Annotated in this window: 54 protein-coding genes (1 of these 54 running past the window's edge); 25 read left to right on the top strand and 29 right to left on the bottom strand. The window is 70.6% G+C overall.

Going from position 1 to position 53,268, the window contains the following annotated elements:
• Nucleotides 1-96: 96 nt before the first annotated feature.
• Nucleotides 97-2,118, bottom strand: a complete 2,022-nt coding sequence (paaZ, locus tag ACFWV3_RS36905) for a phenylacetic acid degradation bifunctional protein PaaZ (protein WP_382418510.1) — start codon at nucleotides 2,116-2,118, stop codon at nucleotides 97-99.
• A gap of 244 nt (nucleotides 2,119-2,362) precedes the next feature.
• On the opposite strand from paaZ, the gene ACFWV3_RS36900 reads away from it, so the two are divergent.
• Nucleotides 2,363-3,091, top strand: coding sequence for a glycosyltransferase (locus tag ACFWV3_RS36900; protein WP_382418508.1), 729 nt, complete (start codon nucleotides 2,363-2,365; stop codon nucleotides 3,089-3,091).
• A 67-nt stretch (nucleotides 3,092-3,158) separates the two neighbouring features.
• Here the strand turns inward: ACFWV3_RS36900 and ACFWV3_RS36895 are convergent, their stop codons facing one another.
• The 6 genes from ACFWV3_RS36895 to ACFWV3_RS36870 all read right to left on the bottom strand — a co-directional run bounded on the left by ACFWV3_RS36895 (nucleotide 3,159) and on the right by ACFWV3_RS36870 (nucleotide 7,430).
• The gene (locus ACFWV3_RS36895) at nucleotides 3,159-3,629 is read right to left on the bottom strand and encodes a CAP domain-containing protein (RefSeq protein ID WP_382418506.1); all 471 of its coding nucleotides are present in this window, start codon (nucleotides 3,627-3,629) and stop codon (nucleotides 3,159-3,161) included.
• A 41-nt stretch (nucleotides 3,630-3,670) separates the two neighbouring features.
• Nucleotides 3,671-4,054, bottom strand: a complete 384-nt coding sequence (locus ACFWV3_RS36890; RefSeq protein ID WP_382418504.1) for a cysteine/serine endopeptidase inhibitor — start codon at nucleotides 4,052-4,054, stop codon at nucleotides 3,671-3,673.
• Nucleotides 4,055-4,090: 36 nt separating this feature from the next.
• Entirely contained in the window at nucleotides 4,091-4,849 is a 759-nt protein-coding gene (locus ACFWV3_RS36885) for a thaumatin family protein (RefSeq protein ID WP_382418502.1), read from the bottom strand.
• Between the two features lie 102 nt (nucleotides 4,850-4,951).
• On the bottom strand, nucleotides 4,952-5,149 hold the full coding sequence (locus ACFWV3_RS36880; RefSeq protein ID WP_382418500.1) for a helix-turn-helix transcriptional regulator: 198 nt from the start codon (nucleotides 5,147-5,149) through the stop codon (nucleotides 4,952-4,954).
• Entirely contained in the window at nucleotides 5,143-6,123 is a 981-nt protein-coding gene (locus ACFWV3_RS36875; protein ID WP_382418498.1) for a hypothetical protein, read from the bottom strand. The genes ACFWV3_RS36880 and ACFWV3_RS36875 overlap by 7 nt, the downstream gene beginning before the upstream one ends.
• Nucleotides 6,120-7,430 carry a LuxR C-terminal-related transcriptional regulator gene (locus ACFWV3_RS36870; protein ID WP_382418496.1) on the bottom strand — a complete coding sequence of 437 codons (1,311 nt, stop codon included), beginning with the start codon at nucleotides 7,428-7,430 and terminating at the stop codon, nucleotides 6,120-6,122. The genes ACFWV3_RS36875 and ACFWV3_RS36870 overlap by 4 nt, the downstream gene beginning before the upstream one ends.
• A gap of 370 nt (nucleotides 7,431-7,800) precedes the next feature.
• On the opposite strand from ACFWV3_RS36870, the gene ACFWV3_RS36865 reads away from it, so the two are divergent.
• Nucleotides 7,801-8,664: an AraC family transcriptional regulator N-terminal domain-containing protein gene (locus tag ACFWV3_RS36865; protein WP_382418494.1), complete on the top strand. Its 864-nt coding sequence runs from the start codon at nucleotides 7,801-7,803 to the stop codon at nucleotides 8,662-8,664.
• Here the strand turns inward: ACFWV3_RS36865 and ACFWV3_RS36860 are convergent.
• Genes ACFWV3_RS36860 through ACFWV3_RS36850 form a run of 3 tightly spaced genes read right to left on the bottom strand, consistent with a single transcriptional unit; the run spans nucleotide 8,642 to nucleotide 12,340 of the window.
• A complete protein-coding gene (locus ACFWV3_RS36860; protein ID WP_382418492.1) occupies nucleotides 8,642-9,811 on the bottom strand; it encodes a hypothetical protein in 1,170 nt (389 codons plus the stop codon). The two genes, ACFWV3_RS36865 and ACFWV3_RS36860, sit on opposite strands and share 23 nt — an antisense overlap.
• 15 nt (nucleotides 9,812-9,826) lie before the next feature.
• Complete coding sequence (locus tag ACFWV3_RS36855; RefSeq protein ID WP_382418490.1) at nucleotides 9,827-10,642, bottom strand: SDR family NAD(P)-dependent oxidoreductase; 816 nt, start codon at nucleotides 10,640-10,642, stop codon at nucleotides 9,827-9,829.
• A gap of 33 nt (nucleotides 10,643-10,675) precedes the next feature.
• Nucleotides 10,676-12,340 carry an AMP-binding protein gene (locus ACFWV3_RS36850; RefSeq protein ID WP_382418488.1) on the bottom strand — a complete coding sequence of 555 codons (1,665 nt, stop codon included), beginning with the start codon at nucleotides 12,338-12,340 and terminating at the stop codon, nucleotides 10,676-10,678.
• 92 nt (nucleotides 12,341-12,432) lie between these two features.
• Here ACFWV3_RS36850 and ACFWV3_RS36845 point away from each other — a divergent pair, with 92 nt between their 5' ends.
• Both ACFWV3_RS36845 and ACFWV3_RS36840 read left to right on the top strand, forming a co-directional pair.
• The gene (locus ACFWV3_RS36845; RefSeq protein WP_382418486.1) at nucleotides 12,433-13,194 is read left to right on the top strand and encodes a LuxR C-terminal-related transcriptional regulator; all 762 of its coding nucleotides are present in this window, start codon (nucleotides 12,433-12,435) and stop codon (nucleotides 13,192-13,194) included.
• Entirely contained in the window at nucleotides 13,195-13,617 is a 423-nt protein-coding gene (locus ACFWV3_RS36840; protein WP_382418485.1) for a nitroreductase family deazaflavin-dependent oxidoreductase, read from the top strand.
• Here the strand turns inward: ACFWV3_RS36840 and ACFWV3_RS36835 are convergent.
• Nucleotides 13,573-14,136, bottom strand: a complete 564-nt coding sequence (locus ACFWV3_RS36835) for a hypothetical protein (protein WP_382418483.1) — start codon at nucleotides 14,134-14,136, stop codon at nucleotides 13,573-13,575. The genes ACFWV3_RS36840 and ACFWV3_RS36835 overlap by 45 nt on opposite strands.
• Nucleotides 14,133-14,696 (bottom strand): TetR/AcrR family transcriptional regulator, encoded by a 564-nt coding sequence (locus tag ACFWV3_RS36830; protein ID WP_382418481.1) that lies wholly within the window; start codon nucleotides 14,694-14,696, stop codon nucleotides 14,133-14,135. Before ACFWV3_RS36830 ends, ACFWV3_RS36835 begins: the two co-directional genes overlap by 4 nt.
• A gap of 272 nt (nucleotides 14,697-14,968) precedes the next feature.
• On the opposite strand from ACFWV3_RS36830, the gene ACFWV3_RS36825 reads away from it, so the two are divergent.
• Nucleotides 14,969-16,186: a family 16 glycosylhydrolase gene (locus ACFWV3_RS36825; RefSeq protein ID WP_382418479.1), complete on the top strand. Its 1,218-nt coding sequence runs from the start codon at nucleotides 14,969-14,971 to the stop codon at nucleotides 16,184-16,186.
• A gap of 66 nt (nucleotides 16,187-16,252) precedes the next feature.
• On the opposite strand, the gene ACFWV3_RS36820 is transcribed toward ACFWV3_RS36825, so the two are convergent.
• Nucleotides 16,253-17,110, bottom strand: a complete 858-nt coding sequence (locus ACFWV3_RS36820) for an ornithine cyclodeaminase family protein (RefSeq protein WP_382418478.1) — start codon at nucleotides 17,108-17,110, stop codon at nucleotides 16,253-16,255.
• 34 nt (nucleotides 17,111-17,144) lie between these two features.
• Nucleotides 17,145-17,684, bottom strand: coding sequence for a hypothetical protein (locus ACFWV3_RS36815; RefSeq protein WP_382418476.1), 540 nt, complete (start codon nucleotides 17,682-17,684; stop codon nucleotides 17,145-17,147).
• 297 nt (nucleotides 17,685-17,981) lie between these two features.
• On the opposite strand from ACFWV3_RS36815, the gene ACFWV3_RS36810 reads away from it, so the two are divergent.
• Both ACFWV3_RS36810 and ACFWV3_RS36805 read left to right on the top strand, forming a co-directional pair.
• The gene (locus ACFWV3_RS36810; protein WP_382418474.1) at nucleotides 17,982-18,197 is read left to right on the top strand and encodes a zinc finger protein; all 216 of its coding nucleotides are present in this window, start codon (nucleotides 17,982-17,984) and stop codon (nucleotides 18,195-18,197) included.
• Nucleotides 18,179-18,421: a hypothetical protein gene (locus ACFWV3_RS36805; RefSeq protein WP_382418473.1), complete on the top strand. Its 243-nt coding sequence runs from the start codon at nucleotides 18,179-18,181 to the stop codon at nucleotides 18,419-18,421. The genes ACFWV3_RS36810 and ACFWV3_RS36805 overlap by 19 nt, the downstream gene beginning before the upstream one ends.
• A gap of 69 nt (nucleotides 18,422-18,490) precedes the next feature.
• Here ACFWV3_RS36805 and mhpB read toward each other — a convergent pair whose 3' ends face one another.
• Nucleotides 18,491-19,348, bottom strand: a complete 858-nt coding sequence (mhpB, locus tag ACFWV3_RS36800) for a 3-carboxyethylcatechol 2,3-dioxygenase (protein WP_382418471.1) — start codon at nucleotides 19,346-19,348, stop codon at nucleotides 18,491-18,493.
• Nucleotides 19,349-19,752: 404 nt separating this feature from the next.
• Between mhpB and ACFWV3_RS36795 the strand changes: the two genes are divergently transcribed.
• Entirely contained in the window at nucleotides 19,753-21,411 is a 1,659-nt protein-coding gene (locus tag ACFWV3_RS36795; protein ID WP_382418469.1) for a DEAD/DEAH box helicase, read from the top strand.
• A 5-nt stretch (nucleotides 21,412-21,416) separates the two neighbouring features.
• Nucleotides 21,417-21,671 (top strand): hypothetical protein, encoded by a 255-nt coding sequence (locus ACFWV3_RS36790; RefSeq protein ID WP_382418467.1) that lies wholly within the window; start codon nucleotides 21,417-21,419, stop codon nucleotides 21,669-21,671.
• 4 nt (nucleotides 21,672-21,675) lie between these two features.
• Here the strand turns inward: ACFWV3_RS36790 and ACFWV3_RS36785 are convergent, their stop codons facing one another.
• The 4 genes from ACFWV3_RS36785 to ACFWV3_RS36770 all read right to left on the bottom strand — a co-directional run bounded on the left by ACFWV3_RS36785 (nucleotide 21,676) and on the right by ACFWV3_RS36770 (nucleotide 24,788).
• Complete coding sequence (locus tag ACFWV3_RS36785) at nucleotides 21,676-22,419, bottom strand: methyltransferase domain-containing protein (protein WP_382418464.1); 744 nt, start codon at nucleotides 22,417-22,419, stop codon at nucleotides 21,676-21,678.
• A gap of 188 nt (nucleotides 22,420-22,607) precedes the next feature.
• Nucleotides 22,608-23,006, bottom strand: a complete 399-nt coding sequence (locus ACFWV3_RS36780; RefSeq protein WP_382418462.1) for a VOC family protein — start codon at nucleotides 23,004-23,006, stop codon at nucleotides 22,608-22,610.
• A gap of 20 nt (nucleotides 23,007-23,026) precedes the next feature.
• On the bottom strand, nucleotides 23,027-23,803 hold the full coding sequence (locus tag ACFWV3_RS36775) for a helix-turn-helix domain-containing protein (RefSeq protein ID WP_382418460.1): 777 nt from the start codon (nucleotides 23,801-23,803) through the stop codon (nucleotides 23,027-23,029).
• Between the two features lie 10 nt (nucleotides 23,804-23,813).
• Nucleotides 23,814-24,788 (bottom strand): ROK family transcriptional regulator, encoded by a 975-nt coding sequence (locus ACFWV3_RS36770; RefSeq protein ID WP_382418458.1) that lies wholly within the window; start codon nucleotides 24,786-24,788, stop codon nucleotides 23,814-23,816.
• 38 nt (nucleotides 24,789-24,826) lie between these two features.
• On the opposite strand from ACFWV3_RS36770, the gene ACFWV3_RS36765 reads away from it, so the two are divergent.
• From ACFWV3_RS36765 to ACFWV3_RS36725, 9 genes are all read left to right on the top strand, one after another.
• Nucleotides 24,827-25,831, top strand: coding sequence for a Gfo/Idh/MocA family oxidoreductase (locus ACFWV3_RS36765; RefSeq protein WP_382418456.1), 1,005 nt, complete (start codon nucleotides 24,827-24,829; stop codon nucleotides 25,829-25,831).
• Entirely contained in the window at nucleotides 25,828-26,298 is a 471-nt protein-coding gene (locus ACFWV3_RS36760) for a heme-degrading domain-containing protein (RefSeq protein WP_382418454.1), read from the top strand. Before ACFWV3_RS36765 ends, ACFWV3_RS36760 begins: the two co-directional genes overlap by 4 nt.
• Nucleotides 26,299-26,703: 405 nt before the next feature.
• A complete protein-coding gene (locus tag ACFWV3_RS36755; protein WP_382418452.1) occupies nucleotides 26,704-28,110 on the top strand; it encodes a family 2B encapsulin nanocompartment shell protein in 1,407 nt (468 codons plus the stop codon).
• 20 nt (nucleotides 28,111-28,130) lie between these two features.
• Nucleotides 28,131-29,198 (top strand): hypothetical protein, encoded by a 1,068-nt coding sequence (locus tag ACFWV3_RS36750; protein ID WP_382418450.1) that lies wholly within the window; start codon nucleotides 28,131-28,133, stop codon nucleotides 29,196-29,198.
• A complete protein-coding gene (locus ACFWV3_RS36745) occupies nucleotides 29,191-30,195 on the top strand; it encodes a hypothetical protein (RefSeq protein WP_382418448.1) in 1,005 nt (334 codons plus the stop codon). Before ACFWV3_RS36750 ends, ACFWV3_RS36745 begins: the two co-directional genes overlap by 8 nt.
• A gap of 27 nt (nucleotides 30,196-30,222) precedes the next feature.
• The gene (locus tag ACFWV3_RS36740) at nucleotides 30,223-31,623 is read left to right on the top strand and encodes a family 2B encapsulin nanocompartment shell protein (protein WP_382418446.1); all 1,401 of its coding nucleotides are present in this window, start codon (nucleotides 30,223-30,225) and stop codon (nucleotides 31,621-31,623) included.
• 2 nt (nucleotides 31,624-31,625) lie between these two features.
• Nucleotides 31,626-32,684 carry a family 2 encapsulin nanocompartment cargo protein polyprenyl transferase gene (locus ACFWV3_RS36735; protein WP_382418445.1) on the top strand — a complete coding sequence of 353 codons (1,059 nt, stop codon included), beginning with the start codon at nucleotides 31,626-31,628 and terminating at the stop codon, nucleotides 32,682-32,684.
• 11 nt (nucleotides 32,685-32,695) lie between these two features.
• The gene (locus ACFWV3_RS36730; RefSeq protein WP_382418443.1) at nucleotides 32,696-33,637 is read left to right on the top strand and encodes a 4-hydroxy-3-methylbut-2-enyl diphosphate reductase; all 942 of its coding nucleotides are present in this window, start codon (nucleotides 32,696-32,698) and stop codon (nucleotides 33,635-33,637) included.
• Nucleotides 33,627-35,333, top strand: a complete 1,707-nt coding sequence (locus ACFWV3_RS36725) for a 1-deoxy-D-xylulose-5-phosphate synthase (protein WP_382418441.1) — start codon at nucleotides 33,627-33,629, stop codon at nucleotides 35,331-35,333. The genes ACFWV3_RS36730 and ACFWV3_RS36725 overlap by 11 nt, the downstream gene beginning before the upstream one ends.
• Here the strand turns inward: ACFWV3_RS36725 and ACFWV3_RS36720 are convergent.
• Both ACFWV3_RS36720 and ACFWV3_RS36715 read right to left on the bottom strand, forming a co-directional pair.
• Nucleotides 35,296-36,408, bottom strand: a complete 1,113-nt coding sequence (locus ACFWV3_RS36720; RefSeq protein ID WP_382418439.1) for an acyltransferase — start codon at nucleotides 36,406-36,408, stop codon at nucleotides 35,296-35,298. The genes ACFWV3_RS36725 and ACFWV3_RS36720 overlap by 38 nt on opposite strands.
• A gap of 380 nt (nucleotides 36,409-36,788) precedes the next feature.
• On the bottom strand, nucleotides 36,789-37,910 hold the full coding sequence (locus ACFWV3_RS36715) for a citrate synthase (protein ID WP_382418437.1): 1,122 nt from the start codon (nucleotides 37,908-37,910) through the stop codon (nucleotides 36,789-36,791).
• A 42-nt stretch (nucleotides 37,911-37,952) separates the two neighbouring features.
• Here ACFWV3_RS36715 and ACFWV3_RS36710 point away from each other — a divergent pair, with 42 nt between their 5' ends.
• On the top strand, nucleotides 37,953-39,107 hold the full coding sequence (locus ACFWV3_RS36710; RefSeq protein WP_382418435.1) for a citrate/2-methylcitrate synthase: 1,155 nt from the start codon (nucleotides 37,953-37,955) through the stop codon (nucleotides 39,105-39,107).
• A 4-nt stretch (nucleotides 39,108-39,111) separates the two neighbouring features.
• Here the strand turns inward: ACFWV3_RS36710 and ACFWV3_RS36705 are convergent, their stop codons facing one another.
• Nucleotides 39,112-39,261, bottom strand: coding sequence for a hypothetical protein (locus ACFWV3_RS36705; protein ID WP_382418433.1), 150 nt, complete (start codon nucleotides 39,259-39,261; stop codon nucleotides 39,112-39,114).
• Between the two features lie 71 nt (nucleotides 39,262-39,332).
• Here ACFWV3_RS36705 and ACFWV3_RS36700 point away from each other — a divergent pair, with 71 nt between their 5' ends.
• Nucleotides 39,333-40,277: a helix-turn-helix domain-containing protein gene (locus ACFWV3_RS36700; RefSeq protein ID WP_382418431.1), complete on the top strand. Its 945-nt coding sequence runs from the start codon at nucleotides 39,333-39,335 to the stop codon at nucleotides 40,275-40,277.
• Here ACFWV3_RS36700 and ACFWV3_RS36695 read toward each other — a convergent pair.
• Complete coding sequence (locus tag ACFWV3_RS36695) at nucleotides 40,182-40,715, bottom strand: MarR family winged helix-turn-helix transcriptional regulator (RefSeq protein ID WP_382418429.1); 534 nt, start codon at nucleotides 40,713-40,715, stop codon at nucleotides 40,182-40,184. The two genes, ACFWV3_RS36700 and ACFWV3_RS36695, sit on opposite strands and share 96 nt — an antisense overlap.
• Before the next feature lie 94 nt (nucleotides 40,716-40,809).
• Between ACFWV3_RS36695 and ACFWV3_RS36690 the strand changes: the two genes are divergently transcribed.
• On the top strand, nucleotides 40,810-41,367 hold the full coding sequence (locus tag ACFWV3_RS36690) for a YceI family protein (protein WP_382418427.1): 558 nt from the start codon (nucleotides 40,810-40,812) through the stop codon (nucleotides 41,365-41,367).
• 148 nt (nucleotides 41,368-41,515) lie between these two features.
• A complete protein-coding gene (locus tag ACFWV3_RS36685; RefSeq protein ID WP_382418425.1) occupies nucleotides 41,516-42,166 on the top strand; it encodes a response regulator in 651 nt (216 codons plus the stop codon).
• Here the strand turns inward: ACFWV3_RS36685 and ACFWV3_RS36680 are convergent.
• Nucleotides 42,163-43,785 carry a GAF domain-containing sensor histidine kinase gene (locus tag ACFWV3_RS36680; protein WP_382418423.1) on the bottom strand — a complete coding sequence of 541 codons (1,623 nt, stop codon included), beginning with the start codon at nucleotides 43,783-43,785 and terminating at the stop codon, nucleotides 42,163-42,165. The genes ACFWV3_RS36685 and ACFWV3_RS36680 overlap by 4 nt on opposite strands.
• A gap of 97 nt (nucleotides 43,786-43,882) precedes the next feature.
• Between ACFWV3_RS36680 and ACFWV3_RS36675 the strand changes: the two genes are divergently transcribed.
• Complete coding sequence (locus tag ACFWV3_RS36675) at nucleotides 43,883-44,527, top strand: hypothetical protein (protein WP_382418421.1); 645 nt, start codon at nucleotides 43,883-43,885, stop codon at nucleotides 44,525-44,527.
• Between the two features lie 13 nt (nucleotides 44,528-44,540).
• Here ACFWV3_RS36675 and ACFWV3_RS36670 read toward each other — a convergent pair whose 3' ends face one another.
• Both ACFWV3_RS36670 and ACFWV3_RS36665 read right to left on the bottom strand, forming a co-directional pair.
• Complete coding sequence (locus ACFWV3_RS36670) at nucleotides 44,541-45,698, bottom strand: hypothetical protein (protein WP_382418419.1); 1,158 nt, start codon at nucleotides 45,696-45,698, stop codon at nucleotides 44,541-44,543.
• A 111-nt stretch (nucleotides 45,699-45,809) separates the two neighbouring features.
• On the bottom strand, nucleotides 45,810-46,346 hold the full coding sequence (locus ACFWV3_RS36665) for a CGNR zinc finger domain-containing protein (protein WP_382418417.1): 537 nt from the start codon (nucleotides 46,344-46,346) through the stop codon (nucleotides 45,810-45,812).
• Between the two features lie 82 nt (nucleotides 46,347-46,428).
• Between ACFWV3_RS36665 and ACFWV3_RS36660 the strand changes: the two genes are divergently transcribed.
• Both ACFWV3_RS36660 and ACFWV3_RS36655 read left to right on the top strand, forming a co-directional pair.
• Complete coding sequence (locus ACFWV3_RS36660; RefSeq protein ID WP_382418415.1) at nucleotides 46,429-46,863, top strand: nuclear transport factor 2 family protein; 435 nt, start codon at nucleotides 46,429-46,431, stop codon at nucleotides 46,861-46,863.
• Nucleotides 46,860-47,549, top strand: a complete 690-nt coding sequence (locus ACFWV3_RS36655) for an MOSC domain-containing protein (RefSeq protein ID WP_382418413.1) — start codon at nucleotides 46,860-46,862, stop codon at nucleotides 47,547-47,549. The genes ACFWV3_RS36660 and ACFWV3_RS36655 overlap by 4 nt, the downstream gene beginning before the upstream one ends.
• 3 nt (nucleotides 47,550-47,552) lie before the next feature.
• Here ACFWV3_RS36655 and icmF read toward each other — a convergent pair whose 3' ends face one another.
• The 3 genes from icmF to ACFWV3_RS36640 form a co-directional block, all read right to left on the bottom strand.
• On the bottom strand, nucleotides 47,553-50,774 hold the full coding sequence (gene icmF / locus ACFWV3_RS36650) for a fused isobutyryl-CoA mutase/GTPase IcmF (RefSeq protein WP_382418411.1): 3,222 nt from the start codon (nucleotides 50,772-50,774) through the stop codon (nucleotides 47,553-47,555).
• Between the two features lie 157 nt (nucleotides 50,775-50,931).
• Nucleotides 50,932-51,423: a hypothetical protein gene (locus ACFWV3_RS36645; RefSeq protein ID WP_382418409.1), complete on the bottom strand. Its 492-nt coding sequence runs from the start codon at nucleotides 51,421-51,423 to the stop codon at nucleotides 50,932-50,934.
• Nucleotides 51,424-51,546: 123 nt separating this feature from the next.
• Nucleotides 51,547-53,268, bottom strand: the 3' end of a protein-coding gene (locus ACFWV3_RS36640) for a helix-turn-helix domain-containing protein (protein ID WP_382418407.1). It continues 1,962 nt past the right edge of the window; only the last 1,722 of its 3,684 coding nucleotides appear in the window; its start codon lies beyond the right edge, outside the window — the gene reads right to left on this strand; its stop codon occupies nucleotides 51,547-51,549.

Raw genomic sequence — 53,268 nt, 5'->3', positions numbered from 1 at the left:
AGATGTCGCAATCCACACCGAACCCGGAGGCCCTCCCTCATTCCAAGATCATCCGATCACGTGTCGGACCGTTCGCAACCTCGCGGGGCAGTACAGCTAGCCCTTGGCCACCAGCGTCAGCACGTCGTAGCGGGCCACCGACTCGCCCTTCTGGTTCGCCACGTCGGCGTCCCAGCGCACCTCGCCGTAGTCCTGGTCCTCGCGCGGCGTGATCTGCTTGACCGTCAACGTCACCGTCAGCTGGTCGCCGGGGAACGTCGGCGTGACGAACCGCAGGTTCTCCAGCCCGTAGTTCGCGAGCACCGGACCGGGTTCCGGCGAGACGAACAGGCCGGCGGCGAACGACACCACGAGGTAGCCGTGCGCGACCCGGCCGCCGAAGAACGGGTTCGCGGCGGCGGCCTCCTCATCCATGTGCGCGTAGAACGTGTCACCGGTGAACGAGGCGAAGTGCTCGATGTCCTCCAGCGTCACCTCGCGCGGGCCCGCCACGACCGTGTCGCCCAGCCGCAGCTCGGCCAGCGTCTTGCGGAACGGGTGCACGTCCGCCTCCCGCCGAGGCGCTCCCGTGACCCAGCGGTTCGTGATGGCGGACAACGCCTTCGGGCTTCCCTGCACGGCTGTGCGCTGCATGTGGTGCAGCACGCCGCGCATGCCGCCCATCTCCTCGCCGCCACCGGCGCGGCCGGGACCGCCGTGCACCAGCATCGGCAGCGGCGACCCGTGACCGGTCGACTCGCCGGCGTCCTCGCGGTCCAGCACCAGCAACCGGCCGTGCCACGGCGCGACGCCGATCACGACGTCGCGCACGAAGTCCGTGTCCGCGGAGACGATCGACCCGACGAGCGAGCCGGACCCGCGGGCGGCCAGCGCCACGGCGTCGGACACCGAGTCGTACGGCATGAGCGTCGACACCGGCCCGAACGCCTCGACCTCGTGCGGCTGCACGGCGTCGGCGGCCGCGCGCAGCAGCATCGGTGACATGAACGCGCCGCGCTCGGCGTCGGCGTCCACAAGGGACAGCGCGCCGTCGCCGTAGACCACGGATGCGCTCTCCTGCAACGCCTTCAGCGACCGGAGGACCTCCTCGCGCTGTTCCAGACCGGCCAGCGCGCCCATCTTCACGGACCGGTCGGCGGGGTTGCCGATGACGACCTCGGCGAGCTTCGCGGACGTCGCCTCGGCCACCTCGCCGATCAGCGACGCGGGCACGAGCGCGCGCCGGATGGCGGTGCACTTCTGGCCGGCCTTGGTCGTCATCTCGGCCACCAGCTGCCCGACGAACAGGTCGAACTCCGGCGTGCCGGGAGTGGCGTCCGGACCGAGGATCGAGCAGTTCAGCGAGTCGGCCTCGGCGTTGAACCGCACCGACGACCGGATCACGGCCTGGTGCGTGCGCAGGTGCTGGGCGGTCGACGCGGACCCGGTGAACCCGACGAGGTCCTGCGGCGTCAGGTGGTCGAGCAGGTCGCCGGCCGACCCGCAGACCAGCTGCAGCGACCCCTCCGGCAGCAGGCCGGACGCGAGCATCAGCTCGACCATCTTCTCGGTGACGTACGCGGTCTGGGACGCGGGCTTGATCAGCGACGGCACCCCGGCGATGAACGCGGGCGCGAACTTCTCGAGCGGCCCCCACATGGGGAAGTTGAAGGCGTTGATCTGCACCGCGACACCCTGCAACGGCGTGCAGATGTGCTGGCCGACGAACGTGCCGCCGCGGCCGAGGGGCTCCATCGCGCCGTCGACGAACACCTTGTCGTTCGGCAGCTCGCGCTTGGCCTTGGACGCGTACCCGAGCAGCACGCCGAAGCCGCCGTCGATGTCGATCCACGAGTCGGACCTGGTCGCGCCGGTGCGCGCGGACAGCGCGTACAGCTCGGCCTTGTGCTCCTTGAGGTGCAGGCCGAGTGCCTTCAGCAGCTGCGCCCGCTGGTGGAACGTGAGCTCGCGCAACGCGGGCCCGCCGACCTCGCGCCCGTGCCGCAGCGCCGCGCCCATGTCGACGCCCGCGGACGAGATCCGGGCGATCTCCTCACCGGTGACGGCGTCGTGCAACGGCGCGCCCTCCACCGACGGCGTGTGCCATCCACCCGACACGTAGCTGCGCAGCAAGCTCATCGAGCCAACCCTTCCCGTGCTGGGCCGGCGGGTCCGCGCCGACCTCGTTCCCGCACGGTAGCAGTGGCCAGTGGCGCGTCTCGGAACGTCGGCGAGGTAATCCACGCTCAGCAGGACACCTCGCGGCACCGCCCCCACACCCCCGTACCACCAGTACGAGGATGTGGGGGCGGCACCACGATGCGCCCGTCTGACCGCGAATTCCCCCGGCACCGTTCCGAGCCACACCACTACGGTGATCACCATGAAGCTCGGCGCCGCCATCCCGGTCCTCAACGAGTGGCGGTTCCTGCCCGCCGTCGCCGGCCAGCTGCTCCAGGTCGCCGACCGGGTGCTGGTGCTGCGCGGCACCCGCTCGCTGTCCGGCGCCCCGGCCGAGCTCACCCCGGTCCCGCCGCTCGACCCGCGGATCGAGGTGGTCGAGGCGGCGTGGGCGAGCGAGCAGGAGACGCGCAACGCGGGCCTCGACGCGCTGGCCGACTGCGACTGGGTGTTCTGCCTCGACACCGACGAGATCCTGCTCGACCCCGACCTCCACGCCCTCGTGCGGCTCTGCGAGCAGGACGAGCACCAGGCGATCTCCGCGCGGCTGCGGACGTACTGGAAGACGATCGAGCACCGCGTCGACCCGCCGGAGGACCTGACGGCGCCCGTCGTGGTCCGCCGGGGCGCGCGGTTCCTCGACCGGCGGTTCGTCGACGCCGAGCCGCACTTCACCGACATCTGGCTGCGGCACCTGTCGTACGTGCGCACGGACGCCGAGGTGCGGGACAAGCTGCGGCTGTTCGGGCACGCCCACGAGATCGTCCCCAACTGGTACGAGGACGTCTGGCTGGGCTGGGACGCCGACCACGACCTGCGCGACCTGCACCCGACGCGGCCGCCGGTCTACCGCCGGGTCGTGCACGAGCCCGACGCCGAACTGCGCCGCGTGCTCGAACGCCACGGCGTGGACCTCACCGGCCTCGCCTGAGCCGGACCGCCTGAACAGCGAACGGCGCGGCTGACAGCGTTGTCAGCCGCGCCGCTCCACACCGGGGTCAGCGCGTTCCGAAGTCCTGCGTCCAGTAGTGGCCGTAGGTGGTGCCCTGCCGGTACTGGTGGCCGACGCCGATGTCCTTCAACGCGCAGTTCAGGATGTTGGCGCGGTGGCCCGCGCTGTTCATCCACGTGCGCACGACGTCCGCGGCGGTCTGCTGGCCGGCCGCGATGTTCTCCGCGGCCCTGGTCCAGCGGGTGTAGCCCGCCCGTTCCATCCTCACGACGAAGCTGCTGCCGTCGGATCCGTTGTGGCTGAAGAAGTTGCGTGCGGCCATGTCCTCCGAGTGGCGTTGGGCCGCCGTGCCCAGCGCCGAGTTCGAGAGCAGGGCGGGACAGCCCGCCTTGGCCCGTTCGGCGTTGGTGAGGGCGATGACGTCCTCCTGGACGGTGGCCGCCGTGGCAGGGGGTGCGAGTACGGCGGCCACCGACAGGGTCGCGGCGGCGAGCAGGGTCGTGCGGAGCGCGAACATCGTTGTTCCTTCTGGCTGCAGGGATCGGGTGGCGCGGGAGATCAGACGATCTCCCAGGTCACGTTGATGATTCCGACGGACGTGTTGGCCAGCTGGGAGAACGCCGGCTGGCTGAGGTCGATCTTGTTGGTCGGACAGCTCGGGCACTTGTCCTTGATCGGCACGGTGATGGTGCGGCCGTTGTGCGTGACGCGGATCGACTTGCGGCACAACGGGTCGTTGTTCGGGTTGGGCGACGTCCACAGGCCGGCGGGCGCCGCGACGAGCAGTTGCGTTGCCGCGTTGATCTGGGTGCCGCACGCGCCGTAGCCGGCGTCGTTGTAGTAGCTGGCGGTGCCGCTGACGGCGGAGGCCGTGCCGGAGAACAGGAACGAGAGGGCCGCGGCGGAGACGAGGGCACCTGCGGCTCTGGCTGTGCGCTTCATGGTCTTCCTCTCAAGGCAGGGGTTTGAGAGTCGGGGTCAGGCGACGGAGCTGAAGGTGACGGTGAAGCCGGTGCAGTCGGCGCACTGGAACACGGTCTGGTTGCCGGGCTCGGTGTCCTGTTTGGACCACGCGTAGGCCTTGGGGCAGCGGGACTTGATGGTGGTGCTGTAGTCGGTCTGCGCGTCGCGGTTCGGGTTGACGCAGTTGATGCGCTGCCCGCTGGAGCCGTACTTGACGTAGGCGGGGTTGCAGTAGGGCAACAGGTTCTCGGTGCACCCGGCCGTGGAGCAGGACGTGGAACCGGGTGGGACGACCGCGTTGACCGGGGTGATCTGCACCGGCACCGAGAACGCGTTGACGTAGCTGACGTTGTACCAGGGGGCGAGGCTGTCGCGGGAGTCGAAGTTGAACTCCGCGAGGCTCGCCGGCTGGTCGCCGAGGACGCAGCGGTCGGCGTAGACGCCGCAGTCGCCGACGGCGCAGCGGAAGTTCTGGCCGGACGTGCCGGTGCAGCCGGTCCTCGCGAAGAACTTGCCGCGCCAGTGGCCCGGCGAGGAGGTCTCGGGGATCGTGATGGTCGCGGACCCGCCGTTGGCGATCGTCGGCAGGCCGGTCAGGGCCCGCGAGCCGTCCGCGTTGACGGTGGCGCCGACCCAGATCGTCTGGCCGGTGCGGTTGACGAAGGTGACCTTGTGGTCGATCGCCGCGCTCGCCACCGGTGCGGTGACGCCGGCGAGGGCGAACGCGAGCGCGAACAGAGCGGTGACCCAACGGCCGAGTGGTCTGGTGGGCATCTGCGGGCTCCCTCCTGCGAGACCGGTGCCGGACGCACCGGCATCAGCCCCACCGTCACGCAGCGGAGTCGGTCGACGCTTCACGGTGAGACCGCAAACTTTCTAGCGGAGGTCCTCCGGCACCGGGAACCACCGCGTGCCCCGCAGCTCCCGCCGGCCGGACAGCCCGAGCTTGCGGTAGACCCTGGTGAGGTGCAGCTCGACGGTCCTGGTCGCCATCGCGAGCCGCGTCGCGATCTCCTTGTTCCCCAAGCCGGTGCGCACGAGCCTGGCGACCTCGGCCTCCGCGGGCGTCAGCACGGGCCCGGCGTCGCGGGTCGGTGTGGAACCGCTCTCATCCGCGCGCCGCACGAGCACGGTGGCGCCGATGTCGAGGGCGGTCGCCCGTGCCCGTGCGTAGATCTCCCGCGCTGCCAGGTGTTTGCCGTGCACGGCGAGACGATCGCCGTAGTCGCACAGGACCTCCGCCAGTTCCAGCCTGGCCTGCGCCATCTCAGCAACCGGACCGAACGCTCGTAGGCCACGAGGTCCTCGCCGTCCGGCGCACCCGCCCGCGCGACCGCCGACAGGCTGAGGCCGAGCGCCCGCGGTTCGCCCCAACGGGCCGCCGCGGCGTGCTCCTCCCCCGCGAGACGCGCCGCGTCATCGTTGTCACCGCACGCGGACGCGGCTTGGAACGCCCGGTGCCGCCACGGCAGGACGGCGGGGTTGAGGACACCGAAGGACGTCAACGCCCGGCCACACGCGAGATGTGCCTTCAGAGCGTCGCGCGGCCGACCCAACGCCATCTCCACCACCGCCGAGGCCGCGAGCAGCAGCGGGTGGGAACGATCGCCGTCGTGGGCGAGCAGCACCGTTTCGGCGCCACGCGGCTCGCCTCGCGCCACCAGGTCCTCCACCGTCCAGAGCAGCACGACCGGGCGGATCTCGGCCGTGACGCCGTCGTGCCGCAACCCATCGAGCAGCGCGGCGCACCTCGCGAGGTCGCCGGTGCGCAGGGCGACGCACGCCCTCGCGAGCAGCGCGATCTCCACGACTCGGTCGTCGGACCTGTCTTCTAGCAGAGCGAGACTGTGCGCGTCCGCGGCCACGAGCTCTCCGGCGCAGACCAGCGTCGCCAAGGCGCGCGACACGCACGAAGGGGTCTTGCGGCAGGCAGGGTCCGCGAGCGCCTGCTCCGCCGACTCGACGGCGTCCGTCCAGCTCTCGCCCGCGACGAGCAACGCGGCGGCGGTCGACGCGGGGCACTCGTGACCCGGACCCGGTCCGTTCACGCCGTCGGGACGAACGCCCGGCGCAGCCCCGGCCGGCCCGCCACCCCCATCTTGCGGTAGACGGCGGTCAGGTGGAACTCGACGGTGCGCAGCGTCAGGCCCAGCTCGGCGGCGATCTCGCGGTTCGACCTCCCGGCCCTCGCCAGCAGGGCGATCCGGCGTTGCTGGCCGCTCAGCGCGGACTCGCCGTCGTTGCGCAGCAAGCGGTGCGTCAGCTCGTCCGCCGCCCCGCTCCACTGCGGGCAGCAGGCGCTCGCCGCCTCCTCGCGCAGGCAGCGGACGTGCGCACGGGCGCGGTCGACCTCCCCGCGGGCGAGCAGGAGCTGCGCCAGGTCGTGCCGGGCGCGCAGGGCCTCGTCGGCCGTCGACACCCTGCCCAGGAAGGTGACCGCCTCTTCGAGGAGGACGTCGTCGCCCCCACGTGCCAGCGCCGAGGCGTGCAGGGCGAGTCCGATCTCCCTCGGCGCGCCCCACCGCCGTGCCGCCACGAGGTCCTTGTCGGCGCAGATCCGGGCGAGCACCAGGTCTCCCCCCGCGGCGGCGGCGAGCGCGGCCGACGACCGCCACGGCAGCACGGCCGGGTTGACGACACCCCGGGCGGCGAGCAGCCGGCCGCAGTCGAGGAGCTCCTCCAGTGCCGCGGCGGTCTGCCCCTCCGCGAGCAGCAGCCGACCGCGGGCGAACCGCAGCTCTGCGCTGTCCTGGCGGTCGCCGTCCCCGCGTCCGGCCTGCGCCACGGCCCGTGCCCGGACCAGCTCACCGGCCTCGACGAGCGCGAGCACCAGCCACGCGACCGCGACGCCCCGCGGCCGGACGTCCCTGCCCAGCGCGGCGTCGAGCAGCCGCACCGCCGCCCTCGGGTCGCCGCGCAGCAGCATGATCCGGCCGCCGAGCAGGTCGTGGACGTCCTTGCCGTGCTTGTGGGCGGAGCAGGTCCAGTGCCGGTGCGCCTGCGCGAGCTCGCCCGCGTGCACCAGGACCGTCACCGCCTGCCAGAACGTGCCGGCGTCCACCTTCTCCACCAGCACGCGCCGTGCGGCGGCCACGGCCTCGGCCCGGCCTGCACCGCGGTTCGTCGCCTGCACGGCCCGGAACACGCACTCCCGCGCGTCCGGCAGGCCCCGTCCCGCCGTCTCCGGGCAGCCCGGCACGTAGGCGAGATCGGCCGGTTCCAGCTCCGCTCCCCCGCCTTTCAGCGCGCGGGCCACCGCCTCCCCCGCGAGCAGGTCCGCCTCTTTCCACCGTCCATTGCGGATCAATTCGATCCGGGCGCGCCGAACGTCGCCGAGCACGTTGTCGTCCGCCACTTCGACGATGCCCTTCCCGCTCAAATCACACCGGAATGGGAATCCACCAATTGATACGCCGCACTACTACGGCTCGGCGTTGTGCCAGTACAGAGGCCTGCTCACGTCCCGGCAACCGTCTCAACTGGACTCCCACTTGGTCTGGACCATACCGGGAAACGATGGCCGCGTGAACCGGGAACTTTGTTTCTTCACCACCGGACGAGCGGATTCCGGCGAGCAATGTCGGGCAAGCACGCGCATTACGGCCACGTCAAACAAATGTCTTGTTCTGTCGTCCACCGGACACAGGAGCGGCCTGGCGGACAGCCGTGCGTCCGGTCACCGACGTACTTGCCCGATCGTCCCACCAGCGAGCACGATCGACGACGTGGACGAACTACGCGCGCTGATCGCCAAGCACGCCCACCCCGGTCTGACCACGTCGATCCCCGACGTCCTGGTCTCCAAGACCTCGGTCGGCGGTCCACCGGCACCGGCGATGACCGGCACGATCCTCGCGTTCGTCGCCCAGGGCCGCAAACGCATCGCGCTGGGCGACCGCGTCTACGACTACCGCGCCGGCCAGTACCTGGTCGCGTCGATCGACATGCCGATCACCGGCAACTACGTGGACATCAGCCCGTCCGCACCCGCGCTCGGCCTCGGCCTGGTCCTGCGGCCGCGCGAGGTCGCCGAGCTGCTGCTGGGCCACGACCTCCCGCAGGCGGCGGGCACGCCGGAGGGCCTGGCCGTCAGCGACGCCACCCCGGAGCTGCTCGACGCCGTCACCCGGCTCGCGCGCCTGCTCGACCGGCCGCGTGACGCCCGCGCGCTGGCACCGCTGGTCAAGCAGGAGATCCTGTGGCGGGTGATGACCGGCGACCAGGGCGCGGTCGTCCGCCAGCTCGGCGCGCAGGACAGCAGCCTCAGCCACGTCGCCAGGGCGGTGCGGTGGATCAGGGAGAACTTCGCCGAGTCGTTCAAGGTGGAGAACGTCGCGCGGATCGCGGGCATGAGCGAGTCGGCGTTCTACCGCCACTTCCAGGCCGTCACGGCGATGAGCCCGATCCAGTTCCAGAAGCAGATCCGCCTGCAGGAGGCCCGGTTGCTGCTGGCGACCACCAGGGACGTCACGAGCGTCAGCCGCCGCGTGGGCTACGACAGCCCGTCGCAGTTCAGCCGCGAGTACCGCCGCCAGTTCGGCACGCCGCCGAGCAGGGACGCGATGCTCAGGCCCGAGCCTGCTCTCTGACGTTCAGGTAGACCGCGCGGACCTCCAGCGTCCGTTCGACCTTCTCCAGCACGGGCGCGAAGAACTGCCGCCGGTGCTCGGCGTCGCTCATCGAGATCACCGAGAAGTACATGCTGCCGAACGCGGCGAACAGCGTCGCGTTGCGCAGCATCGCCGACGGCACGCCCGGGATCAGCGACTCCACCGCCGGCGCCCCGATCCACTGCTCGGCGATCGCGGGCGTGACGACGATCAGGCCGAGCAGCACGAAGAACGCGAACAGCGCGAGGCCGACCACCGCGGCCTGCACGAGCTGGCGGATGGCGAGCATCACCAGCAGGTTGCGCAGCTGCTGGCCGTTCAGCCGCTTGGCCGGCAACGGCTCCGGTATGTCCACATCGGACAACGGCGTGCCCTCGCAGGCACCCTTGAGGATCTCCGGCCGCAGGTCCTGCTCGACGCGCCCGATCTCGTCGCGCAGCCGGGCAGCCGCGGCCAGCACGGTGATCGAGGCGAACAGCAGCACGACGAGGCTCACCCGCGGCCACCGCAGCTGGTTCATCGCCTGCCACAGCTCCCCGGTGAAGAACAGGAACAGCGTCACGAAGAGCATCGGCGGCAGCGCGCGGCCGAGCAGCTGCATGCTGTTGCGCAGGTCCGCGATCACGTGCCGGATGGCCCCGCGGGTCAACGACCCCAGCCCGTAGGTGGTGGCGAGCATCGTCGCCAGGAACGCGAGCCCGAAGAAGAGGACGAACAGCGCCAGCGCGCCCCACACGGAGTCGGGCTGCTCCTCCGCCGCCGGCGCGGTGACCTTGCTGTCGATCGCGTACTGCACCAACGGCGTGATCACCGGCATCGCGGCGTAGGCGACCAGTACCAGCACGGTCGTGCGCGGCGAGAAGTTCGGCATCCGCCGGACGAACACCGACAGCAGCACCCACGCCGCCACCATCACCGCGACGATCAGCCCGAGCAGCACCCACCGCGACACCCCGGCGGACTGCTGCAGCACCAGCCACGCGAGGCTGCCGACGGCGACGAACGCCAGTGCGGGCATCATCCGCGGCAGCACGTGGGACCGGAAGCCGTAGCCCTCGATCATGGTGGGCGCGCCCTGGCGCACGAACCACTGCTCGGTCCGGCGCACCACCGCCTCGGAAGCCATGGCGTGGATCATGCCTCACTCGCGCAGCAACCGTGCCATCACGCTGAAGCAGTGCGTCGGCGCGATCCGGGCGAGCGCGTCGAACACGTAGGCGTCCGGCCCGACGAGGATCCGCGCCCTCCCCCGTTCGACGCCGCGGTGGATGATCTCGGCCGCCCTGTCCGGCGTGGTCGGGGCGATCCGGTCGAAGTCGGCCGCTATCTGGTCCCGTGACCGCCCCCGTTCGTCCTGCTCGGGGTGGAAGCGGCCGTTGCGCACGATGTTGGTCTTGATGCCGCCGGGGTGCACGGTCACCGCCGAGACGCCGGTGCCGCGCAGCTCCTGGCGCAGCGAGTCGGTGAAGCCGCGAACGGCGAACTTCGCGGCGCAGTAGGCGCTCTGCTTCGGCATGCCGACGAGCCCGTACACGCTCGACGTGTTCACGACGACGCCGTAGTTCCGTTCGACGAGGTGCGGCAGGAACGCCCGCGTGCCGTTGACGACACCCCAGTAGTTGATGTCGAAGAGCCAGGAGTCGTCCTCCGGCACGGACCTGAGCACCGTCGCGTGCGTGGCGACGCCCGCGTTGTTGAACACGGCGGCCAACGGCAGCGACGACCAGTCCCGCGTCTCATCAGCGAACCGCCGCACGTCCTCGGCGTCGCGCACGTCGAGAACCCGGCTCAGCACCGGGCCCTCCAACGACTCCGCCGTCTCCGCCAGTCCCGCCGCGTCGACGTCGGCGATGGCCACCGGCGACCCGTGCCGCGACAGCCGCCGCGCGAGGCTGCGGCCGATTCCCGACGCGGCTCCGGTGATCACGGCCGGACGTCCGGCGATCCTGCGCAGCATGAGGTGCTCCCTGTCGTCGTCGACGGCGGCACCTCACGTTAAGCCTCGCAGCTCCGGGAACTGGTCGTCCCGCCACTCCTGTGGCCGTTCGACACCTTCTTCCTCACGGGTGCGCAGGTCGACGCGGCGGATCTTGCCGGACACGGTCTTGGGCAGCTCGTAGAACTCGAGCCGCCGGATCCGCTGGAACGGCGCCAGGTTCTCGCGGGCGTACCGCAGGATCTGCAGCGCCGTCTCGCGGTCCGGCGCCCAGCCCGCGCTCAGCGCCACGTACGCCTTGGGCACCGCGAGCCGCAGCGGGTCCGGCGACGGCACGACCGCGGCCTCGGTGACCGCCGGGTGCTCGATCAGCACGCTCTCCAGCTCGAACGGCGAGATCTTGTAGTCCGACGCCTTGAACACGTCGTCGGTGCGCCCGATGTAGAAGAGATAGCCGTCCTGGTCGCGGCTCGCGATGTCGCCCGTGTGGTAGTAGCCGCCGGCCATCGCCTCGGCGTTGCGCTCCTCGTCGCCGAAGTAACCGACCATCAACGACATCGGCCGCTGCCCGAGGTCGACGCAGATCTCGCCCTCTTCTGCCCGCTCGCCGGTGACCGGGTCGACGAGCACGACCGGCACACCCGGCAGCGGGGTGCCCATCGAACCGAGCTTCACCTCGGCGCCGGGCACGTTGCCGACCGACAGCGTGGTCTCGGTCTGGCCGAAGCCGTCCCGCAGCGTGAGGCCCCAGTGCTGCCGGACCTGGTCGACGACCTCGGGGTTGAGGGGCTCGCCGGCCGCCACGACCTCGCGCAACGTCCCCGGCCCTCCGCTGAGGTCCGCCTTGATCAGCATCCGCCACACGGTCGGCGGCGCGCAGAACGTCGTGACGGCCTTGTCGCGGATCTGGCCGAGCAGCGCGGCCGCGTCGAAGCGGGCGTAGTTGTAGACGAAGATCGTCGCTTCGGCGATCCACGGCGCGAAGAAGCAGCTCCACGCGTGCTTGGCCCAGCCGGGCGAGCTGATGTTGAGGTGCACGTCGCCGGGCCGCACGCCGATCCAGCGCATGGTCGTGACGTGGCCGACCGGGTACGAGACCTGGGTGTGCTCGACGAGCTTCGGGCGGCTGGTGGTGCCGGAGGTGAAGTACAGCAGCAGCCGGTCGCCGGCCTTCGTCTCCGGGTGCGGCAGCGGGTCGTCCGGGGCCTCGGCGGCGTCGGTGTAGTCCAGCCAGCCGTCCGCCGTGCCGCCGACCGCGATCAGCACGGGGCCGCTCTCGAACTTGTCCGCGTCCTGCGCGCGGGCGATGACGTGCCGCACGGACCCGCGGTGCAGCCGGTCGGCGAGGTCGGCACGGCCGAGCGCGGTGGTGGTCGGCATGATCACCGCGCCGAGCTTCATCACGGCGAGCATCGACTCCCACAGCTCGGCCTGGTTGCCGAGCATGATCATCACGCTGTCGCCCCTGCCGACGCCGTGCGACGCGAGCCAGTGCGCGACGCGGTTCGACCGCCGGCGCACCTCGTCGAACGTGTACGCGCGCCCGGAGCCGTCCTCCTCGACGAGGTGCAGCGCCGTGGTGTCGTTGCCCCGCGCGATGACGTCGAACCAGTCGTGCGCCCAGTTGAAGCTGTCGTCCCCGAAGTCCGGCCAGGCGAACTCCTCCGGCTCGGTGAGCATCAGGTCGCGGGCCGCGCGGTAGGTGTCGTGACTGGACATTCCCCGAGGGTGAGGAGGGCGGGGCGATCGGTATACCCCCGTCCGGGGGTGTACCCCTTTTCGAGGGTGCGGGTGTGGGTGAGACTGCGGGCGTGTTGCCAGAACGTTTCCACGCGCTGCTCCCGCACCGCCTGGACATGCTGCGCCGGGCCACCGGGTTGCCCGTCGTGTTCGGCGGTGCCGTCACGCCGGGCAGGGACCTCGTGCTGAGCAGCTTCTCCGGCACGCACGGCACCTCGTTGCACGGGCTGCGCATCGGCACCGGCCGCGGCCTGGGCGGCACCGCGATCGCGATGGGCACGGCGGTGCGCGTCAACGACTACGCCTCCACCCGCGCGATCACCCACGAGTTCGACCAGATGGTGGTCGTGAACGAACGACTGACCTCGGTGTTCGCCTACCCGGTGACGGTGCGCGGCACGGTGCACGGCGTCCTCTACGGAGCCGTGCGCGGACAGACGACCGTCGGCGACCGGGCCATCAGAACGGCCGGTGCCATCGCGCAGGGCTTGGCAGGGGACCTGGACATGCCTTCTCTTCACACGCAGGCCGCACTCCGCGAGCTCTCGGAGGTCGCCAAGCTCGTCCGCGACCCCGTGCTGCGCGAACGACTGCGCAAGGTGCACCAGGACCTCGGGGGCGAGGCGCTCGTCGCCGTCCCCACGGGACTGACGCCGCGGGAACTCGATACGCTCCGGCTGGCCGCGGTCGGTGCGTCCAACCGGGAGATCGCCGCCGAGCTCGGGTTGAGCACCGAAACCGTCAAGGCCTACCTCCGCGGCGCGATGCGCAAGCTGGGGGTGCACAACAGAACCGCCGCCGTCCACGCGGCGAGGTCGACGGGAGCGCTCTGAATGTCGTGGCAGCAGAAGGCCGTGACCGGCACGGATCGCCTGTTGTACAAGCTGACCGGTGGCAGGCTCGGGCTCGTGGGGTTCAGCGGGCAGACCGGCCTGACGCTGATCACCACCGGCGCGAGGTCCGGTGAGCAGCGGGAGAACCAGGTCCAGTACGTGGCCGACGGCGAGTCGATGCTCGTGGTCGGGTCCAACTGGGGCAAGCCGCGGCATCCCGCCTGGACCGCGAACATCCTCAAGAACCCGGACATCCGGGTGAACGTGCGCGGTGACGTGCGGGACGTGCGCGCGACGTTGCTCGAAGGGGCCGAGCGGGAGGCCGCCTGGACCACGATGGTGGCGGCCTGGCCCGCGTTCCAGGACTACGTCGAACGGTCAGGCGGCCGCGAGCTGCGGGTCTTCCGCCTCACTGCGCGCTGAGTCCCAAGCCAGCCACACGCAGCCGACGACCATCAGCACGCCGTGCGCGATCCGTGCGGCGGGCGGCGTGAAGAACTGCGGCAGGAACAACGCGAACCCGGCCGCGAACACGATGGACGGCACGGTCCTCAGCTTCAGCGCGACCATGACCGCGGCGACGCCCATCGTGACGAGCCCGGCGCCGAAGGTCGTGATGGCGAACGGGTTGTAGCGCACGGCCTCGGCCAGTGCGAGGAGGTTCGGCTGCCCGGCGAGCTCGTGCAGCCCGAAGTCCTCGGCGCCGTAGTACGGCAGCGTGAGCCCGGCGCCGACCCAGAACGTGATCGCGGCCGTGCGGTGGACCTCCAGCAGCGCGATCGGCACCAGGATGAAGCCGATCATCGCGAACAGGTGCGCCAGCACCCACGCCTGCGACCCCATCGCGGCCGCGGCGCCGGCCGCGGTCGTCTCGTCCTCCCACGGTCTGACCGCGGGGTAGAGCAGGAACAGCAGCCCGGCGGCGGTGAGCGTCCACTTCACGGTTTCCCCCTGAGATCGTCGAGATACATCCGGATCAGCTGGTCGTAGGTCTCGTCGAGGTCCTCGGGCAGGCCGAAGCCGCCGCTGGACTCGATCGACGCGAAGCCGTGGGCGAGCACCCGGAGTCGTCGCGTGGCATGCACCGCCTCCGAGCCCTCGAGCCCGTAGCCGCGCAACGCCGCGAACAGGACCTCCATGAGCTTCATCCCCGCGGCGCGCTGCAGGTCGTCGTGCAGCGGGTCCATCGGCGCGGCCGCGTACCGCTTCGGGTACTCCGTGACGTACGCGCGGTAGGCGTGCATCAACGCCCTGACCGCGTCGTCGCCGGACAGTCCCAGCACCGCCTCGGTGAACCGGTCGGTCATCTGCTCGGTGACGCGCACGCCGAGGTGGCCGCGCAGCTCGGCGAGACTCGCGACATGCTTGTACAGCGAGGGCGTGGCGACACCGGTCCGCGCGGCGACGGCGGCGAGCGTGACCCCGTCGAGGCCGTGCTCGTCGAGCAGGTCGAGCGCGGCGTCGACGACCTTGTCGGTGGTGAGACGTGGGCGAACAGCCATAGCCGAAAAGCTAAAGCTATTAGCTCAACACGTCAAGGCAGTCCCTTCACCGTCGCCTGGGCCGCGAGTGGTGGTCTGAACCTCTTACACCCCTCTTTCGACCCCAATTGGTCACACTCGCGGTAGAAGTCGCTGGTCAAGAGCTAGATCACTTGAGAGCGCTCTCACATGACAAAAAGATGAAAAGGTTTACAAGTTGACCGTGGGTCACGTCGTGGCAACACTTCTGAACCACTGGGCGCAACAACTAAACACCCGGAAAGGTCGGTTCGATGCTTCGACGCATCGGGACGGGCCTCGCCGCCGCCTTCATGGTGGCCGCGGGGATCACCGTTGCCACCACCAGCCAAGCTCCCCCTGCCAACGCGGCGGTGACCTGGGCCGACGAGTTCAACGCTCCCGCCGGCACCGGTGTCGACGGCAGCAAGTGGCAAATGGAAGTCGGGAACAACAACGGCAACAACCGAGAGTCGCAGTGGTACCAGGCGGGCACCTCGAACGCGGTGCACGACGGCCAGGGCAACCTGGTCATCACCGCCAAGCGCGAGAACCCCGGCAACTACCAGTGCTGGTACGGCCGGTGTGAGTACACCTCTGCCCGCATCAACACCGCGGGCAAGTTCACCCAGACGTACGGCCGGTTCGAAGCGCGGATGAAGATGCCGCGCGGCCAGGGGATCTGGCCCGCGTTCTGGATGCTGGGTGCCGACATCAACAGCGGCAACCCGTGGCCGGGATCCGGCGAGATCGACATCATGGAGTTCCTGGGACACCAGACGAACACCGTGTACGGCACGATCCACGGCCCGGGTTACTCCGGTTCGGGCGGCAAGTCCCACGCCTACAACGGCCCGAACTTCTCGGACGGGTTCCACAACTTCGCGGTTGACTGGAAGCCGGGCGAGATCACGTGGTCGGTGGACGGCAACGTCTACGCCCGCAACACGCCGACGGACGTCAACGGCAACCCGTGGGTGTTCAACAAGCCCTTCTTCATCATCCTCAACCTCGCGGTCGGTGGTGAGTGGCCGGGCTACCCGAACTCCAGCACGACGTTCCCGCAGCAGCTGGTGATCGACTGGGTCCGCGTCTCGAACGACACCCCGAGCGGGAGTGGTTCGGAGATCCGCGGCATCGGCGACAAGTGCCTCGACGTGGCGTGGGCGAACACCGCCAACGGCACGCCCGTGCAGGTCGTCGGCTGCAACGGCAACACCGCCCAGAAGTGGAGCCGTCCCGGTGACGGGACCATCCGCGCGCTGGGCAAGTGCCTCGACGTGAGCGGCAGTGGCACGGCGAACGGCACGGTGGTGCAACTGTGGGACTGCAACGGGACAGGTGCCCAGCAATGGGTCGTGACCGGTGCGCAGGACATAGTGAACCCGAACGCGAACAAGTGCCTGGACACCGTGGGAGGTTCCTCGGCGGACGGCACGAAGACCCACATCTGGGAGTGCCTCGGCGTCTCCAGCCAGAAGTGGCGGGTCTGACGGGTCACGCGTGACCTGACCGGCCGGGCGCCGGTCGCGAACTCCTGGTTCGCGGCCGGCGCTCTCTCATGCCAGGAGCCGGGCGACCGCCCAGTCCTGCACGGCGACGCCCACGGACTTGAACACCGTCCGCCCCTGCCGCAGCGGCGGGTTCCCCAGCGCCGCGCCGAGCTCGACCAGCGCCTCGAGCCGCAGCACCCCGGAGTTCACCGCCCGGATGATCTCGCCGGCCTCGCTGAGCGCGGCCTCGACCTGGTCCACCACCACGACCTCCGCGGTCGCCAGCAGCTCCTGCGGCAGCTCGCGCATCACCGGCCGGTAGGACCCGATCGCGTTGACGTGCACCCGTTCCTTGAGGGCGTCGCACGCGAACAACGGCACCGTCGAGGCCGTCGCGCAACACACGACGTCAGCACTCTCGACGGCGTCCTCCGCGCTCGCCGCGACGTCCATCACCGTGTCCGGCAGCTCGTCCTTCAGGTCCTCCAGCAACGCCTCGGCCTTCTTCGCGTTGCGGTTGAACACCACGAGCTTCTTCAACGGCCGCACCGCGTGCACCGCCCGCACCTGGTCCGCCGCCTGGGCCCCGGCCCCGAGCAGCGCGAGGTGCGAGGCGTCCTCCTCGGCCAGCAGGTCCGTGGCCACCCCGACGACGGCACCGGTCCGCAGCGTCGTCAGCGGCACGGCGTCCGTGACGAACTGCCCGTCCGGGTGCGAGAACACGACCGTGCCCGCGATGACGGGGTCCCGCTCGACCTCGATGCTGATCACCTTGACCGCCGTCGACCCGGTCGGCCGGTGGTGCACCGCCATGACGAGGGACCGGCTGTCGCTGAAGGCGTGCCGCGGCGGCAGGTCGAACTCGCCCGCCGTGAGCCCGACGAACGCTTCCCTGACGGCATCGATCGCTGCGGGCATGGTCATGGTTCGGATGGTAACGACCCGTCACCCGGCCGGGTCAGAAGCACTCCAGCTCGAACTCGTCGAGCCGCACGGCCCTGCCCTGGTTCGGGCTGCCGGCCCCGATGACGGCCTGCACGTACACCCAGTGCGCTCCGCTCATGTCGAACGGCCACGACTTGAGCTGCGTGTACTGGTCCGCCGGCAGGATGCCGCCGCCGTTCGAGACCTGCGTCCAGCCCTCCGGGTTCCAGACCTGCAGGGTGACCTGCTGGTCGAAGTCCCGCGGCTTCGCCATGAACCGCGCCTCGCAGTTCGTGCGCCCCGCCCACCCGCCGACGTCGAACTGGCGGGCCTGCGCGGACCACCCGCCCGCCGCGTAGAGCCAGCCGTTGTTCGTCCCCCGGAACGCGTTGACCCCGTCGGTCTCGACCCCGCCCGTCGCCACCCCGCCGATCGCGGACGTGCCGGAGGTGCCGACCCACCGCTCCCCGTAGTTGCCCTCGTACCCGTCACCGTCGCGGTTCGGCGCCGCGTGCGCCGTTCCCGTGAATCCCGCCAGCACCACCAGGACAGCCGCCATCGCCACTACGCGCATGATCTCCCCCAAGCTCCGAACCCCTTGCGGGCGAACGTACTCGCGGCCATCGGACGGCTCAGGCGGTTCGTGTGAGGCGTGCACGGACGTCACCCGAGCAGCCGCCTCCATCCCGGTCGTTAACCACTTCTCTCACACCGATAAAGACACACGGCCGTTATTTAACTACGCGCGCACAACCAGCCTTATGCAATATGCGCGCGCTAACACCGAGCCATTCGCTCATCGACCCGAAAACAGGCCGCGACAAGACCGAAAGCGGTGGATTGGCCGAGCTCCAAGCCGCAAAATAAAACGGTGAAGTTTCGTTGGACACCCCATGAGGGCAGACGCCACGCCGTCCCCGACGAGCCGCCGGGAGGGCAGCTCGTGGCCACCCTGTGCGGAGGCGAGCCGTTCGTCCCGCACCTGGTCAGCCTGTGGCGCGACAAGAACGTGTGGCCGACCTGCCGTGACTGCGACGGCATCTGGCGAGAGAGCGAGGGGATCCTGCCATGGCCGCGGAAATCCTGACGGAGGACCTGCTCCGCATTTCTCTTCAACGCCTCTCGTGTGAGGTGGTGAAGACCTATCCACAGTTCGGCGAGGTGCTCGCGAAGAACATGCTGCGCACGTGCGGCCTGATTCCCGATCTGGAACGCGCGGCGCACTACCGGGAGCTCGGAACGTTGCTCGTCGACCTGGGCCGCCTCTACCTGGCGGAAGCGGACCGCCTGGCGACGGTGGAGGCGCCGTGAGCCACTTATGCCCGTCGCGGGACGTCTGAGGGTCAGCCTTCGGACGTCCCGGAACGCGACCGCGGAACTTCACGCACCGCTCCCGGCCGACATCGCCACCGCTCGCCCGTTCGTGTCGAACTCGTGCGCCACCGCCACCAGTCCCTCCCCGCCCGCGGCCCACGCCGCCGTCCAGGTCAGGCACTCCGCCGCACCGTTGCCCGCCCGCGACACCAGGTCGTCGCCGATCGAGTCGAGCCACTCCCACGACGTGCCGGCGACCCCGGCCAGGAACTCCTCGTCCCACGCGCGCACCAGCGAGCGGATCGTGCCCTCGGAGCGCGCCCGTTCGTTGACCGACCTGATCCACGCCTGGCGCTCGGCCTCGGTGAGCACCTCGCCCGTCTCGGGCTCGCGGAAGCCCGGCAGGTCGTGGGCCAAGCCGCCTGAGCCGACGTAGAGCACGCGCCGGGACGCGAGGAACTCCCCCACCCGGCGGCCCAGTGCGGCCGCGCGGCGGAACGAGGCGTGGGGTGGCGAGGCGCAGTTGACGAAGACCGGCAGCACCGGTTTCGCGTCGATCGCCCCCAGCAGGTCGCGGGCCGTGTGGCCGAAGGCGTGGTCCAGGGAGGCGTCGAAGGCCGTCGCGACGTCGAAGTCGTGGGCGACCAGGTCGGCCACCAGGTCGCGGGCGGTGGCGGACGGCACGTCGTAGGCACCGACGGGGCCGTCGACGTCGCCCTGCGCGGTGGCCGAGAGCACGACGGCGAAGGTCGGGACCACGGCGCGGAACGCGCGGCGGTGGTCCGTGCCGAAGAAGACGACGAGTTCGGGGTCGAAGGCGGTGACGGCCTCGCGTGCCGCGCCGATCGCCGCGCGGACCGGGCCGTGGGGTGCGCTGGGCAGGGTGATGAGGTGCGAGGCGCAGACCGTCAGGCGATTCTTCACCCGGCCAGTCTAGGTTCCGCACGGTGACGAGGTGCGCACTTGCGGTGACCACCACCGCGTCTACCCTCCACAGTGGACTCCTGGAATCCGCTTACCAGGAGTAGTCGATGTCCGAACAAGACAACTCGGGACAAGACATCTCAGTGACGCCAATCAGTCCACTGTGGACATTTGAGTCCGGACAGGCGAGTACGAAGTCCCCGATGGACACGATGTGGCACGGGTCACGCCGTGCGTGTGCGGACACCCCGCCGGGGACCGGGAAGGCGTGATCGGAGTCGGGCCTGGTCAGATCCGCGATCGGCCGGGTGCGGAGCGGCGCGGACGTGCGAGGCGGGCCGCGCGGGGCCGTTTGGGCTGGTCTGGGTGAGTGGGATGTGAGGCGGTGGGGGAAGATGTTCGCCATGACCACCGCCGACAACGGTTTCGCCGACCTGGGGCTGCGGCCCGACATCCTCAACGCGCTCACCACACTGGGCTACGAGGAGCCGACGCCGATCCAGAGCGAAGCGATCCCCCCGCTGCTCGCGGGCAACGACCTGCTCGGGCAGGCCGCCACGGGCACGGGCAAGACGGCGGCGTTCGCCCTGCCGCTCCTCGAACGCATCGCCGACCGCATCGGCAAGGGCGAGAAACCCCTCGCGCTCGTGCTGGCCCCCACCCGCGAGCTGGCGGTGCAGGTCTCCGAGGCCGTGCACCGCTACGGCCGGCACATGGGCACGCGCGTGCTGCCCATCTACGGCGGCCAGCCGATCGGCCGGCAGCTGCGCGAGCTGTCCCGCGGCGTCGACGTGGTGGTCGCGACCCCGGGCCGCGCGATCGACCACCTGCAGCGCGGCACGTTGCAGCTCGGCGACCTGCAGGTCGTCGTGCTCGACGAGGCCGACGAGATGCTCGACATGGGCTTCGCGGAGGACATCGACGCGATCCTCACCGAGACCCCGGCCGAGCGGCAGACCGTGCTGTTCTCGGCCACGATGCCGCCGCGCATCGACCGCATGGCCAAGAGCCACCTGCGCAACCCCGTGCTCATCCAGATCGAGCGCGAGAAGACCGAACCCGGCGAGGCGCCGCGCGTCCGGCAGACCGCGTACCTGGTGCGCCGCGAGCACAAGCCGGCCGCGCTCGGCCGCGTGCTCGACGTCGAGTCGCCGACCGCCGCCGTCGTCTTCTGCCGCACGCGTGACGAGGTCGACCAGCTCACCGAGACGCTGAACGGCCGCGGCTACCGCGCCGAGTCGCTGCACGGCGGCATCAGCCAGGAGCAGCGCGACCGGGTGATGTCGCGCCTGCGCGGCGGCACCGCCGACCTGCTGGTCGCCACCGACGTCGCGGCCCGCGGTCTCGACATCGAGCAGCTCACGCACGTCGTCAACTACAACGTGCCGTCCGCGCCCGAGGCGTACACGCACCGCATCGGCCGGGTCGGCCGCGCGGGCCGCGAGGGCGTCGCGATCACGCTGGTCGAGCCGCGCGAGAACTCGATGCTCAAGACGATCGAGCGCGTCACCAAGACCAAGATCCCGATGGAGAAGGTGCCGACGGTCGCCGACCTGCGCGCCCGGCAGCTGGAGCTGACCCGCTCGTCGCTGCAGGAGTCGCTGATGGAGGACGACCTGTCGCGCTTCCGCGTCGTCGTCGAGACGCTGGCCGACGAGTTCGACGTCATGGACATCGCGCTCGCCGCCGTGAAGCTCGCCCACGAGGCCTCCGGTGCCGCCGCGGACGAGGAGGAGATCCCGGAGGTGCGTCCGCGCGAGGACCGCCCGCGCCGCGACGGTGCCGCCGGTCCCCGCCGCGAGCGCCGCGGTCCGTCCGAGGGCATGACGAGGCTGTTCCTGGGCGCGGGCCGTTCGTCCGGCATCCGCCCGCAGGACATCGTCGGCGCCATCACGGGCGAGACGAACCTCAAGGGCCGCGACATCGGCGCGATCGAGATCGCCGACCGGTTCTCACTGGTCGAGGTGCCCGGTCCCGCCGTGAACGACGTGATCGAGCAGCTGCGCGACGCCACGATCAAGGGCAAGCGCGTCACCATCCGCCGCGAACGTCAGCCGCGTTGACGCCGATGAACTTCCAGTACTTCGCCTGGCTGTCCGAGGACAAGGAGTCCGTGGAGGACGCGCGCGAGATCGCCAGGATCTGGACGCGTCCCGACGGGCACACCGTGCAGGAGCGCTACACCTCCGAGTCGGGCTGGATCGGCACCCAGCTGGTCGACGACGTGCAGGACCTGCGCAAGCAGGGCTGGCTGAAGACGATCACCCAGCGGGACGTCGACCTGTACAAGGTGATCCTGGCCCGGCGGCGGCACGAGGCCTGACCCGTCACGGTCTGCGCGCCTCGACCAGGAACCGGGTCGAGGCGCAGACGAACGCCCCGTGCTCCTGGATGTGCTCGTGCACGTCCAGGAGCCGCTCCCGGTAGCCGTCGACGGTGAACCCGGGCACGGTCCAGAGCACCTTGCGCAGGAAGTGCACGACGGCACCGACGTCGAAGAACTCCACCTTCAGCACCACCGGTTCCAGCCGGAGCACCTCCAACCCGGCCGCCTCGGCCTCCGCCCGCGCCCGAGCCGTGCTCCGCGCGTCGCCGGTCGGCTGCGGCCCCGTCATGAACTCCGTGAGCCCGCGGTTCGTGCCCTCGCCGATCTGCTGCGAGAAGTACGTGCCGCCGGGCTTGAGCACCCGCGCGATCTCGGCCCACGGCGTCACCACGGGATGCCGGCTGATCACCAGGTCGAACGCGGCATCGCGCACCGGCAGCGGCCCCGCGTCCGGAGCCCGCACGATGAGCGCGTCCGGCAGGTTCTTCGCGGCCACCAGCGCGTTCGGCGGCCACGACTCGGTGGCGACGAGCACCGGTGGCCTGACCGGTGCCGTCGCCGTCACCTCTCCCCCACCGGTCTGCAGGTCGAGGGCCGACCCGGCGGCCGCGAGCCGCTCGGCGATCGACGACGCGTAACCCCACGGCGGGCGCTCTTCCGTGGCCCTGCCCTCGAACCAGGAGAAGTCCCAGCCCTCCAGCGGCACCGCGGCCCCCTCGGCCACCAACTCCTCGAAAGTCCCCATGGGCACCGATGGCACCACAACCGGGACCGGCCGGCCACCGGGTTTGGCGGCACCCGCCCGGTCCCGCGAGCCGCCGCGTCCAGAACTCGCCTCGCGCACGTCGGGCAGGTGCCGCCGGAGATCACAACGACCGGTCTGCCACGCGGTTACGCCGAAGTGCGCAAGAACGCGCGGCCGTTCGGCCGACCTCAGGCGCCGCGGTAGGTGCCGAAGCTCCAGCGGTTGCCCTCGGGGTCGGCGACGGTGAAGCCGCGCGACCCGTAGTCCTCGTCGCGCAGGCCCCGGATCTCCGTGGCACCACGGGCCAACGCCTGCGCGTGCAGCTCGTCGGGCCGGTCGGTCACCACGTAGACGGCCCCGGCGCCCGCCCTGGTCGCCTCGACCTCGCCGACCGACCTCAGGACGGAGCCCAGCATCACGCCGCCGCCTTCCGGCCACACCATCTCGCAGTGGACGACCTCGCCCTCGGCCTCGCCGGGAACGACGAGATGTTCCTTGAACCCGAACGCTTCCACCAGGAACCGGATCGCCGCGGGGGCGTCCTGATAGGACAGTGTCGGCCAGCATGTCGGTGCAGGAGTGGTCATGGCACCCACCATGCGCCCGGTCAGCCCTCGCCGCCTTGTAGAAATGGAAGCTCGGCCGCCATCCACTCCGTCGGGGTCGCCCCGCACAACGCGCGCCAGTCGCGGTTGAAGTGCGCCTGGTCGGTGTAGCCGCAGGCGGCGGCCACCTCGGTCAGCGTCGGCCGCCGCTCGCCGCGCAGCATCCGGTTGGCCCGCTCGAACCGCATGACCCTGGCCGCGACCTTCGGCGTGAGGCCGTACTCCGCCGCGAACCGCGCGCTCAGGTGCTGGCGCGACCACCCGACCTCGGCGGCTATCGCGGCCACCGGAGCGCCGGAAGCGAGTCGCTGCCACGCCCACGCCACCTCGACCTGCTGCCGCACCGGCCGCACGAGCCGGCCCAGCACGAGGTCCATGAGCGCGAACCGGTCCGTCCACGTGGTGGCTTCCCGCAACCGTTCCCGCAGCTCGGCGGCCGGTGCGTCGAGGCTGTCCAGCGCGACCGACACCCCGGACAGCTCGCCGGCCGGCACGCCGAAGAACGCCCGCGCCCCCAGCGGGGTGAGGTCGCACTGGACGCCGTGCTGGAACCCGTCGTGGCTGATGATCACGGCCTCGTCGTGCAGCCCGCCGCACAGCGCGGCGAACCGGCCGCCGGCGAGGTCGACGGTGCCGTCGAGGGTCACGACGAGGGTGAGCGAGCGCGACGGGAGGCCGCGGTGGATGCCGGGTTCGGTCCGCATCCGATACCCGGAGTACCGCGTCACGAACGGTCGCAGCCGCGGGTGCGGCAGGCCGACGACGTGCTCGACGTCCACGAGCTCGATGCTAGAACAACTCGCCCAGAACCAGCAGCCCCGCGCCCACCGGCACCAGGTCCGGCCCGTACGACGACAGGCTCACGTCGACGTCCGGCATCGCCCGCAGGTACAGCTCTGGCGACTCGAGCACCTTCCGTCCACTCAGGACGATCTGGTCGAGGTCCAGCAGCTGCACCAGGTTCCGCACCGCCGCGCCCAGCACCCGTGCCGCCTCCACTCCGGACGACGCCGCGTGCACCGCCTCGACGCACCCGCGCCGTCCGCACACGCACAGCGGACCGTCGAGCTGGATCGTCGTGTGGCCGAACTCCCCCGCACCCGACCGCGCACCGCGGTGGACCTCCCCGCCGAGCAGGAACCCCGCGCCCAGGCCGGTGCCGACGAACACCAGCGCGGCGTCCTCCAGCGGCCGGCGCCACGCCTCGGCGAGCACGGCGGCGTTGGTGTCCTTGTCGACCACGACCGGGAGCCCGAGTCGTTCCTCCGCCAGCGCCCGCAACGGCACGGAGTCCCAGCCGGGCAGGCCGTTCGGGGACACCACGCCGCCGGCGAAGTCGAGCGGGCCGGCGATCCCGATGCCGAGCCCGAGCACCTTCTCCTCGGCGCTCACCAACGGCGCCAGCGCGGCCAGCACGTCGTCGGGCGTGAACATGGGCGCGAGCGGCACGACGTCCGACGACACCACCTCGCCGGTGAGGTCCAGCCGGACCACCCGCAGCTCGTCACGGTCGACGTAGGCGCCGTATGCGTGCGCGCCGCCCGCCGCGAGCCGCAACGACATCCGGGGCTTGCCGCGCCCGCCCTCGCGCACCGCGCCGGTCTCCTCGACCAGCCCCGCCTCGACGAGCCTGGCCACGATCTTGGAGACCGCCTGCGGGGTCAGCCCGGCCTCCTCGGCGATGGAAGCCCTGCTCAGAGCACCTGAGCGGACCAGGCCGAGCACCGTCCGGTCGTTGTGCGAGCGCAGCGAGGTGAGGTCCACGCTCGCAATTATTCAACAGCGTTGCTTTAATCGGAAGCATGAGAGTCGGACTTCTGGGCTACGGCATCGCGGGACGGGTCTTCCACGCCCCGCTCATCGCCTCCACCGAGGGCGTGGACCTCGTCGCGGTCGTCACGGCGAACCCGGAGCGGCAGGCGCGGGTCCGCGCGGAGCACCCGGACGCGGCGGTCGTCACCGCGGACGAGCTGTTCGGGATGGACCTCGACCTGGTCGTCGTCGCCACCCCGAACCGCACGCACGCCGAGTACGCGCGCAGGGCCGTCGACCAGGGCGTCGCGGTCGTCGTCGACAAACCGTTCGCACCGGCGTCGACCGAGGCCGCGGAGCTGCTGGCCGCCGCACGGGCGAAGGGCGTGCCGCTCACGGTCTTCCAGAACCGTCGCTGGGACAGCGACTTCCTCACCCTGCGCCAGGTCCTCGGCAAGCTGGGCGAGGTCCGGCGGTTCGAGTCGCGGTTCGAGCGCTGGATCCCGGAGATCTGGGACAACTGGCGCGAGTTCGGCGATCCGCGGGAGGCGGGCGGCCTGCTGTACGACCTCGGCGCGCACCTCGTCGACCAGGCCCTGCAGCTCTTCGGACCGGTCACGACCGTCTACGCCGAGCTGGACCGGCGGCGGCCGGGCGCGCAGGTCGACGACGACGTGTTCGTGGCGCTGACGCACGCGAACGGCGTCCGCTCGCACCTGTGGGCCAACGCCCACGCGGCCCACCACGGGCCGCGGTTCCGGGTGCTCGGCAGCGAGGGCGCGTTCGAGATCGACGGGCTGGACGAGCAGGAGGACGCGCTCGCCGCGGGCCGCCGTCCCACCGACCCCGGCTGGGGCCACGAGGAGCGCACCGGCCGGCTCGGCGTCCTCGGCCAGGTGACCGAGATCGCCGTCGAACCCGGTTCGTACCAGACCTTCTACGCCGAGCTCCGGGACGGGCGCGTCCCGGTCGACCCGGCCGGCGCCGTCGACGCGCTGCGCGTCATCGAGGCCGCGTTCACGTCCGCACGGGAGAACAGGGTGGTGGAGCTGTGAGCCCGACCAGCGAGGAGCTGCTCGCCCAGGAGCGGCGGCTGCAGTTCACGCGCTTCGGCAACGACGTCGCGATCGACCTCGGCCTGCACCTGCTCGACGCCGCGCGCGACCAGGGCCTGCCCATCGCGATCTCGGTGCGACGCGGCGGCCACCGGCTCTTCCACGCGTCGCTGCCCGGCACCTCGCCGGACAACGACAGCTGGCTCGAGCGCAAGGCCCGCGTCGTCGAGCGGTTCGGCCACAGCTCGTTCTACGTCGGCACCACGTTCCGAGAGAAGGGCGGCGCGTTCGAGGACGAGGTGCACCTGGACCCGGCGCTCTACGCGGCGCACGGCGGGGTCTTCCCGGTGATCGTCCGCGGCACCGGGCCCGTCGGCACGGTCGGCGTCTCGGGGCTGCCCCAGGCCGACGACCACGAGTTCGTCGTGACCCAGCTCAAGTCTTTTCTGAACGCCCGCGACGCGTAATAGCACGAATAGGTGTCGGCACAAAATCCGTGACCTCGGACCAGGTCGGCACCGCGGGCAATGCGGCAGTTTCGACAGACACCACTTCGAGTGGATCCGAACCCACTCGGAGTGGTGTCTTATAGCACCGAAAGCGACCCTGAATTCCGCACCAAAGAGTGATCCTACTGAGCCAAACGAGTACCCCATTCCAGTATCTCGCGAATAGTCGGCGATCACTCGCCCGGTCACGCGGAGACCGTTGACTACGGCACAAGTTGCACGCTCAGTAGCAACTTCAGGCGTAAGCCACCCACCCGAATGTCGCCTTCTTGGCCCCTTCACAGTCTCCAATTGCGAGAACTAACGTCCATTCCGGCTTATCGGATTGGTCCATTAGCGCAGTGAGATGGGTGGGTGTGGGTTGTGACCGTGACGGATTCTGACCTCAACGAGGGCCGTCAGCAGCTGAGTTTGGGTACGGCCGCCGCTCGTAATCTGGCCACGACCACCAAGTCCGTCCCGCAGATGCAGGGAATCACCTCCCGCTGGCTGCTCAAGGTGCTGCCCTGGGTCCAGGCGGCGGGTGGCGCCTACCGCGTCAACCGGCGGCTCACCTACACGCTGGGCGACGGCCGCGTCTCGTTCACCAACATCGGCGCCGAGGTCCGCGTCGTCCCGATGGAGCTCACCGAGCTCGCGCTGCTGAAGGGCTTCGACGACGAGGAGGTCCTCGCCGCGCTGGCCGGCCGCTTCGCGCAGCAGGAGTTCGGCATCGGCGAGGTCATCGTCGAGAAGGGCCGCCCGAAGGACCGGGTCGTGCTGATCGCGCACGGCAAGGTCGACAAGGTCGGCACCGGCGAGTACGGCGGCCAGACCGTGCTCGGCAACCTCGCCGACGGCCAGTACTTCGGCGAGACCGTGCTGGCGGGGCCGCAGGGCGAGTGGGAGTTCACCGCCAAGGCCGTCACCCCGGTCACCGTGCTCACCCTGACCTGGGACGACTTCCAGGCGCTCAACGGCGAGGCAGGCGGCCTGCGCGCGCACATCCAGCAGACGTTCAACAGCCGCAACAAGCCGCAGGACGAGCACGGCGAGGCCGAGATCGACATGGCGTCCGGCCACGACGGCGAGCCCGTCCTGCCCGGCACGTTCGTCGACTACGAGCTCACGCCGCGCGAGTACGAGCTGAGCGTCGCGCAGACCGTGCTGCAGGTCCACAGCCGGGTCGCCGACCTCTACAACAACCCGATGGACCAGGTCGAGCAGCAGCTGCGGCTCACGATCGAGGCCCTGCGCGAGCGCCAGGAGCACGAGATCGTCAACAACCGCTCGTTCGGCCTGCTGCACAACGCGGACCTCAAGCAGCGCATCCACACCCGGTCCGGCCCGCCCACCCCGGACGACTTCGACGAGCTGCTGTCGATCGTGTGGAAGGACCCCGGCTACTTCGTCGCCCACCCGCGCACGATCGCCGCGTTCGGCCGCGAGCTCAACAGGCGGGGCCTGTACCCGCAGCACATCGACTTCAACGGCCAGCAGGTGCCGGCGTGGCGCGGCATCCCCGTGCTGCCGTGCAACAAGATCCCGATCTCGGACACCCGCACGTCGTCGGTCATGCTGATCCGCACCGGCGAGCAGAACCAGGGCGTCATCGGCCTGCACCAGACCGGCATCCCTGACGAGTACCAGCCCGGCCTGTCGGTGCGGTTCATGGGCATCAACGACCAGGCGATCATCAACTACCTGGTCAGCGCCTACTACTCGGCCGCGATCATGGTGCCCGACGCGATCGGTGTGCTGGAGCACGTCGAGCTCGGCCGCGAGGGCTAAGAGCGTTGGCCTCCTTCAGCATGCCGGAGTTCTACGTGCCGCACCCGGCGCGCAGGAACCCGCACCTCGACCGCGCCCGCGCCCACTCGACGCAGTGGGCGCGGGACATGGGGATGCTCGACACCGGGGTGTGGACCGACGAGGTCCTCGCGGGCGACGACTACGGGTTCATGTGCGCGTGGACCCACCCGGACGCGCCCCCGGAGATCCTCGACCTCATCACGGACTGGTACGTCTGGGTCTTCTACTTCGACGACGAGTTCTTCGCGGAGTTCAAGCAGACCAAGGACATCAGCGGGGCGAAGGCCTACCTCGACCGGCTGCCGGCGTTCATGCCGCTCAACGGCACCGACCCGTGGCCGGAGCCCGTCAACCCGACCGAACGCGGCCTCGTCGACCTGTGGCAGCGGACGATCCCGCTGATGTCGCAGGACTGGCGGCGCCGGTTCACCACGAGCACCCACAACCTGCTGCTCGAGTGCATGTGGGAGATCAAGAACATCGAGAGCGGCACGGTCGCCAACCCGATCGAGTACATCGAGATGCGCCGCAAGGTCGGTGGCGCGCCGTGGTCGGCGAACCTGGTGGAGGTCTCCGAGGCGGCCGAGGTGCCCGCGTCCGTGGCGGGCACGCGTCCGTTGCGGGTCCTCTCCGACACGTTCTCGGACGCGATCCACCTGCGCAACGACATCTTCTCGTACGAACGGGAGGTGTTGCGGGAGGGCGAGAACTCCAACGGGGTCCTCGTGTTCGAGAAGTTCTTCGGCCACGACACGCAGACCGCGGTCGAGGCCGTGAACTCGTTGCTGACCTCGCGCCTGCACCAGTTCGAGAACACGGTGTTCACCGAGCTGCCGCAGCTGTTCGCCGAGAGCTCCCTGAGCCCGGAGGAACAGGCGCGCGTGCTCCGGTACGTGAAGGGCCTGCAGGACTGGCAGTCCGGCGGGCACGAATGGCACCTGCACGCCGGCCGCTACACCAAGGCGGAGGGCGGCGGCGCGGGCAACAGCGCGTTCTTCCGCACGATCCTGCGCGGGCCGACCGGTCTGGGCACGTCCGCGGCGTGGCTGGGGGTGGCCCGTGATTGAGGTTCCCGCGTTCGACATGCCCTTCGCCGCACGGCTCTCGCCGCACGTGGACCGCGTCCGTCAGCACACCAAGACCTGGGTGCGCGACATGGGGATGCTGGGCGGCGCGCCGTGGACCGAGGCGTTCTTCGACGCCGCGGACTACGGCGGTTTCGGCCCGCTGACCCACCCGACGGCGTCGTTCGACGACCTGACGCACATCAACGACTGGCACACGTGGGGCTTCTACGTGACCGACGCGTTCCGGGACGGGTTCCTGCGGCCGCGCAACGTCGTGGGCGGCAAGGCGTTCGTCGCCGGCCTGAAGTCGGTGCTGTCCGGGTCCTCGCCGATGAGCCCGGCGGAGAAAGGCCTCGCCGACCTCGTCTCGCGGTCCACTCTGGACGCCGAGGACCACGAGCACCTCACCGAGTTCCTGGACGCGTTGCTGTGGGAGCTGCACAACACCGCGCAGGGCCGCGTGCCCGACCCGATCGACCTCGTCGAGATGCGGCGCCGGTCGATCGCCACGGACCTCTCCGCGAAGCTCGCGCGCAAGTCCGTCGGAGCCGAGCTGCCGGAAGACCTGTTGCGCAACAGCACGATGCGGGCACTCGTCGACTCGTTCGGCGACGTACCGGCGTTGCGCCAGGAGATCGTCGGTTTCGACCACAGCTACGCCACGGGCGGCAGCACGACGAGTGCCGTGCTCGCGGTGCAGGAGTTCTTCGGCTGCGGTCTGCAGGAGGCGGTCTCGGTCGTCGCCGACCTGATCGCGGCCCGGCTGCGGCAGATCGGCGTGATCATCGAGGAACTGCCGTCGGTCGCCGCGGAGTACGGGCTCGACGCGGAGGCGAAGGCCGCGGTGCGCCGGTACGTCGAGGCGCTCAAGTCGTGGCTGGCCGGTGAGCTGCTGTGGACGCAGCGGTCCGGCAGGTTCAGCCACTCCCCGGTCCCCACCCGGAAGTCGTTCCACTCCCCCAGCGGACTCGGCACCGCCGCGGTTCTCGTCCGCTAGTACCAACACAGATTGGCAGGACTCGCAGTGACTGTTACCGATCCGGGCCTCGGGATCGAGGACCAGCAGCTCAGCCTCTCGCGGGCCGCGGCGCGCAACCTCGCCACGACCACCAAGTCCGCACCGCAGATGCAGGGCATCTCGCCCCGCTGGCTGCTGCGCATGCTGCCGTGGGTCGAGGCCAAGGGCGGCGCGTTCCGGGTGAACCGGCGGCTCAGCTACGCGATCGGCGACGGCCGCGTCACGTTCACCAGCGTCGGCTCCGAGGTGCGGATCGTGCCGCAGGAGCTGGGCGAGTTCGTGCTGCTGCGCGGGTTCGAGGACGAGGCGGCGCTCACGGCCGTGGCGAACCGCTTCGAGCAGCGCGAGTACCAGCCGGGCGACGTGATCGCGCAGCGCGGCGCCTCCGTCGACGAGATCGTCGTCATCGCGCACGGCAAGGTCACCAAGACCGGCCGCGGCGAGTACGGCGACGACGTGGCGCTCGGCACGATCGCGGACGGCGAGTACATCGGCGACGAGCCGGTCCTCGCCGGTGCCGACAAGGAGTGGAGCTTCACGGCGCGCGCGTTGACGCCGACCACCGCCGTGGTGCTGACGCGGGCGGCGTTCGCCCAGCTGGAAAGCCAGATCGGGCCGCTGCACGAGCACATCGCCCAGCAGCTCGCGAACCCGTCGAAGACGTCGAACAAGCATGGCGAGGCCGAGATCGACATCGCGTCGGGCCACGACGGCGAGCCGGTGCTGCCCGGCACGTTCGTCGACTACGAGCTGCGGCCGCGCGAGTACGAGCTCTCGGTGGCGCAGACGATCCTGCGCGTGCACACCCGCGTCGCCGACCTCTACAGCCAGCCGATGGACCAGGTCGAGCACCAGCTGCGGCTCACGATCGAGGCCCTGCGCGAGCGCCAGGAGTTCGAGCTGGTCAACAACAAGGAGTTCGGCCTCATCGCGAACGCCGACCTCAGGCAGCGGATCAGCACGCACTCCGGCCCGGTCACGCCGGACGACATGGACGAGCTGATCTCGCGGCGCCGCAACACCAAGCTCATCCTCGCCCACCCCAGGGCGATCGCGGCGTTCGGCCGCCAGCTGAACTCGCGCGGCCTCTACTCGCCGACCGCCGACGTCGAGGGCCAGCAGCTGCAGACGTGGCGCGGCATCCCGATCGCGCCGTGCGACAAGATCCCGGTGAACAAGAACGGCACCACGTCGATCCTCGCGATGCGCCTCGGCGAGGAGAAGCAGGGCGTCGTCGGCCTGCGCCAGACCGGCATCCCGGACGAGTACGAGCCCGGCCTGAACGTGCGGTTCATGGGCGTCGACGAGCACGCGATGCTCAAGTACCTGGTGTCGACGTACTACTCGGCCGCGATCCTCGTGCCGGACGCGCTGGGCGTGCTGGAGAACGTCGAGGTCGGTCTGTAGTCATGACAGCGCAGACCTTCGGGGAGAGGACCGAACCACTCGCCGCCGGGCGTCCGGCGGGCGACGTGCTGGCGTGGAGCCGGAGCCTCGTGCTGCCGGCTCTGCGCAGGGCAGTCGACCAGCTGCCGCCGTCGTTGCGCGCGGTCGCGGAGTACCACCACGGGTGGCGCGACGAGTACGGCAACCCGGTGCTGGAGAACGGCGGCAAGGCGATCCGCCCCGCGTTGGTGCTGCTGGCGGCCGAAGCCGTCGGCGGCACCCCGGCCGACGCCGTACCGGCCGCCGTCGCCGTGGAGCTGATCCACAACTTCTCGTTGCTGCACGACGACGTGATGGACCGCGACACGACCCGGCGCCACCGCGCCACGGCGTGGACGGTGTTCGGTGTCAGCGCGGCGATCCTGGCCGGTGACGCGTTGCAGGCGCTGGCCGTGGACGTCCTCGCCGCGTCGAGGCACCCGCGTGCGCTGGAGGCCATCCGGACGTTGGGTGATGCCACGGTGGCGTTGCTCGAAGGGCAGGCGTACGACCTCGACTTCGAGTCGCGGTCCGACGTCGTGGTGTCCGAGGTCGAGCAGATGGCGCGCGGCAAGACGGGCGCGCTCCTCGGCGCGTCGACGGCCCTGGGCGCGTTGTACGGCAACGGATCGGACCTCCAGATCGAGGCGATGCGCGGGTACGGCGCGGAGCTGGGGCTGGCGTTCCAGCACGTGGACGACCTGCTCGGCATCTGGGGCGACCCGGCGGTGACCGGCAAGGCCGTCCACTCGGACCTGGTGAACCGCAAGAAGTCACTGCCGGTCGTGCGCGCGCTGAACGCCGGTGTGGCCGCCTCCGCCGAGCTGGCGTCGTTGTACTGCGGCACGGAGGAGTTGAGCCAGGAAACGCTTGCGCGGGCGGCGTTCCTGGTCGACGCGGCCGGTGGCCGGGCGTGGAGCCAGGCGCAGGCCGACGAGCTGCACACGCAGGCGCTGGTCCACCTCGGCGAGGCCTCACCGACCGCGCGCGCGGCGGTCGAGCTCGGCACGCTCGCCCAGCTGGTGACCCACCGAGACCACTGAAAGGCCAGCCGATGACGGAACACCCGCCGCGTTCGGTGCTGCTCGCCTCACCCCGGTCGTTCTGCGCCGGGGTGGAGCGGGCGATCGAGATCGTGGAACGACTGCTCGACCAGCGCGGCGGCCCCGTCTACGTGCGCAAGCAGATCGTGCACAACGTCCACGTCGTGCGGTCGCTGGAGGCCCGTGGCGCCGTGTTCGTGGAGGAGCTGTCCGAGGTGCCTTTGGGTGCCACTGCGGTGTTCTCCGCGCACGGCGTCTCTCCGGCCGTGCGCGCGGAGGCTCGTGAGCGGTCGTTGGACGTGCTGGACGCGACCTGTCCTCTCGTGGCGAAGGTGCACTCGGAGGCGCGGCGGTTCGCCGACCGCGGCGACACGATCGTGCTGGTCGGGCACGCCGGGCACGAGGAAGTCGAGGGGACGCTGGGCGAAGCGCCGGACCGGATGGTGCTCGTCGAGACCGTCGACGACGTCCTCGCGCTGGACATCACCGGACCGGTGTCGTACCTGACGCAGACGACGCTGGCCGTGGACGAGACGGCCGAGGTGGTCGCGGCGCTGCGCCGGAAGTTCCCGCAGCTGCGCGGGCCGGGGTCGGACGACATCTGCTACGCGACCACGAACCGGCAGATCGCGATCCGGGAGGTGGCCGAGCAGTCGGACCTCGTGCTGGTCGTGGGGTCCCGCAACTCCTCCAACTCGGTGCGGATGGTCGAGCTCGCGGCTCGCGGCGGCACCCCCGCGCACCTGATCGACGACGCGTCCGAGATCGACCCGGCGTGGCTCGACGGCGTGTCGTCGGTCGGTCTGTCGGCCGGCGCCTCCGCCCCACCGGAGCTGGTGGAGGAGGTGGTCAGGGCGTTGGAGGCGTTCGGGTCGGTCTCGGTGTCGACGCACACGACCGCGACCGAGACGATCGCGTTCACGCTGCCGCTGGCGGTGCGCCGTGCTGGCTGACATCACCTCGCCCGCGGACGTGCGGGCGCTGTCGTCGTCCGAGCTGTGCACGCTGGCCGCGGAGATCCGGGCGTTCCTGGTCACCAAGGTGTGCCGGACCGGTGGCCACCTCGGCCCGAACCTCGGTGCCGTCGAGCTGACCATCGCGCTGCACCGGGTGTTCTCCTCGCCCACGGACGTGGTGCTGTTCGACACCGGGCACCAGTCGTACGTGCACAAGATGCTGACCGGCCGGTGCTCCGACTTCGACTCACTGCGCCAGGCCGGCGGCCTGTCCGGCTACCCGTCCGCGGCCGAGTCGGCGCACGACGTCATCGAGAACTCGCACGCCTCGACCGCACTGTCCTATGCGGACGGTCTGGCCAAGGCGTTCGAGCTCGGCGGCGCCGACCGGCGGGTGGTGGCGGTCGTCGGCGACGGCGCGCTGACCGGTGGGATGTGCTGGGAGGCGCTGAACAACATCGGCGGTGCGGCGCGGCCGGTCGTGGTGCTGCTGAACGACAACGGCCGCTCCTACGACGCCACGGCGGGCGGGTTCGCGGCGTCGTTGCTCGACGGCTCGGCCCGCGGCCTGTTCGAGGCGCTGGGGCTCGCCTACCTCGGTGAGATCGACGGCCACGACGTGCACGCCGTCGAGAACGCGCTGTGGGAGGCCAAGGCCCTCGGCCGGCCGGTCGTCGTGCACTGCAAGACCGTGAAGGGCAAGGGACATCCCGCCGCGGAGACCGACGAGGCCGACCGCATGCACGCCGTCGGCGCCTCCGGCTCGTCCGGCGGGCGGACCTGGACCGACGTGTTCTCCGACGAGATCGTCCAGCTCGGTGCCGAACGCCAGGACGTCGTCTGCCTGACCGCGGCGATGCTGGGTCCGGTGGGGCTGCGGCCGTTCGCGCAACGCTTCCCGTCGCGGATCTTCGACGTCGGCATCGCCGAGCAGCACGCCGTGACGTCCGCCGCCGGCATGGCGATGGGCGGTCTGCACCCGGTCATCGCCGTGTACGCGACGTTCCTGTCCCGCGCCTTCGACCAGCTGCTGATGGACGTGGCGCTGCACCGGTTGCCGGTCACGTTCGTGCTGGACCGCGCCGGCGTGACGGGCCCGGACGGCGCGTCGCACCACGGCATGTGGGACGCCTCGGTGCTGCCCGTCGTGCCGGGCCTGCGCCTCGCCGCACCGCGCGACCCCGCGTCGTTGGGCGCTTTGCTGCGTGAGGCCGTCGAGGTGTCCGACGGACCGACGGTCGTGCGTTACCCGAAGGCCACTATCGGTCCCGACATCCCCGCATTGCGCCGTGTGAGCCACTTCGACGTACTGCACGAGGTCCCGGACGCCGAGGTCCTGCTCGTCGCCGTCGGCCCGCTGGCAGCGCCCTGTCTCGCCGCCGCCGCGGAACTCGCCTCGCACGACGTGCGCGTCACCGTGGTCGACCCGCGCTGGACCGCTCCGCTGGACCCGCACCTCGTCAAGTACAGCGGCCAGCACCGCCTGGTCCTCGCCGTGGAGGACACGACGTCCACCGGAGCGCTGGGCTCGCGCCTGGGTCAAGCCCTGGCGGGTTCTCCGACGTGCGTGGCGACGTTCGCCCTGCCACCACGCTTCCTGCCGCACGACTCACGCGCCCGCATCATGCGCGCCCACGGCCTGGACGCCGCCGGCATCACGACGAGCGTGCTGAAGCGCCTCGGCGTGAAGTGACGAGCCACCCGATGGCGAACGCCACCGCGACAGCCCCCGCCCCCACCACCGGCGCTTTCACCTCCGCGGGCAGGTCAAGCGGCCGCAGCGCCGTGGCGAGGCTCAGCAGGATCGGCCCCTGCACGACGAACGCGACGTAGGCAGACCGCGCCAGCCCTTCGGCGAGGGGCCCTTGGCCGGTCAGCCTGCGCTGCGCCAGCCCTATAAGCCACAAACTCCCCGCCACCACGAGCGTCCCCTCCACCAGCGCGAGCACCGCCGCCTGCCACCGGAACCCGCCGAGGAACGGCTCCGCGCTCTCGGCCAGGTCCAGCACTCCCATGAGCGCCGCGGCCACCGGCAGCAACGCGATCGTGCCGATGACGACACCCCGTGTGAGCCGGTAGATCTCGTCCGGCACCCGTTCCGCGAGCTTGCGCCCGCCGATGGCGCCCAGCAGGAACATCCCGAGACACTGCGGCCACCACCACAGGTGCAGGTCGCCGACCTGCCCGCTGCGCGCCGGGAACACCAGGCGCGTCAGGAACGTCGTACCCGCCACCACCACGGTCATCCCCACGACGTGCGTGGCCGTGATGGCACGCTCCTTGAGCGGCGGCGCGAGCGCGACCCCGATGCTGAAGATCAGCAACACCCCGACGAACCACAACGACCCGCTGTCCAGGAACGGCTTGCGGTCCGTGAACGCCTGCCACCACGAGACCTGGCGCCCCGCCCCGTTGTAGGCGATCCACACGAACGTCGGCCACACCACCAACGCCGTCACCACCCACGGCACCCCCAGCCGCGCCAACCGCTCGACGACGAACCGCCGCCGCCCCTTCCGCGCGACCGAGCCGGGCGTGAAGATGCCGGCCATGAAGATGCCGGCCATGAAGTAGAAGGTGCCCATGAAGAACAACCCGGACGGCCCCACCACCGCCGCCAGCACCGTCTCCACGCCGGGGTGGAACGTGACCTCGTTGACCTCGTCGTAGGGCCAGCCACCGATGGCGGCGTACCCGAGCAGCGCGTGGCCGCCGATGACCCACGCCACCAGGATCACCTTCAGGTTGTCCACTGCGGACAATCTCATGCGTTTCATGGTCCGCTTCGAGGGGCGCGGACGCCAGCGTCCAAGGGGGCGGACCGCGCCGAGGCAGGGCAGGGTGCGGTGCGGCGGACCGCAGGTGAGCGCTTCACGGCGGGCGGCGGCGGAACAGGGCAACAGCAGCGGCGGAGCGGCAGCGGCGGAGCGGCAGCGGCGGCCGGCGCAACAACGAGTCAGGGCGCCGGCGAGTCCGCGGCCGCCGCCTCCCTGCAGCGCACGGTCCCAGCTTGCCTCGCGCCTCCCTTGTCGTGCGCCCCTTCGCCGCACGTCGTTCTCACCGCGCGCTCAGCCGCACGCCCGAACTCGCCTGCCTCCCAGCCGCGCGTCCCTCCCGCGGTGCGGCCCCAGGCATCGGCCGGCCAGGGCTACGGCCGGTCCCCCGTGTAGACGCCCAGCGCCCGGAACCTCAGCCCCGGCTCCTTGTACTCCTCCATCGCGTGCGCGATCCACCCGACGATCCGCGCGATCGCGAAGATGGCCTCGCCCGCGTCCGGCCTCATCTCGAACATCAGGCCGAACTGGGCCAGGGCCAGGTCGATGTTGGGGAACGTCTGCTGCTGGGTGCCGATCACCTTGTCCGCGACCAGGTCGCCGTGGCTGCGCAGCAGGGCGAGCAGGTGGTCGGCTCGCGGGTCGCGCTGCTGGTAGACGCGGTGGCCGAAGCCGGGGATGGGGACGCCTGAGCGCAGGTTCTCGGCGACGGCGCCCATCGGGTCGGACTCGGCCTGCGCCAGGAAGCGGTGGGCGATGGTGGTGGCGGTGCCGTGCTTCTGGCCCTCCATGGCGCCCAGTCCCGCGGACACGACGGCGTACGGGTGGGCGTGGGCCGAGGCTGCCACCCTGGCCGCCATCGTCGAGATCGCCAGGTCGTGGTCGGCCAGCAGGATCAGGGCGGCGTTCAGCAGGTCCGGCTGCGGGGGCAGCGGGGAGAGGCGGGCCCAGAGGCGGTCGGCGATGTCGGTACCGTGAGGGCGGCCGATCAGGGGCAGCGACTCCACGACGTCGGCGATCAGGGACTTGGCCGTCGTGACGCCGCGGTCCAGGTCGAAGCGCAGCGGGTCGCCGGCTCCGGCGAGGGCCACGGCCACCCGGACGCGGTCGGTCAGGGTGGCGCTGTCCGGCAGGGCCATCCAGATCTCCTGGCCCTCGGGGAACTGCAGGTCCGTCGAGTCGATCTCGGTCCACAGCCAGTGCGCGACGTCCTCGAAGCGCCTCGTGCCGGCGAGCGCGGGGACGGAGCGGCCCCGGTAGAACAGGCGGTCGTTCTCCAGGAGAGAGATCCTGGTGCGGATGCGATCGGTCACAGCGGCCACTGCTCCGCGAGCACCGGTGCGTTGCGCCAGGGCTTCCACCTCGGCCACGCCGAACATGCTGGAGCGGTTGACCTTCTTGCTGGTCAGGAGTCCGCGGCTGACGTACGCGTAGACCGTCGCCGGCTTCACGCCCAGGCGACGGGCAGCTTGATTCGTCGTCAACATTGATTCCATCAACGTTGACTGTACAAGACATGTTGACGGACTCTCTTGTCCATGTTGATTGATGCACCCAAAGGGCTTAAAGACGTCGTCGTCACCACGACCCTGATCGGGGACGTGAACGGTGCCGCGGGCTATTACCACTACCGCGAGCACGACGCGATCGAACTGGCCAGGACGCGGTCGTTCGAGGACGTGTGGTTCCTCTTCGCCGAGGGCCGCCTGCCGAACCCGGACGAGGCCGCGGAGTTCGCCGCGCGGGCAGCGGAGCTGCGGGCGCTGCCAGCGGCGATCAGTGAAGTGTTGCCCTCGATCGCGCGGTCGGGGTGCACAGCACTGGCGGGGCTGAGGACCGCACTGTCCATGGTGCCGTCACAGCCGATGTGGGACGCACCGATGAGCACGCGCAAGGCGGACGCGCTCAAGGTCAGCGCGATGACGCCGACGATCCTGGCTGCACTGCACCGGATCAAGCACGGACTTGATCCCGTCAACCCCAGGGTTGATTTGTCAACGTCGGCGAACTGGTTGTACATGTTGACTGGACAGGAGCCGTCAACGTGGACGAGTCGTGCTGTCGAGCAGTACTTGATTGCGACGGTCGACCACGGGTTCAACGCGTCAACCTTCACCGCACGCGTCGTCGCGAGCGCAGGAGCGGACGTCGTGTCCGCGGTGACGGCGGCGATCGGCACGTTCTCCGGACCACTGCACGGCGGCGCACCCGACCGGGCGCTGGAAGCGCTCGACCTGATCGGGTCGCCGGACAACATCGACGCGTGGGTCCGCGAGCGCATCGAGCAGGGCGACCGGATCATGGGCTTCGGCCACGCCGTCTACAAGACCGAGGACCCGCGGGCGCGCCTGCTCCGGGAGATCGCGCAGGAGCACCCGACCGGCCTCACGGACTTCGCCGTCACGGTGGAGCGCAGGGTCACGGAGCTGCTGGCCGAGCTCAAGCCCGGCCGGCAGCTGTACGCGAACGTGGAGTTCTACGCCGGCGTGGTGATGGAGCAGTGCGGCATCCCGCGCGAGATGTTCACGCCGACGTTCGCGTGCAGCCGGGTGATCGGGTGGTGTGCCAACGCGCTCGAGCAGTCCGAGGACACGAAGATCATCCGCCCGGTCGCCCGCTACACGGGTCCCGAACCGCGCATCACCCACCTGCATGTCACCGAGCCGCGCATCACCGAGCCGGGAAGCGCATGAACTGTCAGGTGAGGTACCGCAGGTCGTCATGCACCCGGACGCGGTCGCGGTCGTGGACGTCGGAGGAGCCTGCCAGGCCGGCGGTGCGGTCACGGTGCCGGTCGAGCCAGACGGAGAGGCCTGCCACCAGGAGGACGATCGCTGCAAGAGTCATGTCAGTAAGTTTGCGGGCAGCAATATCCCGCCAACAGTGGCAGATCTGACGACGCGCGCTAAAATCCTGCCATGCTGCGATCGGTGGCGGTTCCCCTCATCGACGGCGTCGCGCCGTTCGAGTTCGGCCTGCTCTGCGAGGTGTTCGGCGTCGACCGGACCGAGGAGGGCGTGCCGCTGGTCGACTTCCGCGTGTGCGGCGAGCTGCCGAACGAGCCGGTGGTCACGAACGTCCGGGGCGTGAGCATCACGCCGGACTACGGGTTCGACGCGCTGCAGAGCGTCGACCTCGTCGCGCTCCCCGCCGCCCGCGTCCGCGACGAGTACCCGGAGAAGCTCGTCAAGGCGCTCCAGGAGACCGACGCGACGCTGCTCAGCGTGTGCAGCGGGGCGTTCATCCTCGGCGCGGCGGGCCTGCTGGACGACCGGCACTGCACCACGCACTGGCGTGAGGTGCGGCAGTTCCAGGAACGCTTCCCGAAGGCCCGGCTCGACCCGGACGTGCTGTTCGTCGACGACGGGAACATCATCACGAGCGCCGGGACGGCCGCGGGCATCGACGCGTGCCTGCACCTCGTCCGCAGGGAGCTCGGCACCAAGATCGCCAACACCATCGCGCGCAGGATGGTCGTGGCACCGCAGCGCGACGGCGGTCAGCGGCAGTTCGTGGAGCTCCCGATCCCGGAGTGCAGCTCCGACAGCCTCGAGCCGGTGCTGGAGCGGGTGCTCGCCACGATCGCGGACAACCACACGGTGGCGTCCATGGCGAAGCTCGCCGTGATGTCCGAGCGGACGTTCGCGCGCCGGTTCACCGCGGAGACCGGCACCACCCCGAACAAGTGGCTGTCGCTCCAGCGGGTGCTGCACGCGCGCAGGCTGCTGGAGGAGTCCGACCTGGACGTGGACGCCGTGGCCACCAGGTCAGGCTTCGGGACAGCCGCTCTCCTCCGCCACCACTTCCACCGGGTCGTCGGCATCGCACCGAGCGACTACCGCCGCGCATTCGCCGGTCGTTAACCGCGCGAAGATCTTCTCGGAGATCTCCCGCAGCGACTCGACCTCGGTGCCGTCGAGCACGTCGAACACCAGCTTGTGCACCATCTCGGCGTGCGCCGGCGCGGCGGCCTCGATCGCGGACCGGCCCGCGTCCGTCAGCACGACGAACGACCCGCGCCCGTCGCTGCCGCAGCTCTCCCGACGCACGAGTCCGCGCTTCTCCATCCGTGCGACGTGATGTGAGATACGGCTCTTCTCCCACTGCAACGACCGTGCGAGCTCCAGTACGCGCACGCGCTCGTCACGCGTGTCGGTGAGCTGCACCAGCACGGCGAAGTCGGCCATCGACAGGTCCGAGTCGACCGACATCTGCCTGCTCAGATGCGCATTCAGCTCCCCCTGCATGCGGACGTAGGCACGCCACGCACGCTGCTGCTCAGGTTCCAACCATCGTGTCACCAGCTCAGCATACGGGAATAGTTGACACATCATCCACGTTCGGGCAGGGTGGATGACACTTCAACCAAGTCGAACTACCGAAGGACTGACCACCATGACCACCGCCACCAACCTCACCGAACTGACCGGCGACTACGTCATCGACGTCTCGCACTCCCGCATCGGCTTCGTCGCTCGCCACGCGATGGTCACGAAGGTTCGCGGTGCGTTCAACGAGTTCGACGGCAAGATCAAGATCGACGGCGACAAGCCGGAGAACACCACCGCCGAGGTCACGCTGAAGGCCGCGAGCATCGACACCCGCAACGCGCAGCGCGACGGTCACCTGACCACCAACGAGTTCCTCGACGTCGAGACCTACCCGGAGATCAAGTTCGTCTCGACCTCCGCGAAGCAGATCGACGACGACAACTTCGAGATCACCGGTGACCTCACCATCAAGGACGTCACCAAGAACATCACCATCCCGTTCGCCTTCGAGGGCGTGGCCGTCGACCCGTTCGGCAACACCCGCGTGGGCTTCGAGGGCTCGCACACCATCAACCGCAAGGACTACGGCGTCAGCTGGAACGCGGCGCTCGAGGCCGGCGGCGTGCTGGTGAGCGAGAAGGTCGTGCTCGAGTTCGAGATCTCCGCGATCAAGCAGGCCTGACGCAGGCCGCTCCACCACGACAGCCCGGGCGCTCTGGGAGCGGCCCGGGCTTTCGCGTTCACGTGGCCTCGAATGACGCCCGATCGGCCTAGCGCGGCGCGTGCTGTTGGGCCACTCGGGAAGGGGTCCTTGGGCTACCGTGACCCCCATGGCGACGCGCGTGTTCCTCGTCGACGACCACGAGATCGTCCGCCGCGGCATCGCGGACCTGCTCGGCGAGGAGTCCGATCTCGAGGTGGTCGGCGACGCCGCATCGGTCGCGGAGGCCCTGGCCAAGGTGCCGGGCGCCCAGGCCGACGTGGCGGTGCTCGACATCAGGCTGCCCGACGGCAACGGCATCGAGCTGTGCCGCGACCTGCGCAGCCGGCTGCCCGGCCTGCAGTGCCTGATGCTGACCAGCTTCGCGGACGACGAGGCCCTGTTCGACGCGATCATGGCGGGCGCCTCCGGGTTCGTGCTCAAGCAGATCCTGGGCGCCGACCTCGTCAACGCCGTGCGCACCGTCGCGGCAGGACAGTCCCTGTTGGACGCTCGCACGACGTCGGCCCTGCTCAACAGGATCCGCCGGGAACGCGAGGAGGGCGACCCGCTGCGCATGCTCAGCGAGCAGGAGCGCACGGTGCTCGACCTCATCGGCGAGGGCCTGACGAACCGGCAGATCGCCGAGCGGATGTTCCTCGCGGAGAAGACGGTCAAGAACTACGTCTCGCACCTGCTGGCGAAGCTCGGCATGCAGCGCCGCACCCAGGCCGCCGTGTTCGCGTCGCAGTTCCGCAAGGACGGCGAGAAGCCCCGCTAGAGAGGCACTCGCCACACCAGGCACGCGCCGCCGTCCTCGCCCGCCCTCACCGTGAACGTGCCGCCGAACTTCTCCGCGCGGTGGGCCAGGTTGCGCAGGCCGCTGCGCGAGGAGGCGACCGGCACCCCGATCCCGTTGTCCTGCACGGTGATCACGATGTCCTCGCCCGCGTCGATCAGCACGAGCAGCTCGGTCGCCTGAGCGTGCCGCACGGCGTTCGTGACGGCTTCGCGCACGACGGCCTCGACGTGTTCGGCGAGCTCCGGTGGCACCGAGTTGTCGACGGTGCCGGACATGCGGATGGCCGGCTTCAGGTGCGTCGCCTCGGTCAGGCCCGCCACCAGGTCGAGCAGGCGGCGGCGCAGCGACGTGTTGTCCGTCGAGTGCAGGTCGAAGATCGACGTGCGGATCTCGCGGACCGTCTCGTCGAGCTGCTCGACGGCGGTCTGCAGGCGCGCGGCGACCTCGGGGTCGGTGACGCGGCGCATGGTCGCCTGCAGCGTCAGGCCGGTGACGAACAGCCGCTGGATGACGTGGTCGTGCAGGTCGCGGGCGATGCGGTCGCGGTCCTCCAGCACGTCCAGGAGGCGCTGTGAGCGCTGCTGCTCGGCGAACTCCAGCGCGACGGCGGCCTGGTCGGCGAACGACGCCAGCACCGGCACCTGGTCGGGCAGGAACCGCGTCCCGCCGGCCTCGCGCAGCACCACCAGCGCGCCCGTGACCACCGGGCCGGAGCGCAACGGCACGGCCAGCGCGGGGCCGAACGCCGACCGCAGGTCGTCCACCAGCAACGGGACCCCCGACCGGACCACCTCGTCGACGGCGTAGTCGCGCGCGTCGAAGTCGTCGATCTTCACGCCCGCGTTCGCCGCCACCGACAACGGCGCGTCCTGACCGTCGCCGAGCACGACGAGCGCGGCGTCGGCACCGGCCAGCTCCAGGGTCCGCTGGGTGATCAGGCGCAGCGCGTACTCGCCGGAGGCGCCGCCGAGCAGCTCCGAGTTGACCTCGCCGATGGCCTCCAGCCACCGCTCGCGCAGCCGTGACCGCTCGAACAGCCGGGCGTTCTCGATCGCGATGCCGGCGGCCGCCGCGAGCGCCTGCAGCACGGCCTCGTCGTCCGCGGTGAACTCGGCGGCGCCGATCTTCTCGGTCATGTAGAGGTTGCCGAACACCTCGTCGCGCACGCGCACCGGCACGCCCAGGAAGCTGTGCATCGGCGGGTGGTTGGGCGGGAAGCCGACCGACATCTCGTGCCGGGACAGGTCGCTCAGCCGCAGCGGCGTCGGGTCCTTGATGAGCAGCCCGAGCAGCCCCTTGCCCGCGGGCAGGTGCCCCATGACGGCACGCGTCTCGTCGTCCACGCCGACGTGCACGAACTGGGACAGGTCGTCGCGGGTGCCGAGCACGCCGAGCGCCCCGTAGCGGGCGCCGACCAGGTCGACGGCGGCCTGCACGATGCGTTGCAGCGTCGGCTCCAGCTCCAGGCCGGACGCGACCGCGAGGACGGCGCCGAGCAGCTCCTGCATGTGGTCACGGGTGGTGACGATCTCGTCCATGCGGCCGCGCACCTCGTCGAGCAGCTCTTCGAGGTCACGGCGACCGGGCGTGTCAGGCACGATGACAAGATTGACACACTTCCGGACATCGCACGGCCCTGCCGATTGAGGACCTTTGACCGTGGCCGGATGGTCTGGACCCCCGCACAGTGTGACCATGACGATCGCCGTACCCGACTCGCTGGGACTCGCGGGTGAGGACGTGCGCGGCGTCCTGGCCCTCGCGAGGGCAGCGGCTCCCGGGGTGCGGTTCGAGGTGCGGCCCGAGCAGATCGAGCTGCACACCACCACCCCGCACAGCCGGGAGACGCGGGTCGCGTGCGGGGTGGCACTGCTCAACGTCCGGCTGGCGCTGCAGGGCCACGGCATCCGTCCACTCGTGACGTTGCTGCCCGGCCAGAGCGCCGCCGACGCCGCCGCGGCGGTGCGGCTCGGCGGGTACCAGGAGCCGGAACCGGACGTGCTGGCGTTGCTGCACGCGTTGCGCACGAACCGTCGCACGTGGACGACGTTCCCGGAGCTCGCCTCGTGGCGCGGGCTGCTGTCGCGGGCTGCCGAGGTCGAACGGGCGTGGGTGCACGTGCGCAGCGGCGACGAGCTGGTGCTGTGCACGTTCAACCAGGGTGCCGCCGCGGAGATCCGGGCGGGACAGGCCATGCAACGCGTGGTGCTCACGGCGGGGACGGTCGGGATCTCGGTCGCGCCCGCGCTCGACCCCGTGAGCCTGTCGGCGTTGCGCGCGGACCTGCGCCCCTACCTCGGCAACACGCTGGTACCGCAGATGGTGCTGCGGCTCGGCTGACCACTGTGGACCTCTAGCGCGACATCACCGCCCTCCACAGCAGCCTCGCCAGCTCCGGGTGGCAGATGTCGTTGTGCGCCCCGGCGATGCCGTCGATGCGGCGGATCACCGACGTGCAGTCGACGTTGTGCACCTGTCCCCTGGTCAGCTCACCGGGCGAGCCGATCTGGTGGCCGTGGGCGTAGGTGCCCTGCACGCCGTGCGAGCCGATGCCGCCGTACTTCGGGTACTCGTCGAGGTCGACCTGCCGGCCCGACCGCGCGGCCAGCGGGTAGAACCGGCCGATGGCGTAGTCGTTCGACGACGTCGTCACGATGATCGGGCCCGGCACGCGGCCGAGCACTCCCCGGAAGTAGCCGGACCCCGGTTCGCCGGGCAGCCGTTCCGCGAACGACCACAGCGACATCGCGCCCTGCACCAGGGTGAGCGTCGCGGCGGGCACCACGTTCGCCATGGCGGTCGCCGTGATGCAGCCGAAGCTGTGGCCCATCAGGTGGATGCGAGCCGTCGGAGCGGCCTGGGCGACCTCCCGGGCGACCCGCGCGGCACCGCTCTCACCGAACACCCGCGCGCGCCGTTTCATCTTCCAGAACGTCAGGATCCGCAGCGGGGACAGGATTCCGCCCAGCGCCGGGTCCTCCAGGCAGGCCCGGTAGAGCTGCGCGGCGTCGAACGCCGACCCGTCCTCGCCCGGCAGGTCGGGGACCGAGCCCTCCAGGTAGTCGTAGGCCTGTTTGACCGCCGGAGACATCCGGCACGGGTGCTCCCGCGCCGCCTCCACGATCGCGCGGACGGCGGCCGTGCGCCCGGCGCCGCCGCCGAGCCTGTTCGCCTGCGCCTTGATGAACTCGTCCGACCGCACGTCCTCGTCGCCCCAGGCCTTCGACGGCCAGTGCAGGCCGACGAGCAAAGCCTGGAAGCCGCCGGGAAGGCGGTGCGCCGCCTCGCGTTCGGCGCGGCAGTCGGCCATCGTCGCGACCCACTGCCCGTACTGCTGCCGGGCGGCCGGCACGTCGCCGTTCCACCCGTGGATGAAGAAGAACACGTCGGTGACACCGCGCCGGGCGTCGTACAAGACGTCCGCGCTGTCGCGTCCCCGCTCGTTGCCGGTCTCGTCGAAACAGACGAGGTGATAGCTGATGTCGTGGCCTGGCACGGATTCTCGGGACATCGCGGATCACCACCACACGAAAAAAGATGCGCCTCTACGCCCGGGTTATCGGAACGACGGCGGCTCATGTGTAGCCTCGGCGATCAGGAAAACCCGTTCGGACCAGGGGATTCACCCCCGGTTGCGCCGGTAGTGGCGCGCGGCGCGGACCCGGTTGCCGCACGACGGCGAGCACCATTCGCGGCGCGGGTGGTCCTTCACGAAGTACAGCACGCAGCCCGGCGCGTGACAGGCTCGCAGCAGGACCCGGTCCTCACCGGTGAACAGGTCGACGGCCTCCGCGGCGATCGACGCCCGTTCCGCGTCCGCCGGTGAGCCTTCGCTTTCGTTGTGCCGCAACAGTTCCCCGTCTCGCACGGCGAGCTGCGGCCATCGCGGGGAACTCCGCGCCGCGCGGTTGACCTCGGCCACCGCGCGGCCGAGGTCGCGGTCCTGGGCGATCGGCCGCGTGTCCTCGGTGAGCACGCCCGCGAGGTCCCTCAACGCCTGCCGCAACGCGCGGAACGCCACCAGGTCGTCCTCGCCGGCCGGCACGCCCAGGAAGTCGCGAAGCCCACTGACGGTGGTCAGGTCGTCGTGGAGCCGCGACCTGCTGGCCCAGACGGTGTTCATCAGCAGGACCGGACGGGGTTCGTCGGGCGTCAGCACGTCTAACGGTAACACACGCTTGCATCCGTTAGAGACTCGTTCTAACGTCTGGAGCGTCACCCCACCGTGGGAAGGATCCGACGTGAAGCTCGTGCCCCCGTTCGACGAGGAGACCGCCCGCCTCAAGGTCCAGGCCGCGCAGGACGCCTGGAACACCCGGGACCCGCAGCGCGTCGCCGGCGCCTACACACCGGACTCGGTGTGGCGCAACAGGTCGGAGTTCGTCCGCGGCACCGACGAGATCGTCGCGTTCCTGACCCGCAAGTGGGAGCGCGAACACGAGTACGTGCTGCGCAAGTCGCTGTGGGTCTTCGGCGGCAACCGCATCGCCGTGCGCTTCCAGTACGAGTGGCACGACGACGAGGGCCAGTGGTGGCGCAGCTACGGCAACGAGAACTGGGAGTTCGCCGAGTCGGGGCTGATGTCGCGGCGCGAGGCGAGCATCAACGACGTGCGGATCGCCGAGGCCGACCGGCGCATCGACCCCGCGTCCACCCACGAGATCCCGACGGAATGATTGCCGTGCACGTCGAGGCGTTGTGGCGCTATCCCGTGAAGTCGCTGGGCGGCGAACCGCTCCAGGAAGCCGAGTTCACGTCCGACGGCGTGGCAGGCGATCGGCTGGTGCACGTGCAGGGTCCGCGCGGGGTGCTGACCGGGCGCACGCGGTACGGGCTGCTCACGATCCCCGCGGGCACCGGACCTGACGGGCCGCTGGTCGACGGGCATCCCTGGGACAGCTGGCAGGCACACGAGAAAGTGCTGCCGTTCGGCGGCAGGCTGACCCGCTACTCCGGGCCGGAGCGGTTCGACGTGCTGAACGTCCTCGTCGCGACGGACGGGCAGGTCGCGGCGGCGGGTGTCGACGTGCGCCGGCTGCGGCCCAACATCCTGATCGGCGGCGTGGCGGCAGGAGAAGAAGACAGCTGGCCGGCGCACGCGCTGGTCGTCGGCGACGTGGTGATCGGGATGCTCCAGAAGCGCGCCCGGTGCGTGGTGACGACGATCGACCCCGACACCGGGGCGCAGGATCTCGACGTGCACCGGCGGATCCGCCGCGAGTTCGGCGGCGTGCTGTGCCTGGACAGCTGGGTGGTGCGGCCGGGCGTGGTGGCGGTCGGCGACCCGGTGGAGGTGGTGCCGACCGACGAGCTGCCCGGCCACGTGGGCGGGTGGATCGTCGGCCGGCCGTACGCCGTCTGAGGCCTAGATGTTGCGGCGGTACTGCCCGCCCACCTCGAAGAACGCCTCGGTGATCTGGCCGAGCGTGCACACCCGCGCCGCGTCCATCAGCACCGCGAACACGTTCTCGTTCGTCTGCGCGACCTCGCGCAACCGGGCGAGCGCCTTCTGTGCCTCGTCGCGGTGCGCCGCCTGGAACGCGCGCGTGCGGTCGACCTGCGACTCCTTCTCCTCCTCGGTGGCACGGGCGAGCTCGATCTTCACGACCTCGCGCGTGCCGTCCTCCGGCAGGAAGGTGTTGACGCCGACCAGCGGCAGCGAGCCGTCGTGCTTGCGCTGTTCGTAGAGCATCGACTCGTCCTGGATGCGGCCGCGCTGGTAGCCCGTCTCCATCGCGCCGAGCACGCCGCCGCGTTCGGAGATGCGGTCGAACTCCATCAGGACGGCCTCTTCGACGAGGTCGGTCAGCTCGTCGATGACGAACGAGCCCTGCAACGGGTTCTCGTTCGCGGACAGGCCCCACTCCTTGTTGATGATCATCTGGATCGCCATCGCGCGGCGGACGGACGACTCCGTGGGGGTGGTGATCGCCTCGTCGTAGGCGTTGGTGTGCAAGGAGTTGCAGTTGTCGTACAGGGCGCACAACGCCTGCAGGGTCGTGCGGATGTCGTTGAAGTCCATCTCCTGCGCGTGCAGCGAGCGGCCCGAGGTCTGCACGTGGTACTTGAACTTCTGCGAACGCTCCGCGGCGCCGTAGCGGTCGCGCATGGCCACGGCCCAGATGCGGCGGGCGACGCGGCCGATGACGCTGTACTCGGCGTCCATGCCGTTGGAGAAGAAGAACGACAGGTTCGGCGCGAAGTCGTCGATGTTCATGCCGCGCGCCAGGTACGACTCGACGTAGGTGAAGCCGTTGGCGAGCGTGAAGGCGAGCTGGCTGATGGGGTTCGCCCCGGCCTCGGCGATGTGGTAGCCCGAGATCGACACCGAGTAGAAGTTGCGCACCTGCTGCTGGATGAACCACTCCTGGATGTCCGCCATCATGCGCAGCGAGAACTCCGTGGAGAAGATGCAGGTGTTCTGGCCCTGGTCCTCCTTGAGGATGTCGGCCTGCACGGTGCCGCGGACGTTGGCCAGCGCGAACGCCTTGATCCGCGCGTGCTCCTCCCCCACCGGCTCCCGGCCCTCCTTCTCCACGAACGCCGCGACCTGCTGGTCGATCACGGTGTTCAGGAAGTAGGCGAGGATCGTGGGCGCCGGGCCGTTGATCGTCATCGACACCGACGTCGTGGGCGCCACGAGGTCGAAGCCGTCGTAGAGCGCCTTCATGTCGTCGAGCGACGCGATCGAGACGCCGGACGTGCCGATCTTGCCGTAGACGTCCGGCGGGGTGTCGGGGTCGCGGCCGTAGAGCGTCACCGAGTCGAACGCCGTCGACAGGCGGGTGGCCGGGTTGCCCTTCGACAGGTACTTGAAGCGGCGGTTGGTGCGGAACGCGTCGCCCTCGCCCGCGAACATGCGCGCCGGGTCCTCGCCCTCGCGCTTGAACGGGAAGACGCCCGCGGTGTACGGGAAGAAGCCCGGCAGGTTCTCCTTGCGCAGGAACCGCAGCAGCGAGCCCTCGTCGTCGTAGCGGGGCAGGCTCACGCGGCGGACCTGGTTGCCGGACAACGTCTCCCGCGTCAGCTTGGTGCGGATCTCCTTGTCCCGCACCTTGAACACGAGCTCGTCGCCCGAGTACTGCTCGCGCGTGGCCTCCCAGCCGCCCAGGAGATCCGCGGTGTCGCGGTCGACCTTGCGCTGGGCGGCGTCCGTGAGCTCCGAGATGTCCGCGACGCCCTTGCTCGCGGCCTCCAACGCCTTCTGCGCTGCGGTGAGCTGGGTGTGCGTGCGGACCGCGGCGACCTGCTCCTCGGTCCTGCGGTGGTAGCCGCGCACGGTGTCGGAGATGTCGCTGAGGTACCGCGCGCGGGAGGCGGGCACGACCGTGGACGCGGACGTCGAGGTCTTGCCGGCGACGGTGGCGAGCGCGCCTTCCTCCACCGAGAGCCCGTGCTCGACCAGGCCGTCGCGCAGGAACTGGTAGAGCGCGGTCACACCGTCGTCGTTGAACGTCGCGGCGGACGTGCCGAAGACCGGCATGTCCTCCCACCTGGCGCCGAACGCCTCGCGGTTGCGGACCATCTGCCGTGCCACGTCGCGGCGCGCGTCCTCGGCACCGCGGCGCTCGAACTTGTTGATCGCGACGGCGTCGGCGTAGTCGAGCATGTCGATCTTCTCGAGCTGGGACGCGGCACCGAACTCCGGCGTCATCACGTACAGCGAGAAGTCGACGAACGGCACGATCGCCGCGTCGCCCTGACCGATGCCGGGCGTCTCGACGATGACCAGGTCCGCGCCGGACGCCTTGCACGCCACGATGGACTGCTCCAGGCCGTCCGGGATCTCGCTGCCCGCACGGCGCGTGGCCAGCGAGCGGAAGAACACGCGGTCGCCGTCGAGGCAGTTCATCCGGATGCGGTCGCCGAGGAGCGCTCCACCACCACGGCGGCGCGTCGGGTCGACGGCGAGCACGGCGATGCGCAGCTTGTCCTGCTGGTCGAGCCGGAAGCGGCGCACCAGCTCGTCGGTCAGCGACGACTTGCCGGAGCCGCCGGTGCCCGTGATGCCCAGGACCGGCACCTTGCGGGTCGTCTCCAGGGTCTCGGCGGTGCCGGCCTCGATGTGCGTGATCGCGCGCGCCAGGGCCTCGTCGGACCCCGTCAGCAGCGCGTCGTGGCTGAACGGCCCGGTGAGCGCGTGGTCGCACTCCTCGATCATCAGGTTGATCATCCGCGCGAGCCCCAGCGACTGCCCGTCCTGCGGTGAGAAGATCCGCGCGACGCCGCGCGAGTGCAGCAGCTCGATCTCCTCGGGGACGATGACGCCGCCACCGCCGCCGTAGACGCGGATGTGCCCGGCGCCGCGCTCGTTCAGCAGCTCCACGAGGTACGAGAAGTACTCGACGTGCCCGCCCTGGTACGCGCTGATGGCGATGCCCTGCGCGTCCTCCTGGATCGCGGCGTCGACGACCTCCGCCACCGACCGGTTGTGGCCGAGGTGGATGACCTCCGCGCCCTGCGACTGCAGGATGCGCCGCATGATGTTGATGGCCGCGTCGTGGCCGTCGAACAGGCTGGACGCGGTCACGAAGCGAACCGGGTTCACCGGCTTGTGCAACGCGGGCGCGGGGGACGACGTCGTCATGAGAATAGTTTGACTTCCTACTATTGGACGTGCAACCGAGCGTGGTCCAGGTCTCTGGATCGAGCAGGAAGAAGGGCCTGCGCCGAGGTTCGGGCAGGCGGGTGGAGTCCCGGTGGACAGCGGGCCGACCCCCATGCGGTCCGCTGTCCACGCCAGGTCACACGCAGGACGTGAAGACCTTCACCCTGATCAACGGGCTCCAGCCGGCGCTGTCGTACTGGACCTGCAGCCACTCGCTGTTGAACCAGTCGCACGGCGAGCGCCACGCCGGGAGGTCGGCGAAGATCGTCTGCTGCTCGGCCGCCGCGAGCGTGACGGTGCCCGTGTCGTCCAGCACGGCCTGGTCACCGTTCGAGTCGCTGGAGGTGTAGAGCCGCCAGTTCACCGTGCGCGCGCTGGTGGCGTTGTTGATCACGCCGAGGTAGCCGCGGGACAGGCACGACGTGCTGTCGCAGTTCCACCGGATGCACACCTGGTAGCGGATCTTGCCCCAGCCCTCGGTGCCGGAGCACTGCGGCGAGGCGGCCGCCGTGAGATCCGCGGCCACCGGTGCGGGTTCGGGCTCGGCCACGGCGGCGCCTGGACTCAGCACGCCGAAGAGCGCGGCGACCACCACCGCCACCACCAACGCGAACTGTCGTTTCAGCATCGTTCCCCCTCTGGTCGGACGGACTTGCCCGACCAGGTCTACGGAGCGGCGCGTTGTCCGGTAACCCGGAGCCAGCCCGGAAAACCCGCCCGTGGACAACCCGGGTCACGAACAAACCCCAGGTCAGGCGGTCGAACAAAGCCGGGTGTACGGGAGTTCCGGCACGTAGGTGTGCCATTCGTGTTCGGTGAGCGGATCCCCCGCGCCGCGGCACACGGCGGAGGTCACCGCGTCGTCGTCGGTCCGGAACGCGCGCAGCGTCCGGTCGCCGCCACCGGTCAGCAGGAGGTCTCCGGTGGGCCGGAAGACGGCGGTGTTGACCGGCGAACTCGCGGCGGACAGCACTGCCTTCCTCGTCGGGTGCGCTGGGTCGGCGACGTCCCACAGCCAGGTGGAGCCGTCGATGACCGCGGCGGCGAGCACGTCGCCGTGCGGGTGGAAGGAGAGCTCGAAGATGCGTCCGGTGGGGCCGCTGAGGGGCCGGCCGATCCGGCGGGGCGCGGTGAGGTCGCGCACGTCCCACAGGACGACGACGCTGTCGACGCCCGCGACGGCCAGCACGGTGCCGTCGGGGGTGAAGGCGGCGCTGTAGGCGTAGCTGTCGAGGCCTTCGAGCCGGGCCGACAGCCTGGGCGTGCCGGTGACGTCGAACAGGTAGACGACGCTGTCGCCGCTCGCCGCGGCGAGGACCTTCCCGGACGGGTGCCAGTCGAGGTCCAGCACGAGGTCCTCCGGGGCGTCGAGGACGGCGGCCAGGCGCGGGTGCGCGACGTCGGCGAGGTGCCAGAGCCGGATCGACGAGTCGCGGCCCGCCGCGGCGAGCATCGTGCCGTCCGGGCTGAACGCCACCGCCGTGACCTCGGACCTGGACCCGCCGAGCTGGGCGCGCGGGCGTGGGTGGAGCGGGTCGGTGACGTCGAGCAGGTGGACCTCGCCCCCGGTCGTGCCGGCGGCGAGCAGGGTGCCGTCGCCGGAGAGGTCACCGGCGCCGCTGAACGTGGGATCGGACGTCGTGGCCAGCGGTGTCATCGCCGTCGAGGTGTCCCAGACCGACGCGCTGCCCTCGGCGAAGACGGCCAGTCGTCTGCCGTCGTCGCTGAACGGCGTGTCCCCGATCGAGGCGTCCGCGCGCTTCGTCGGGGACAGCGGCCACACCCGCAGCGCGCCGTCGCTGGCCGCCGAGGCGATGGACGCGCCGTCGTCGGTGAAGGTGGCCCAGCTGACCACGTCGGGGTGCGGCAGCGTCTGCACCGTCGTCCAGGTGGCGGCGTCGAGGACGCGGATCGTGGCGTCGGCGCTGCCCGCGACCAGGTAGCGGCCGTCCGGGCTGAACGCCGTGGTGGTGATCTTGAGGTCGAACAGCGCGGTGGGCTGCCGCAGCGGCGTGGGCGTGCGCGGTGAGGAGATGTCCCACGACTGGAGCGAGCGGTCGTGCGCGCCGGCCACGAGCGTGCGGCCGTCCGGCGAGATCGACACGGCCGGAACCGCTCCTCCTCCGGTGGTGAGCACCGCCAGTTCGGTCCCGTCGGTGCTCCACAGGTGCACGGTGCCCGCTTCGGTGCCGAACGCGATCAGGCCGCCGCTGCCGTAGGTGACGGTCTTGGTCGTGGAGGACGCGAGCAGGGGTGACAATGGCGCCGGGTTCGCCGGGTCGCTGATGCTCCACCGCAGGACCCGGTCGCCGGCCGCCGCCGCGAGCTCGGTGCCGCCGGAGTCGACGTCGAGGCGTTCGACGGCGCCAGGAGCGCTCAGCGCGCCGGTGAGCGGCATGGCGTTCCACGGGTCGGAGACGTTCCAGAGGGTGATGGTGCCGTCCTTGTCACCGATCGCGAGCATCCGGCCGTC

The organism is Lentzea sp. NPDC059081 (assembly GCF_042738015.1).
Classification (GTDB): Bacteria; Actinomycetota; Actinomycetes; order Mycobacteriales; family Pseudonocardiaceae; genus Lentzea.
The sequence above is the reverse complement of the archived record's forward strand: the minus strand, read 5'-3'. Positions and strand labels throughout refer to the sequence as shown.

Excerpts from the sequence above, each read along its gene's own strand:
- icmF (WP_382418411.1), bottom strand. The coding sequence starts at position 50,774 with ATGACGACGTCGTCCCCCGCGCCCGCGTTGCACAAGCCGGTGAACCCG.
- ACFWV3_RS36645 (WP_382418409.1), bottom strand. The coding sequence starts at position 51,423 with ATGCTGAAACGACAGTTCGCGTTGGTGGTGGCGGTGGTGGTCGCCGCG.
- ACFWV3_RS36820 (WP_382418478.1), bottom strand. The coding sequence starts at position 17,110 with ATGACCATGCCCGCAGCGATCGATGCCGTCAGGGAAGCGTTCGTCGGG.
- ACFWV3_RS36785 (WP_382418464.1), bottom strand. The coding sequence starts at position 22,419 with ATGGGGACTTTCGAGGAGTTGGTGGCCGAGGGGGCCGCGGTGCCGCTG.
- ACFWV3_RS36710 (WP_382418435.1), top strand. The coding sequence starts at position 37,953 with ATGTTGATTGATGCACCCAAAGGGCTTAAAGACGTCGTCGTCACCACG.
- ACFWV3_RS36795 (WP_382418469.1), top strand. The coding sequence starts at position 19,753 with ATGACCACCGCCGACAACGGTTTCGCCGACCTGGGGCTGCGGCCCGAC.
- ACFWV3_RS36830 (WP_382418481.1), bottom strand. The coding sequence starts at position 14,696 with ATGGCTGTTCGCCCACGTCTCACCACCGACAAGGTCGTCGACGCCGCG.
- ACFWV3_RS36855 (WP_382418490.1), bottom strand. The coding sequence starts at position 10,642 with ATGCTGCGCAGGATCGCCGGACGTCCGGCCGTGATCACCGGAGCCGCG.
- ACFWV3_RS36685 (WP_382418425.1), top strand. The coding sequence starts at position 41,516 with ATGGCGACGCGCGTGTTCCTCGTCGACGACCACGAGATCGTCCGCCGC.
- ACFWV3_RS36780 (WP_382418462.1), bottom strand. The coding sequence starts at position 23,006 with ATGACCACTCCTGCACCGACATGCTGGCCGACACTGTCCTATCAGGAC.
- ACFWV3_RS36885 (WP_382418502.1), bottom strand. The coding sequence starts at position 4,849 with ATGCCCACCAGACCACTCGGCCGTTGGGTCACCGCTCTGTTCGCGCTC.
- ACFWV3_RS36860 (WP_382418492.1), bottom strand. The coding sequence starts at position 9,811 with ATGGCTTCCGAGGCGGTGGTGCGCCGGACCGAGCAGTGGTTCGTGCGC.
- ACFWV3_RS36825 (WP_382418479.1), top strand. The coding sequence starts at position 14,969 with ATGCTTCGACGCATCGGGACGGGCCTCGCCGCCGCCTTCATGGTGGCC.
- ACFWV3_RS36720 (WP_382418439.1), bottom strand. The coding sequence starts at position 36,408 with ATGAGATTGTCCGCAGTGGACAACCTGAAGGTGATCCTGGTGGCGTGG.
- ACFWV3_RS36790 (WP_382418467.1), top strand. The coding sequence starts at position 21,417 with ATGAACTTCCAGTACTTCGCCTGGCTGTCCGAGGACAAGGAGTCCGTG.
- ACFWV3_RS36805 (WP_382418473.1), top strand. The coding sequence starts at position 18,179 with ATGGCCGCGGAAATCCTGACGGAGGACCTGCTCCGCATTTCTCTTCAA.
- ACFWV3_RS36840 (WP_382418485.1), top strand. The coding sequence starts at position 13,195 with ATGTCGTGGCAGCAGAAGGCCGTGACCGGCACGGATCGCCTGTTGTAC.
- ACFWV3_RS36690 (WP_382418427.1), top strand. The coding sequence starts at position 40,810 with ATGACCACCGCCACCAACCTCACCGAACTGACCGGCGACTACGTCATC.
- ACFWV3_RS36895 (WP_382418506.1), bottom strand. The coding sequence starts at position 3,629 with ATGTTCGCGCTCCGCACGACCCTGCTCGCCGCCGCGACCCTGTCGGTG.
- ACFWV3_RS36730 (WP_382418443.1), top strand. The coding sequence starts at position 32,696 with ATGACGGAACACCCGCCGCGTTCGGTGCTGCTCGCCTCACCCCGGTCG.
- ACFWV3_RS36900 (WP_382418508.1), top strand. The coding sequence starts at position 2,363 with ATGAAGCTCGGCGCCGCCATCCCGGTCCTCAACGAGTGGCGGTTCCTG.
- paaZ (WP_382418510.1), bottom strand. The coding sequence starts at position 2,118 with ATGAGCTTGCTGCGCAGCTACGTGTCGGGTGGATGGCACACGCCGTCG.
- ACFWV3_RS36700 (WP_382418431.1), top strand. The coding sequence starts at position 39,333 with ATGCTGCGATCGGTGGCGGTTCCCCTCATCGACGGCGTCGCGCCGTTC.
- ACFWV3_RS36735 (WP_382418445.1), top strand. The coding sequence starts at position 31,626 with ATGACAGCGCAGACCTTCGGGGAGAGGACCGAACCACTCGCCGCCGGG.
- ACFWV3_RS36890 (WP_382418504.1), bottom strand. The coding sequence starts at position 4,054 with ATGAAGCGCACAGCCAGAGCCGCAGGTGCCCTCGTCTCCGCCGCGGCC.
- ACFWV3_RS36670 (WP_382418419.1), bottom strand. The coding sequence starts at position 45,698 with ATGTCCCGAGAATCCGTGCCAGGCCACGACATCAGCTATCACCTCGTC.
- ACFWV3_RS36655 (WP_382418413.1), top strand. The coding sequence starts at position 46,860 with ATGATTGCCGTGCACGTCGAGGCGTTGTGGCGCTATCCCGTGAAGTCG.
- ACFWV3_RS36705 (WP_382418433.1), bottom strand. The coding sequence starts at position 39,261 with ATGACTCTTGCAGCGATCGTCCTCCTGGTGGCAGGCCTCTCCGTCTGG.
- ACFWV3_RS36765 (WP_382418456.1), top strand. The coding sequence starts at position 24,827 with ATGAGAGTCGGACTTCTGGGCTACGGCATCGCGGGACGGGTCTTCCAC.
- ACFWV3_RS36815 (WP_382418476.1), bottom strand. The coding sequence starts at position 17,684 with ATGCGCGTAGTGGCGATGGCGGCTGTCCTGGTGGTGCTGGCGGGATTC.
- ACFWV3_RS36675 (WP_382418421.1), top strand. The coding sequence starts at position 43,883 with ATGACGATCGCCGTACCCGACTCGCTGGGACTCGCGGGTGAGGACGTG.
- ACFWV3_RS36850 (WP_382418488.1), bottom strand. The coding sequence starts at position 12,340 with ATGTCCAGTCACGACACCTACCGCGCGGCCCGCGACCTGATGCTCACC.
- ACFWV3_RS36715 (WP_382418437.1), bottom strand. The coding sequence starts at position 37,910 with ATGGAATCAATGTTGACGACGAATCAAGCTGCCCGTCGCCTGGGCGTG.
- ACFWV3_RS36750 (WP_382418450.1), top strand. The coding sequence starts at position 28,131 with ATGCCGGAGTTCTACGTGCCGCACCCGGCGCGCAGGAACCCGCACCTC.